Genomic DNA, 57,671 nt, shown 5'->3' with positions numbered 1-57,671 from the left:
TAAATATTCTCCGTTTCCTGAAGAGCTCAACCGCCAAATGACCGGTGCTATTGCTGATTTGCATTTTGCACCGACAGGACAGGCAAGAGACAATTTGTTAAAAGAAAACAAAAAGGCCGATTCTATTTTTGTAACGGGCAATACAGCGATTGACGCGCTTCGCACAACAGTTAGGGAAGGTTATTCACACCCTGTCCTTGACCAAGTGGGTGAGGATAAGATGATTTTGCTGACTGCTCATCGCCGTGAAAACTTAGGCGAGCCGATGGAAAACATGTTTAAGGCCATCCGCAGAATTGTAGAGGAATATAATGATGTACAGGTCGTTTACCCTGTGCACCTTAACCCTGTTGTCCGGGAAGCGGCTCAGAAGCATTTTGGCGACTCGGACAGAGTGCATCTGATTGAGCCTTTAGAAGTGATTGACTTCCATAACTTTGCGGCAAAATCCCATTTCATTTTGACTGATTCCGGCGGAGTGCAGGAAGAAGCGCCATCGCTCGGGAAACCAGTTCTTGTGCTTCGTGATACGACGGAGCGCCCTGAAGGAGTGGAAGCAGGGACGCTTAAACTTGCGGGGACAAATGAGGAGAACATTTATCAGCTTGCAAAAGAGCTCTTAACTGACGCCGATGAGTATCAGAAAATGTCCTATGCTTCAAATCCGTATGGTGATGGACAGGCCTCCCGCCGGATTGTAGAGGAATTGCTGTTTCACTACGGATATCGGAAGGAACATCCGGACTCTTTTACGGGTAAATAAAAAAGAAGCTTTGCACATAGGTGCGAAGCTTCTTTTGGTTTTAGCTTTCTAAGCTTTCTTTCAGTTCATTTGTGATGTCAGCTAGCTCGCTCTCATCTGCTTTATAGTAATAGACGTCATTGATTCTTGTGCCTTCGCCTTTCAGTTCGTGCTGCTTGATATGCTTTCGGGCGCCTTTGTAATCGGACTGGATATCCCACATATTATCAAACGTCAAATTGGTTTTCACATTATTTTCAACGACCTTAAACATATCTCCAAACTTTGTAACGGAAGAAATATTTGCCCCTTTGTTAATGATTCCTTCGATCACTTGGCGCTGACGGTCCTGACGTCCGAAATCTCCTCTTGGATCTTCTTTTCTCATTCGTGAATACGCTAATGCTTCTTTTCCGTTCAGTGTGATTTCTCCTTTGCCGAATGAATAACCGTCATAGCTGAACGCAAATGTGCTGTTAACTGTGATGCCGCCGAGAGTATCAACCACGTCTCTAAAGCTTTCCATATTGACTTTTACAAAATAATCGACCGGAACATCGAGGAAGTTTTCAACCGTGTCAACTGTCATTTGTGTACCGCCATATGCGTACGAATGGTTGATTTTATCCATCGTGCCTTTTCCGATAATTTTTGTATACGTATCACGGGGAATACTGACCATATCTGTGGTGTTCGTTTTTGGGTTAACGGTCATATAAATGAGCGTATCGGCGCGTCCTTTATCGCCTGAACGTTCATCCACCCCCATAATTAAAACAGAAAACGGGTCTTTTTTATTGATATTAACCTCTGTATCTCTCTTTTTGGATTTATCAATACTTTCATGAATACTTGCCACGGTTGAAGCGGCTTTATGCCATAAGTAGTATGCGTAACCGCCTGTCCCTAACACAAGGATTCCAATAATAATTAATATCGTCAGTAATAAGGTTTTTTTCTTTTTTCTGCGTTTACTTCTCATTCTTTGCACCCCATCTGTTCAGTTAATTTGATTATGATTGAAATTTCCAGTAAATACAACTCTTTTTAATAGAAGAAACAAAATCCTATAATAGTCGATTTTTATAAAAAAAAGTTTCACTGTTTCTTAATTTTTCTTTAAAATATTAAATAACTGACGATAAAACATAATGAGGTGAAAAAAATGAAAAAATTGATTGGTTTAATGTTCTTTATACTGCTCCTTGCAGGTTGCGGGGCTGATAATCAAAAGAGCCAAGGTGAAGATGTGTCAACAGACAGTAACATCGAAACAGCAGAGGGTGTTTATGTAGGTTTAGCAGATACCCACACAATTGAAGTAACTGTGGATAACGAGCCAGTTGTTCTTGATATTACTGAAGAATCAACAAGTGAGCTTGAAAAATTCAATAATGGCGATAAAGTTACGGTGAAATATGAAGAAAATGGCGAGGGTCAACTTCTATTAAAAGATATTAAACGTACCAACTAAGATATGAGGAGGAACCTGAAATCTTGAATTCTTGCAAACGCTTGATCGTATGTTCACTTGCTGCAATCTTACTATTTATCCCATCAGTTACTTTTGCAGCAGACTCAAACATTTCAGTCAAATTGTCAAATTATATTGGTAATAAATCTAGTATCAGTCTATCCCCAACAGGATTTTATAAAGTAACTGGAGATAATGTTGCTGTAACGGATCGTTTTGCAGGGGCATCAAGATACGAAACCGCTACTCTTGCATCCGGCAGTCAGTGGAAAAATCCTAATACAGTTATTTTGGTAAACCGGGATATTTTTATTGATGCATTGCCTGTTATCCCATTAGCAAAAAAACTAGATGCACCAATCTTATTTACTCAGCCTGATACGTTAACAAAAACTACTGAAAGACAAATTGCTAAATTTAACCCGGACAATATTTTAGTCATTGGGGGAGCACGCAGCATTTCAAAAGATGTAGAAAACAAGCTGAAATCATATGGCTCAGTTAAAAGGATAAGCGGAAAAAATAGATATGTATTATCTGAGAATATCGCTAAACAGATGGGCAGCTATGATAAAGCTATCGTTGTAACCGGAAAGGTATTTCAAGATGCGTTAGCCATAGCTCCTTATGCTGCGGCACAGGGATACCCTATTTTGCTTACTGAGAAGGATAAACTTCCGGATTATGATTTGCCAAAACAAGTGATTATAATCGGCAGTTCATTTAGTGTCAGTGACAGTGTAGAAAATGAAATAAAAAAAACTTCAACTGTACAGAGGATACCTGGATCAACCAGATATGAACTCACAGCAAATATTATTAAACAATTAAAGTTGAAGGCTGATAAAGTCGTAATGACGAACGGAACAAAGTACGCAGACGTATTAGTAGGTGCTTCGCTTGCTGCGAAGAAAAACAGCCAAATTTTATTTATTAAACAAGATAGTGTTCCTGCGGCAGCTAAAAGCATAACAAAAGAAAAAGCCACATATGCATACGACTTTATTGGAAGCACCAGTTCAATTTCTGCAGAAGTCGAGAATTCACTTGCTGATGAATTTTATTTAGCCGGCGGAAGCAACTATACTCTGAAAATCAACAATGGGAAATTAAATCTCGAAAATATAAAAACATATAGTAACTCTCTGAGGATTAAACCTGAAAAATACTCGACTTCTAACAGAATAAGTCTTAACGGAAATCAGTATCTTGGAACGGTTAATTTCTCTATTGAATCTACTAAATATATCAGACCGGTTAACGAAAATATTCCATTTGAGGATTATTTAAAAGGGGTTATTCCAAATGAAATGCCTGCCAGCTGGTCACTTGAAGCCCTAAAAGCACAGACTGTGGCTGCGAGAACCTACTCCATAACAAAAACGGGAACTACTGTACCTGATACAACAGCTTTTCAAGTTTATGGAGGATATAGTTGGAATTCAAACACCAATAAAGCGGTTGAGCAGACAAAAGGAAAAGTTCTGAAATATAACGGATCTCTTATAACAGCAACTTATTCTTCAAGCAATGGCGGTTATACAGAAGCGAGCAACGAAGTCTGGTCATCAAGTGTACCTTACTTAATTGCGAAGAAAGATTCTAAGGATCCTCAAATAGGCTGGACGCTTACACTCTCAAAACAACAGCTTGACACGAATTCGCTTGACTTAAATAAGCCATCTTCTTGGTGGTCTTCAGCAACTGAAACTGATGCTGCGAGGTTATCCGGAGTTAAAAATTGGATCTTGAAAAATAAAGAAACAGGAGCAGCTTCTGTAAAAATTGCGAGTATAGAAGATTTGAGCTTTAGCGGTACAACACAGGGGCAACGTGCAAAAACAGCATCTATGAAAGTTAAGTATTTTGTTAAAAGCAGTACTGGCTCCTACAATCTAAGTAAAATTACAACCATCACTGTTCCGACAACTCAGCTAAGAACAATGATTGGTGCAACTGGTTTTAAAAGTACTTATGTGACTGTAAAAAAAGACAATTCAAAGTACACAATCAGCGGCAAAGGTTACGGTCACGGCATCGGAATGAGTCAATATGGAGCTAAGGCAAGAGCAGAAGCAGGAGATTCATATAGTTCAATTTTGAAATTTTACTATCCTGGGACAACTCTGACAAGTTATTAATTATTTTAAGGTGCTAAAGGCCATTTAAGGAGGAAAAGTAATTGCGTTCTTATATAAAAGTCCTAACAATGTGTTTTCTGGGACTCATTCTTTTTGTACCAACAGCATTGGCCGATAATTCGGTTAAAAGAGTCGGAGGAAGTAATAGGTACGGGACTGCAGTTCAAATATCAAAGCAGATGTACTCAACAGCGAGTACAGCGGTTATTGTTGGCGGAAGTTCATACGCAGATGCCATTTCAGCGGCACCACTTGCTTATCAGAAGAATGCACCGCTGCTTTACACAAATGCTGATAAGCTCTCTTCTGAGACGAAAACAAGGCTAAAAGAAATGCGAACAAAAAATGTGATTATTGTAGGTGGTACACCAGCTGTTTCCTCTAATACTGCCAATCAGATCAAAAGCTTAGGCATCAGTATTAAACGAATTGCTGGAAGTAATCGCTATGATACAGCTGCACGGGTCGCAAGAGCAATGAACGCAACCTCAAAAGCTGTCATTTTAAATGGGTTTTTATATGCTGATGCTCCAGGGATCATCCCTTATGCAGCTAAAAATGGGTATCCTATTCTGTTTACAAACAAAACCTCTATAAATAGTGCGACAACAGCAGTGATGAAAGATAAGAGAATTACAAGTACTGTGGTTGCAGGAGGTACCGGAAGTATTAATAATACGGTGTATAACAAGTTGCCTTCTCCTACAAGAATTAGCGGTTCAAACAGGTACGAGCTTGCTGCTAATATTGTACAAAAACTAAACCTGTCAACGAGTACAGTATATGTAAGTAATGGTTTTAGCTATCCAGATTCAATCGCAGGAGCCACTCTGGCAGCAAAGAACAAGCAATCTCTTATTTTGACTAATGGTGAAAATTTATCTGGCGGCGCACGAAAAATTATCGGCAGCAAAAACATGTCAAACTTTACGATTATCGGAAATACTCCAGCTATAAGCACTAAAGTAGCTAATCAGCTAAAGAATCCTGTTGTAGGTGAAACAATTTTTATTGATCCAGGCCATGGAGATCAAGACTCGGGAGCAGTAGGAAATGGACTGCTTGAGAAAGAGGTAAACCTTGATATAGCGAAAAGAGTCAATACGAAGCTAAATGCTTCTGGTGCTCTTCCGGTAATGTCGAGATCTAATGATACGTTTTATTCTTTACAGGAAAGAGTAAGTAAGGCAGCCTCTGCCCAAGCTGATTTGTTCATCAGTATTCATGCGAATGCCAATGATAGCTCATCTCCAAATGGCAGTGAGACCTATTATGACACAACATATCAGGCAGCAAAAAGCAAACGATTAGCAGATCAAATTCAGCCGAAACTTGCAGCTAATCTCGGGACAAGAGACCGTGGAGTCAAGCAAGCAGGATTCTATGTTATCAAATATTCTAAAATGCCAAGCGTTTTAGTTGAGACTGCTTTCATCACAAATGCAGCCGACGCAAGTAAACTGAAACAAGCAGTTTATAAAGATAAAGCTGCCCAAGCTATTCATGATGGTACAGTTTCATATTATAGATAAAAATGAAGAGACAAATCTAAATAACAGATTTGTCTCTTTTTTTATCGTTTACATGATTAAAACAAGGGCTTGTACATAAAATGATAAAGAACATTAATATGATTTATCAGAAAAAACACGTAATTCACACTTCTTAACAATCCATTTACAACCAATTAACATCCGTCTGCTAAACTGACTGGCATAGGTCATCATAACATCCCAAACAAATCGTGAGGTGTGTGTCAGTGGGTGCAGAAAAAAGCATGAATGTGAGTCGCGAATTCTCAGTGCAGCAAGCATCATTTGCATTATCTGAAAAAACGGCTCGTTATTTGGCAGTAAAGCGCGTGATGGATATTTGGTTTGCGCTGATTGGATTGGTGGTTGCGCTGCCAATGATTGCGGTATTTTCAATATTGATTTGTTTGGAGACGCCGGGGCCTGCCATCTATACGCAGGAGCGTGTAGGAAAAGGCGGGAAACCTTTTAAGCTTTATAAGCTTCGTTCCATGAAAATAGATGCCGAGAAGTCTGGGGCGGTTTGGGCGCAGAAGCAGGATCCGCGGGTGACACGAATTGGAGCATTTATCAGAAGAACGCGAATTGACGAGCTTCCTCAGCTGTTTAATGTGCTGAAAGGCGATATGAGCATGATTGGACCTCGCCCGGAACGTCCAGTGTTTACGGAAAAGTTCCAGAATGAGATTCCGGGGTTTACACAGCGTCTGGCTGTCAAACCGGGATTGAGCGGCTGGGCGCAGGTGAACGGCGGTTATGACATGACGCCGAAGGAAAAGCTTATATTTGATTTATATTACATTCGCAATCTGACTTTCATGTTGGAATTAAAAATTATGTTAAAAACTTGTAAAGTAGTCTTGACAGGTGATGGTGCAAGATAAACATCTGCATTCGCCATCAAACTGAGCTTAAAAAGAAGTAGGGAATATGATGCCAAGTATTACAAAACAAATCATGAGCGGCGCAAAGTGGACAAGTGTTTCAACAATCTGTATTACAATCATTCAAATCGTTCAGTTTGCCTTGCTTGGAAATATGATGACCTTAACGGAATTTGGACTCGTCGGCATGATCACAACGGTTACAATATTCGCCCAGATTGTGCTTGATATGGGTTTTGGCGCCGCGTTAATTCAAAGAGATGACGCCACGGAGCGCCAGCTGTCAACATTGTATTGGCTGAACATTATGACCGGCATTTTGCTGTTTGTGCTTTTATATGTGTGCAGTCCCGTCATTGCGGGATTTTATCAAAGAGAAGAGCTTGTGTTTCTCATCAGGATTTTGGGGATTATGTTTTTGGTAGCTCCGATCGGACAGCAGTACCAGTATATGCTGCAGAAGGAGCTGCAATTTAATACGTTAAGCAAAATAGAGATTTTATCAAATGTATTGTCCTTCGGATATTTAGCGATAGCAGTTTTTATGACAGATGCGATTTTGGCGTACGTGATTTCTCAGGTGCTGCTGCAGTCCAGTAAAGGGATTTTATTCTGGGCTGTATACCAAAAAAAATGGCGCCCATCCTTTGTTTTTGATCTAAGGGGAATGAAGGAGTTCTTCTCCTTTGGAGCCTTTCAGCTTTCATCCCGTCTTGTGAACAGGCTGGGAGCGAACATCGATATGATCTTAATCGGCCGGTTTATCGGTGCCGAAGCGCTGGGCATTTATAATCTTGCCTACCAGATTGTCACCATTCCGGTTTTGAAAATTAATCCGATTGTGACACGGGTCGCGTTTCCCATTTTCGCCAAAAACAAATACGAAAACAGCGTGATCAGAGAAGGCTTTCTGAATATGACAAAAATGCTTGCGCTTGTATCGTTCCCGCTGTTAATTGGGCTCGTATCCGTGTCAGACGCCTTTATCGCAGCTGTTTTCGGAGAAAAATGGCTTGCTGCTGTCCCTGTTCTGAATGTTCTTGCCATCGTCGGGATACTCAGGGTGCTGATGAATCCGAATGGTTCTGTGCTTCTTGCTAAAGGAAGAGCGGATTTGGCTTTTTATTGGGACTCCGGCGTCATGCTGCTGTATGGTTTGTCGCTGTTTGCAGCTGTTCAGACGGGCAATCTTCTGACTGTCGCTTGGGTATATGCCGTCATCAGCGTTTTCAATTTTCTAATCGGTCGCTGGCTGCTGGCATATGTCATTAAGCTCAATCTTTCAGCTTATTTTAAAGCCGTTATGAAGCCGTTTCTGATCACAGCGGGTATGGCCGTTATCGCATTCGGCGCGAGTTTAGGAACAGAACGCTTCAGCATGCAGGCGGAAATGAGGCTGGTAATTTCGGTGGCGGCCGGGTCGCTCTGCTATCTCTTTCTTTTGGGTAAAGCGTACCCCCAGATGAAAAGCAAACTACTAAGAAAAGGACGTTTGTCATGAAGATTTTGTGGATCACAAGCGTATATCCAAGCAGTCTGAAACCCGGCGAGGGTGTGTTTCATGAAACACAGGTGCAAGAGCTGCTGAAGCTCGGGCTGGATATCACCGTGATATGCCCAAGACCTTTTCACCCTGCGCCTGTCCGTATGCTGAAAAAGGCATACCGAAAAAAGGATGCCAGACCAGAATATGAGATACGGAAAGGAATCCCGGTTTACCGGCCTTTCTATCCCGCTGTTCCCGGCCAGCTGAAATGGGCTCAGCCCCACCGGCGCATTGGGGCTGCTGTTTTAAAAACCATTAAACAGCATGACTTAAACCCTGATCTGATCCATGCGCACTTTGCTATGCCGTCGGGCGGGGCTGCGGCAGTCGTGTCAAAGACAATCGGGATTCCGTATATTTTGACTTTGCATGGCAGTGATGTGAATGTCTATCCTCACTACAGCAAAGGCGCGTTTAAAGCCTTCAAAACTGCGGTTGGTTCCGCATCCTCAGTTCTTGCAGTCAGCGAAAAGCTTCAGGAAGAAACCAAAAAACTTTCTGGCTTTGACAGTACGGTTTTGCCGATCGGCATACAGCTCAGCCGTTTTCAGGAAAATGAGCAGACAAAAGAAGAAATCAGAAAAAACCTCGGGCTCCCGCTTGACCAGCGCCTTGCTGTCTATGTGGGCAGGCTCGTTAAGGAAAAAGGCATTTTTGAATTGTCAGATGCCATTGAGATGATGGAGGAACCGCCTCGAGCTGTTTTTGTGGGAGACGGCCCCGCAAAATCTTTGCTGATGCAAAAGGGACATATTGTAACAGGCCAAGTGCCGAATCACAGGGTTAGAGAGTATTTGCTCGCCGCAGATATGTTTGTGCTCCCTTCTTATAGCGAAGGAATGCCGACAGTTGTGATCGAGGCGCTGGCACTGCGGGTTCCTGTCATCTGTACAGATGTCGGTGGAGTGGCTTCATTATTCGGAAAACACCGGCATATGCTGATTGAACCGAAATCAGCTCAAGCCTTAGCAAACACGATCTCTTTATACGCAAAAGATCAAATATGGCAGCCGGAAGTGGCGGATGAATTATATCAAATCATTCACACTCAATATGACGCCGGGAAAAATGCCAGGGCGCTGCATGATCAGTATCAGATGGTTCTGAAAACACCTGTTTAATCGTAAGTAACTGCGACCAATATAAATAGGAAGATGAATTTACAGGAGAGGGATGAGGGCTGTGAAAAAAATTGCTGTCATTGGAACAGGATATGTAGGACTCGTATCAGGCACCTGCTTTGCGGAAATCGGAAATAAAGTGATTTGCTGTGATATCAACGAATCAAAAATCAGAAGTCTGAAAAACGGAGTAATCCCAATATATGAACCAGGGCTTGCTGATTTAGTTGAAAAAAATGTGTTAGAACAGCGTCTGTCTTTTACTAACGATATTCCGTCTGCCATTCGGGCTTCAGACATTATTTATATTGCAGTCGGAACCCCGATGTCTAAAACAGGCGAAGCTGATTTAACGTACGTCAAAGCGGCTGCGAAAACGATCGGTGAACATCTCACCGGCTACAAAATCATTGTCAATAAAAGCACAGTCCCAGTCGGTACCGGAAAACTGGTTCAATCTATCGTTCAAAAAGCTTCGAAGGGAAGATGCTCCTTTGATGTTGTATCCAACCCTGAATTTCTTCGGGAGGGCTCAGCGATTCATGACACGATGAATATGGAGCGTGCCGTCATAGGATCTACCAGTCATAAAGCCGCTTCCATCATAGAGGAATTGCATCAGCCTTTTCATGCCCCTGTTATTAAAACGAATTTAGAAAGTGCAGAGATGATTAAATATGCTGCAAATGCATTTTTGGCTACAAAGATTTCGTTTATTAACGATATCGCGAACATTTGCGAGCGAGTCGGCGCGGATGTCTCAAACGTTGCTGACGGCGTCGGGCTCGACAGCCGGATCGGCAGAAAGTTCTTGAAAGCGGGTATTGGGTTTGGCGGCTCCTGCTTTCCTAAGGATACAACCGCACTGCTTCAAATTGCCAAAACGGCCGGATATCCATTTAAGCTCATAGAAGCCGTCATTGAGACAAATGAAAAGCAGCGCGTTCACATTGTAGATAAGCTCTTAACTGTGATGGGAAGCATAAAAGGGAGAACCATTTCCGTGCTCGGATTGGCCTTCAAACCGAATACAAACGATGTGAGATCCGCTCCTGCTCTAGATATTATCCCGATGCTGCAGCAGCTGGGCGCACATGTAAAAGCATACGATCCGATTGCTATTCCTGAAGCTTCAGCGATCCTTGGCGAACAGGTCGAGTATTATACAGATGTGTATGATGCGATTGAGGACACTGATGCATGCCTGATCTTAACGGATTGGCCGGAAGTGAAAGAAATGGAGCTTGTTAAAGTGAAAACCCTCTTAAAACAGCCGATCATCATCGACGGCAGAAATTTATTTTCACTTGAAGAGATGCAGGCAGCCGGATACATTTATCACTCCATCGGCCGTCCTGCTGTTCGGGGAGCGGAGCCTTCTGACAAGTATTTTCCGGGCTTGCCGCTCGAGGAATTGGCTAAAGACTTGGGGAGCGTCAACCTATAAAAAGAAAAAGTGTTACTTGGTTAAAGCTGCTGGCTGCTTAGGCTCGGCCGCCGGCTCCTGAAACATCAGGAAAGGGGTTAAACATGTGAGTATCAAACGTTCAGCGGTCCATACGCTTTCGTTACTGGCCGCTGCCATATTTGGAGTCGTCCTATTGCTGGGAGCCATCCGTACAGATATAGGTTTAATACAGATGGCTGCCGTGCTTGCGGTGTTGGCAATTGGTCTGTTTGTACTGACACTTGCAACCGCATTTACAACAAAAGAACGGCTCTTTATGGCTGTAATCTATATTTTGATCGCCTGCACTTTTTTAAATAATGCATTTTTCGCGATTCATCTTGGATTTTTCAGTTTGTTTCTTTACAGGCTTCTGCTCATTGCAGCGGGGTGCCTCCATGTGATCGGTGTGGTGCGGAATCGAACACATATTGAAAGATGGAACGGACTGCAAGTGAAAGGGATTTTGCTCTTTTTCGCTTTTTGGTTTATATACGGCCTTGTTTCTCTGCTGTGGGCCAAATCAGTTACAGATGGTCTGAAATATTTAGCACTGCTGGCGATGGGGATATTTTTTATTTATCTTATTGTGATGTATGTGCAAAAAATGGAACGTCTGATGATTATTTATTCCATCTGGTTGGTGATGACGGTATTTCTGATGATCATCGGTTTTTACAATCATATCACGCATCATCATCTCCCGAGTTCGACATTGTACAGCGGACCGGAATATAAGCAGCATTATCCGACCTCAGTCTTCTTTAATCAAAATGATTTTGCGACATTTTTGTCGATCAGTTTCTTTTTTTACATCGCAATGGTGAAAAACATAAAGAACGGTTACTTAAAGGGAATTGGCCTTGTGCTCTCGCTTGGTGCGTTGTATTTAATCTTTGCGACTGGTTCCAGAGCCAGCCTGCTGGGCGTTTTTGCGGGAATAGCCGTCTACATTTTTATTGTCTTGCCGCCTGTTCTGAAAAAAATCGCTATTTGGCTGTCGGCAGCAGGAATTGCGGTCTTTGCGGCTCTTTTTGCCAGCCGGATTTTCGCATTGTTTTGGAAGCTGTTCCTGGCTCCTCAGACGTCTCATTCATTCCAAGAGACGCTTCCGTCCAATGTGGCCAGAGCCAATCTGTTAAAAAACGCATGGCACTTCTTCCTTGACTCATACGGATTCGGAGTGGGCGCAGGCAATGTGTCTTATTATCTTGAGCATCATGCTTTATATGATACTGACAACGTGACAGAGGTGCACAATTGGCTGGCAGAGATTCTGGCAAACTTCGGCTTGCTTATCATGCTCGGCTATCTGGCCATTTATTTATACCTGATGTGGGTGCTTTACAAGTTTTATGAAAGAAAAATGGAAAATCAGTCAAAACTGATCACAGAAGGGCTCATCACAGCTATGGTCAGTTTTCTGGTATCCAGCATCAGCCCAAGCTCTGTCTCAAATTTATTTTTCCATTGGGTATTTCTGGCGCTCGTCATCGCCGCGGTGAATGTCTTAAGGCGATCCAGACAGCAGCTTGAGCCCATATACCGGTAAACAGACTACAAAAAAGCAGGGAGACTTATATGAAGGATATAGTGATAAGATTAGCCCGGCGCATAAAGAAAAATATCATCTGGATTATATTAGTGCCGCTTATTTTAGGTGCGGCGGGGTATATACTGCCGTCCCAAATCGCGGATAAAAAGAGTTACACAGCTGAGGTTACTTTAGCTGTGGGGAGCTATGATCATCCGGTTTATAACAGTACAGAAGAGATTCCGCTCATGCTGAGGAGTGATGCTTTTTTGAAGGAGGCGCTTCCTGACGAAAAAGATGAAGATCTTGCAGAGATCAAAGAGAAGCTCACCGTGAAATCGGAGTCTAAGTCTTTACTGTCTTTGAGCTATGCCGACCAGGATCAGGAAAGAACCGAATCGGTGTTAAACGCTGTTTCCTCCACCTTTCTCAAAAACGACCAAAAGCTGTTTGAGGAAAGAGAAGCCGTTATCCGCCGCAGCATAGACGCGCTGGAAGGTGAAACAGTGAGCGAGGACTCCAAGGTGGATAAAGAAAGGTTTTTGTATGAGCTGAAAAACACACAGCTTAATCTGAAAGCGGCCAGTGCCGTTGATTCTGAAACCGTAAGTGAGGCATCAGGCGGAGGAATGTCCCCGAAAAAGAAAGCGGTTCTGGGTGTTCTGATCGGCATAACGATTGCCTTTATGTTCGTTGTCATTCCTGAATTTTTCAGAGAGTCCTTTTAAAATCATACGATGGAGATGTGATCATGACCAACTGGAAACCTCTCGTATCTGTCATTACACCTTCTTATAATGCGCGTGACTATATTGAAGACACGATTCATTCAGTATTAGATCAGAGCTACCCTCATTGGGAAATGATTATCGTGGACGATTGCTCAACGGATGGCACACGCGACATTTTAAAGCAGTATGAGAAGATAGATGAAAGAATTCATGTGATCTTTCTAGAAGAGAACAGCGGAGCCGCGATAGCAAGAAATAAAGCGCTGGAACATGCCCAAGGACGCTATGTGGCCTTTTTGGACAGTGATGACAAATGGAAAAAAGACAAACTGAAAAAGCAGCTTAATTTTATGATGGAGCGGTCCTGTGCGTTTTCCTTTACAGGCTACAGTTTAATGTCGCAGGACGGGGTGCCGATGGATAAATTCATTCATGCTCCCGAAAGCCTGACATATGATGATGCTCTTAAAAATACCATTATCGGCTGTCTAACGGTGATGATTGACAGGGAACAGACGGGACAGATCCAAATGCCGAATATTAGAACGAGGCAAGACTTGGCAACATGGCTGTCTCTTTTAAAAAAGGGTTTTACAGCTTACGGAATGAATGAGTGTTTAGCTGAATACCGGCTTGTCAATAATTCGATTTCAAGCAACAAATGGAAGGCTGCAAAAAAAACATGGTTTGTCTACAGAGAGATCGAACGGCTCCATTTAATGAAAGCGACATGGTGTTTTGTTCAATATGCGAAAAACGCGGTGAAAAAAAGACTATAACCGCAAACAGAGAGAAAAGGTGATGAAGGTGGAAACAAAAGCAATGATTCACGTCATCGTGGCTACTGCTGAATGGGGAAAAGATCAATTGAGGTACAGACGGCATCGATTGGCTGAATTTTTAGCTGCTCAGGAAGAAACAAAGGAAGTCATCTGGGTCTGCCCGGCTCCGCGCACCCAAAGGATGGAATTTCAGCAAGTTCAATCCGGCATCCGGCAGTTTGCCGTAAAGGACTTGCTGCAAAAGAAAATGTTTCGCTTCGGACGCTATACCGATGTGTTTTATAAGTATAAGCTCTCACCTTTATTAGAAGAGCTGAAATCCGCTTCAGCCAGAGGTGAACGCTGCTGCTTATGGTACACGTTTCCCGGATTCCCGCTGCTGTCTTCACTGTATCCTTGGGATCAGGTGATTTATGATTGCAGTGACTTGTGGGCGGCGCCGATCAGCGGACGTTCCAATATGCTTTCCGAGTTCAGGCGGAAAGTCATCAAAACAGCGGAGCTGCGAATTATCGAGCGTGCCGATTCCATTACTTGTTCATCAGAGTACCTGCACAATGAAGTTGACAAAAAGCTGACAGCGGGACAAGAAAAGGTTCATACCGTTGAAAACGGTGTTGAATATGACCTGTTTTCTGAACATAAAGCGGTTCCCGATCGAAGCATCTTGCAGGGAAGAGAAGGGGCAGTACTGGGATTTATCGGCGGGATTAAACCAAAGCTGGATTTTAAATTGATTGAAGAAGCGGCTCTGAGAAAACCCGATTGGACATTTTTATGGGTCGGCCCGGACGCCACCAATGGTGACACAGCGTTTCAGGAGCTTCTGAAGCTTTCCAATGTGATATGGACGGGGCCGGCAGATCCGAAAGAAGTTCCGCACTTTATGGAACTGATTGATGTCGGTATTATGCCTTATAAAAAGTCGTCCTATAACCAAGCGGTTTTCCCGCTTAAGCTATTTGAATTTTTAGCAGCAGGAAAGCCGGTCGTCGGCTCTAACCTTCCGTCAACTTCTAAAATGCAAAAGCCGTATATTTACGAATATATGGAAGGCAATGACCATAATGATTTTATAACTGCGTGCGAGAAAGTGCTTGAAAAAGACGGAGACGAGACATACAAAGAGATGCGGCGAAACATTGCCCGCACACAAGATTGGAATGTTTTATTCAAACAAATCATGAAATATACAGGGATTCAAAAACATGCGTAGTCCTTTAATTGGGATGCGCGTTTTTTGATTATACGTGTTTCTTTTTGATGAAGCTTGTTATAATAACTAAGGAGAAGGTATAATGGAAGGAACGGTTCTCTATATAAATAAAGACTTCATATAATTCCAAAGGAGACTTCTTTATGCTTGACGAACGCATGATTCGCATTGTTGTTGCGTTTATTGTCTCGCTGCTAACGGTTTTAATCATAACCCCAATCGTAAAAAGGATTGCGATTAAAATAGGTGCAGTTGATCAGCCCGGCAATCGAAAAGTACATGATAAAATCATGCCCCGAATGGGCGGGCTGGCCATATTTATCGGGGTGGTTACAGGCGTGCTTGTATCCGGTATATACACAGAAACAAGAATGACGGCTATCACAGTCGGTGCATTTATCATTATTGTGTTGGGAATTCTTGACGATAAATATCAATTAAGCGCAAAAGTTAAATTTATCATTCAATTAGCCGTAGCTATTATGATTGTAAGCACGGGCTTAAAAATGGACTTTTTCTCAGTACCTTTTTTAGCTGAACGATTTGAATTGGGCTGGCTGGCATATCCGCTGACTGTATTATGGATTGTCGGCATCACAAACGCGATGAACCTGATTGACGGATTGGATGGCCTTGCAGCAGGTCTTTCTGTTATCGGCCTGTCCACGATTGCAGTTATGGCGCTATCTGGCGGAAAAGTACTCATTCTGTCACTTTCATTAGTTGTTATCGCAAGTACGCTCGGATTTTTGTTCTACAATTTTCATCCGGCAAAAATCTTTATGGGGGATACGGGATCACTGTTTTTAGGGTATGTCATTTCCATTCTCTCATTGTTAGGGCTGTATAAAAGCGTAACATTGTTCAGTATTGTCATTCCGATTATTATATTAGGCGTGCCGATTTTTGACACAACATTTGCAATCATAAGACGGATACTAAACAAACAGCCGATTTCGGCGCCCGATAAATCACATATCCACCATAGGCTGATGGCCTTTGGCCTTTCACATCGGATGTCGGTCATTGTCATCTACCTGATTGGATTTATTTTCAGCATCAGTGCAATCGTGCTGAAAAGCGCTACAATTTGGCTTTCCCTGTTTATTATCTTTATCTTAATCATATTTATGCAAATAATAGCAGAAGTAACGGGACTTGTGAATGAACGCTTTAAGCCATTTACAAAATTCTATAAACGTCTTGTGAAAAGAAATTAAAACACCGGTTCTATGAGCCGGTGTTTTTTCTGCGTAAAAGAGCCCGATCCGTTAAAGGATCGGGCTTTTTTTCAATATGATGAGTCAGTTGTTGAATTTGTTGTGCCATTTGAGCTTGTGCTGCTGTCATTTGTGTAGCCGCTTCTGCTCGTAGTGCCGTCTGTTGCAGTGCTTCCGTCAGTGCTTGAACTGCCAGTGCTGTCTGATGTTGAGCTATTGGTACTGGAGCTGTCAGTGCTTGAACTGCTCGTATCAGGATCATAATCTAAATGCTCTTGAAGCGTTTTTCTGACGTTTTCCAGATTCGCAGCATCCGGTTCAAAATAATATGTTAATTTAGGCCCTAAATACAAATCAGAACCAGTAATTGATAGTGTATCAATTTTCTTGCTGGTAAAGCCGCTGTAAATTTGCTGTAAGGCTAAGCCTTCAGTAATACGAATATTGGTTTCAACGTTTTCACTGGCTGTTTCTGCGATTTTATCAATTTTTGCAATATTGCTTATGTTGGACATCCGATCGATCAACGCGTTTAAAATTTGTTTCTGTCTGTCGTTACGGCCGAAATCTCCGCGTTTATCCTGTTTTCTCATGCGGGCATACGCCAGAGCTTCTTCACCATTTAAATGCATCTCGCCTTTTTTGAAATAAATCCGTTTGCTTTCGTCCACATCACTTTTTTCATCAAAGTCGAAAGGTACATCTACATCAATACCGCCAACCTCATTAATAACATCTTTAAATCCGTCGAAATCGACTGTTACATATTTATCGATTGGGATTTGCAAGAAGTTTTCAACAGTTTCAACAGTCTCATCTTTTCCGCCTTTGCTGTAAGCGGAATTGATCTTTGTTTTGCTGCCGGTTGTGTCACTTGCTAATTGCACACGTGTATCGCGCGGAATGCTCAGCATTTTCATGGTTTTATTTTTCGGATCAAGGGTAACTACAATAAGAGAGTCAGATCTCCCTTTTTGTCCTTTTGTCGCGTAATCTTCAATTCCCATAAATAAAATAGAAAATGGTTTTTTCTTCATATCTACAACTTTACTGCGAAGATTTGATTTATCTCCGCGGGAAAGCGCATCGTATGAATCATCCGCAGCGTTAATGGTTTTATATAGTTTATACCCTCCGAGACCTACAACTACCAATAATGCAAGGACGAACAACAACATAATCCTTTTTAAAATTTTTCTGCGTTTGCTCTTTTTCTTTTTGCGCACACGCACTCTAACGCGTTCAGCCATTATTCAGTCTCCTTTATGTGATTGACGGCTTTTTCAAGATACGTCAACTCTCCCTCTGTAATATCACTTTTTCCATTTGTTAACTCTGTCATCCACTCAGAAAACGATTGTGTTTCTTTTTCTTCTACATATGCTTCGAATTCTACGTTTTCTGCATAATGAATTTCTTTTAATAGAAAAGGTGATTCCCTTAATTCATTTTCAATCTTGCCAAGCCAAGTATAATCTGCGGAAGTATGCATAACCCTCATAAGCTTCCGTTCTACAACACCTATATGGTTTAATCCTTCAGACACTGACTTCCCATAAGCGCGGATTAAACCGCCTGCTCCCAGCTTTATGCCGCCGAAGTAACGCGTAACGACAGCACAAGTATCCTTAAGTCCGCGTTTTTTTAGCACCTCGAGCATAGGTACTCCTGCGGTGCCGCTCGGTTCTCCGTCATCATTGGCTTTTTGGATATGATCGTTTTCGCCAATTACGTAAGCTGAGCAATTATGAGTTGCGTTCCAGTGCTGTTTCTTTATTTTCTGTATAAATTCCTGTGCTTCTTGTTCGGTAGAAACACGGCTTAAATGACAGATAAAACGCGATTTTTCTATAACAATCTCGTGTTCTCCTGCTTCTTTCACAGTAAAATAGCTGTGCAGCATGCTTGCTGACCCCCTGCTAAGCATAAAAGACCGCCTATACAAATTCGTACAGTCTTTAGAATTTTTGTGCGTATTTTGTTATCATAAAGAGTAAGAAGGTACATAAAATTGTTTTTTTCTAGAATATACGCATTCTTTCATTATAATTCGACACAATTTGCAGATCAATTACATTTATAATAAAAATATATGACAACACCGTGACGGAGGGAAATTATGAATAAAACAAAGATGGATTCCAAAGTTCTGGACTCTATTTTGATGAAGATGCTGAAAACCGTTGACGGGAGCAAGGATGAGGTTTTTCAAATCGGGGAGCAGTCACGCCAGCAGTATGAACAGCTGGTCGAAGAACTGAAACAAATTAAACAGCAGGTTTATGAAGTCATCGAGCTTGGTGATAAACTTGAAGTGCAAACCCGCCATGCGCGAAACCGTTTATCCGAGGTCAGCCGCAATTTTCATAGATTCAGTGAAGAAGAAATCCGCAATGCTTATGAAAAAGCCCATAAGCTGCAAGTCGAACTGACAATGATCCAGCAGCGTGAAAAGCAATTGCGCGAACGCCGGGACGATTTGGAACGCAGACTGTTAGGCCTTCAGGAAATCATCGAACGCTCAGAATCACTAGTGAGCCAGATTACGGTCGTGCTGAACTATCTGAATCAGGATCTTCGGGAGGTTGGGCTGCTTCTTGCCGATGCGCAGGCAAAACAGGATTTTGGCTTGAGAATTATTGAAGCGCAGGAAGAAGAGAGAAAAAGAGTCTCGAGAGAAATTCACGACGGTCCTGCACAAATGCTGGCAAATGTTATGATGAGATCGGAATTAATTGAACGGATTTTCCGAGACCGAGGCGCTGAAGACGGATTCCAGGAAATCAAAAATCTCCGCCAAAATGTGCGGAATGCTCTTTACGAAGTGAGACGGATTATATATGATTTAAGACCGATGGCCCTTGATGACCTAGGCCTGATTCCAACTTTGCGGAAATATCTATATACAACCGAAGAATATAACGGTAAGGTGAAAATACATTTTCAGTGCATCGGCGATACGGAGGACAAACGACTCGCGCCTCAGTTTGAAGTTGCGCTCTTCAGACTCGCACAGGAAGCTGTATCCAATGCGTTAAAGCATTCTGGATCTGAAGAAATTACAGTCAAAGTTGAGATTACAAAGGATTTTGTGATTTTAATGATAAAAGATAACGGCAAAGGATTTGACCTGAAGGAAGCGAAAGAGAAGAAAAACAAATCATTCGGCTTGCTTGGAATGAAAGAAAGAGTAGATTTATTGGAAGGAACCATGACAATAGATTCAAAAATAGGTCTTGGGACATTTATCATGATTAAGGTTCCGTTATCTCTTTGACTATGATTTGTAAAATAGAGCCAAAAGGCATATTGACCGAATACCAGAGTATATAGAACAATAATACAAGGAGGCGTGGCTTGTGACTAAAGTAAACATTGTTATTATCGACGACCATCAGTTATTTCGTGAAGGTGTTAAGCGGATATTGGATTTTGAACCTACCTTTGAAGTGGTAGCGGAAGGGGACGACGGAGATGAAGCGGCTCGTATCGTTGAGCACTATCATCCTGATGTCGTGATCATGGATATCAATATGCCGAACGTAAATGGCGTGGAAGCTACAAAGCAGCTTGTAGAGCTGTATCCTGAATCTAAAGTAATTATTCTATCAATTCACGATGACGAGAATTACGTAACACATGCCCTGAAAACAGGTGCAAGAGGTTATCTGCTGAAAGAGATGGATGCTGATACACTAATTGAAGCGGTTAAAGTAGTTGCCGAGGGCGGTTCTTACCTTCACCCGAAGGTTACTCACAACCTCGTAAACGAATTCCGACGTCTTGCAACAAGCGGAGTTTCTGCTCATCCTCAGCATGAGGTCTATCCAGAGATTCGCAGACCATTACATATTTTAACAAGACGGGAATGTGAAGTGCTGCAAATGCTTGCAGACGGAAAAAGCAACCGCGGCATCGGTGAATCATTGTTTATCAGTGAAAAAACTGTTAAAAACCATGTCAGCAATATCTTACAAAAAATGAATGTAAACGACCGGACGCAAGCCGTGGTGGTCGCCATTAAAAATGGTTGGGTAGAAATGAGATAGCATGAAATTGGACTTGCCTTTTTGAGGCAGGTCTTTTTTTAGGCTTCTGTTTCCCTTACAATAGAGTCATAAATTGATAAGGCAGGTAACGAAGCTATGAATATTGCAGTAGTAACAGATAGTACGGCATATATTCCCAAAGAAATGCGTGAACAAAATCATATACACATGATTCCTCTCCAGGTTGTTTTTGGGGATGAAACATATCATGAAGAAACAGAAATGGACTGGAGAAGCTTTTACCAAGAAGTGAAAAAGCATACAGAGCTTCCATCCACTTCTCAGCCTGCGATCGGCGAGCTGGTTGCTTTGTATGAAGAGCTCGGCAAGACATATGATGCGGTGATCAGTATTCATCTTTCTAGCGGAATTAGCGGGACATTCAGCAGTGCAGCTGCAGCGAATACAATGGTCGATAATATTGAAGTATACCCGTTTGACTCAGAAATCAGCTGTCTGGCTCAAGGTTTTTATGCTCTGAAAGCAGCTGAATTGATCAGAAATGGAGTGTCATCGCCGGAAGATATTATAAAAGAACTGGAAGAAATGAAAAAAACCGTTCGGGCATATTTTATGGTGGATGATTTAACGCATCTTCAGCGAGGCGGACGATTAAGCAGTGCTCAAGCCTTTATTGGGAGTCTTCTCAAGGTAAAGCCTATTCTTCATTTTGACAATAAGGTAATTGTGCCTTTTGAGAAGATCCGCACACGCAAAAAAGCAATTTCGCGGATTTACGAGCTTTTAGATGAAGACGCAAGTAAGGGCATGCCGATGAAAGCTGCCGTTATTCACGCTAATCGAGAAGAAGAAGCATCGAGTATTATTGAAGAGCTCTCTGCAAAATATCCGCATGTTGAATTTTATAACAGTTACTTTGGTGCGGTTATAGGCACTCATCTTGGTGAAGGTGCAATAGGAGTCTGCTGGTGTTTTAAATAAATGATGAAATCTCCGTTTTAGAAACGGAGATTTTTTTATATTCTTTTTTTAGCTGTTAGACAGAATATTTTCATTCCGGCATAATATCTCGCAAGGAGGCCGTACTATGCAGACTAAGACATCAGAATCGAACAGCCTATTCTCTAAAGAACTGCAGCAGCAGCTTCAGGGCCGTCATCTGCTGAGAACAGAAATCCCATTTTCTGACGAGATCATTAATTGGCATATCGAGCATGGTTATATATCTGCCGAGGGGTCTATATCAAAAAATAAATGGGGATATAGATGCAATAGATGCGGTCAAAATGATCAACAGTATTTTTCTTCGTATCATTCATCAGGAGAAGATAAAGTATACTGCCGCTCTTGTGTCATGATGGGCAGAGTGAGTGAGGATGTTTCTTTATATTCCTGGTGCAAGGAGGCAGAGGCAAACTGGAAGCCTATAAAACTGACTTGGGATGGAAAGCTTTCAAGCGGACAGCAAAAGGCCGCTGACGTCTTAATTGAAGCAATTTCGAAGCAAGAAGAGCTCCTTATTTGGGCTGTTTGCGGCGCAGGTAAAACTGAATTATTATTCCCGGGTATAGAATTGGCATTAAATTTAAGACTGCGTGTTTGTATTGCAACCCCGCGCACCGATGTTGTATTAGAGCTTGCTCCGAGACTGAATGCTGCATTTCAGGGTGCTGATATTTCAGCTCTATACGGAGGAAGTGATGACAAAGGGCGTTTATCTCCGCTTATGATTTCCACAACCCATCAGCTTTTGCGCTATAAAGACGCATTCGACGTCATGATCATTGATGAAGTGGATGCTTTTCCATATTCCGCTGATCATACTCTTCAATTCGCTGTTCAAAAAGCGAGAAAGAAAAACAGCACTCTTGTTTTTCTAAGCGCAACACCTCCTAAAGAATTAAAAAGAAAAACATATAAAGGTGAGTTAAAATCCGTTCGCATACCGGCCAGATACCATCGGAAACCATTGCCTGAACCGCGTTTTCAGTGGTGCGGAAACTGGAAAAAGAAATTAACCCGAAACAAAATCCCAAATGCGGTAAAAAGATGGATAGAACAGCATGTGAAAGAAGGAAGGCCCGTTTTTTTATTTGTTCCTTCCATTTCTGTTTTGGAAAAGGCTGCTTCTTGTTTTAAAGATATGAATTATCGAACAGCGGCTGTACATGCGGAAGATAAGCTCAGAAAAGAAAAAGTGCAGCAATTTCGAGACGGTCAGTTTGATCTGTTAATCACAACAACAATATTGGAAAGAGGTGTCACAGTTCCTATGGTCCAAGCAGGCATCTTAGGGGCAGAATCGCCCATCTTTACGGAAAGCGCGCTTGTGCAAATCGCGGGAAGGACAGGACGGCATAAAGAACATGCAGACGGCGATGTCATTTATTTTCACTTCGGAAAAACAAAGAGTATGATAGAGGCAAGAAAGCATATAAAAATAATGAATGAATTGGCTCTAAAAAATAAATTGATAGACTAGTTAATATTTAAAAACATGATACAGTATACTCATATAACTAATGAGGAGCTGTAAAAATGCTTGTCAATTCAAAAGAAATCATGATGCAAGAACTTCTTGACCGATATATGGATCAGCTTCATATGACCTGCACTTGCCAAGTATGCAAAAATGATGTACTTGCACTTTCTTTAAACCAAGTAAGACCAGCTTACGTCACTGATTTAAAAAAGATTGCATATACGAAAGCTGAGCTGGTAGATAAACAGAAAAACACGGCTATGCTTGTGATTTTGGCTGAATCAGCTGCTGTGGTATCGGAGAATCCGAGTGATCAATGCGAAAAGAGACAGGAGGAGGCTCTAAAAAACTGATCTGTCTATTATGTGATTCAAAATTTTCTCAAGCTGTTTCATGGTGCTCACTATTCTTATTAAAACCTGACGACAGGGTCTGTCAGTCCTGCAGAAACAAATTACAGATCATCAAAGGGGCCATCTGTCCGCTTTGCGGCAGGCCTCAAACCGCTCATGAAGTGTGCGCGGATTGCGAGGCATGGAAATCAAGAATAGATGACGGCTTAAGGCTCAGTCAAAACCGTTCTGTTTACTTATATAATGACATGATGAAAGAAACGCTCGCCCGAATGAAATTCAGGGGAGATGCAGCAATAATAAGCGCTTTTAAAAATGACTTTTCCTCAGAATTCTCTGCTGTCTATCCAGATAAACGCCTTGTGCTCGTTCCCATTCCGTTAAGCGAAGAACGGAAAGCAGAACGCGGTTTTAACCAGTCACAAATGCTTGCTGAATGCTTAAACCGGCCCATCATCAATCCTCTCATCCGCCTGAATAATGAAAAGCAGTCTAAGAAAAAGAAACCGGAGCGCCTGCTTTCAGAGCATGTTTTTGAAACAAAAAACAGCTCGGTTGAGGGTATGGATATTGTTTTAATCGACGATCTTTATACTACGGGCGCCACTTTGCACTATGCTGCCCGCTGTTTATTGGAGAAAGGCAAAGCTGGTTCAGTGTCATCTTTTACCTTAGTGAGAAGCTAAATGATTCAATTTTTGTGCCGATATAATGTCTAGAAATTACTGCAGGCATATTAATGAATAAGGAGTAAACATGATGGGTGAACTGGCGAATTGTCCGAAATGCAATGCTTTATTTTTAAAAACAAAGCTGCAAACCGTGTGTCAGGCGTGTATTAAGGAAGAAGAAAAATCATTTGAGACTGTATATAAATTTTTAAGGAAACAGGAAAACAGGCAATCAACACTGAGCCGCATAACTGAGGAAACAGGTGTGGAGGAAGAGCTGATTTTAAAATTCATCAGGCAAAAGCGAATCCAAATCACTCATCTGCCGAACTTGGCATACCCTTGTGAAAGGTGCGGGACATCGATTAGGGAAGGCAAGTTCTGCAAGGCTTGCCAGTCCGATATAAAGGATCAAATAGATCATCTGAACCAAGAATCCGCATTGAAAACAGAACGGGAAAATAGTAAAAAAGACACATACTATGCCTATAATACCAAAAACAGCTGATTCCCTAAACTAACTGAAAACGCAGTCGATAAAAGGGTTAGATTGTTTAAAGACTGCAACGGAAAGCGAGAGGAATCCTATGAAAATCAATCAATTTGGAACACAATCCGTTAATCCATACCAAAAAAATTACGAAAAGCAATCAGTACAAAAAAATGCTGCACAGCCTAAAGATAAAATCGAAATTTCATCGCAGGCTAAAGAGCTGCAAAATGCATCCGACGCAGTCACTGGTTCACGCCAGGAAAAAATCGCGCAGCTAAAAGCGCAAATTGAAAACGGGTCATACAAAATAGACGCAAATCATATTGCAAAAAATATAATTAATTTTTATAAAAAGCAGTAAAAAAGGAGAAAGCCATGTCAGCAAAGCCAATTATTGAACAATTGAAGCGACTTTGCGTTCTGCATGAGCATTTGCTCACGCTGTCTGAGGAAAAAACGGAAGCGCTCAAAGCCGGCAAAACAAAAGAGCTTTCTAACATTTTGACAAAAGAACAAAAATATATTCAAGCAATCGAACAGACCGAAGATGACCGGATTAAAGCGGCTTCCGCTTTTCTTGGATACAGCGAAAATAACACTATTTCTGCTTGTATCGCCAAAACTTCAGGCAGTGAAAAGGAAGAGCTTGAACTTTTGTTCGAATCTCTTACTAAAGTTCTCGGGCGTTTAAAAGAAGTGAATAAGCTGAATAGACAGCTGACAAGAGACGCGCTGCAATTCATCTCTATTTCGTACGATATGCTGGTTCCTAAGGATAATAACTTTAATTACAGCAAACAGATTAAAGCTGAGCTTCCGAAGAGCAGCCGGCTGAAACTGTTCGATTCAAAAGCTTAGCGGAAAGGAATTCAGAATATGACATCTACCTTTATGGGGCTTGAAACTGCAAGGCGGGCGTTAAGCGCCCAGCAGGCAGCGTTAAGCACGACTGCAAATAACGTGGCAAATGCCAACACTGACGGTTATACAAGACAGCGAGTCTCGTTGGAGGCAACTGACTACTTCCCTGCTGTATCAAAAAACGCAGAAAAAACCGCGGGGCAAATGGGAACGGGCGTTCAAGGGAAGTCAGTTGAGAGAATAAGAGATATCTTTCTTGACTACCAATACCGTCTTCAAAACAATAGTGCCGGATACTACGACACGAAGGCCAAAGCTCTCTCCCAAATGGAAGGCATCTTAAATGAGACGGACGGCAGCGGCTTAAACAGTGTACTCAATTCGTTTTGGAATTCCCTTCAGGAATTATCGAATAATACAAACGAAGACAGTGCGCGTTCTGTTGTCGCTGAAAAAGGAAAAGCTCTAGCAGAAACGTTTAATTATCTTTCCGAATCACTTACAAATGTTCAATCGAACTTAAAAGCAGAGCTAGATACTACGGTGTTGGATGTCAATTCGGTGCTTTCCCAATTAAACAGTTTAAATAAGCAAATAGCTCAAGTTGAGCCGGTCGGGCTTCTGCCAAATGGTTTATATGATCAGCGAGATTTGCTGATCGATAAATTATCCTCAATGGTTGATATTAAAGTCAGCTATAACAAATCAGGCGGTAATGCACTTGCTTCTGCTGAAGGAACCGTATCAATTGAAATCCTTGATAAAAATAAACAGTCACTGGGAACTGTTTTGGACGGTGAAAATTACGAGGTTTCAGAACTTGCAGCCAACTATGATAATGAAACTGGTTTAGTATCAAGTATTTCAATCGGAAACACTGCTCTACAGGCTGAGTCATTCAGCAGTAAGGGATCTCTTTTAGGATTTATAGAGTCTTACGGGTATGTATCAGCAGGCGGCGAAGAAAAGGGCACATATCCGGACATGCTATCAGATCTCGATAATATGGCACTTGAATTCGCGAAAGCTTTCAATGAGGTGCACCGAAATGGTTTGACCAAGAGCGGCGAACAAGGCGGGGACTTTTTTGATTTTACCGGTGGTGAAACTGAACCGGCAAAAGGAGCGGCGGGCAAGATTAAAGTAGCTGCCAGCATATCAGATTCAAGCGGCGCGAATATTGCTTTCTCACTGACTGGTGCAGCCAACGATAATTCAAATGCAACAAAATTAGCGAATGTGTTAACAGGTGATATAACCATTAATGGTAAAAAGACAAGTGTGCTAGATTACTCTTCAGGTCTGATTGGCGAGCTGGGGATCAAAGCTCAAGAGGCGAATCGGCTGGCATCTAATACAGAAACACAGCTGAATGATGCAGACATAAACCGTCAGCAAATGAGCGCTGTTTCTTTAGATGAAGAAATGACCAATATGATTCAATTCCAACACGCATACAATGCTGCCGCAAGAATGGTAACGTTACAAGACGAAATCCTTGATAAAGTAATTAATGGCATGGGTGTCGGGGGAAGGTAGGTAGATCAAATGAGAGTAACACAAGGGATGATTCAGCAAAACTCATTGAGATATATCGGTTCAAGCTACTCAAAGCTGGATAAACTTCAATCACAGATTTCTTCCGGAAAAAAAATCTCAAAAGCTTCCGATGATCCTGTAGTAGCTATGAAAAGCTTAAAGTATAATACGCAATTATCTCAAGTTCAACAATACCAAAGTAATGCTTCTCAAGCTTTTACCTGGCTTGAAAACACTGAAACAAACATTACTGAAGGAATTGACATTATGTCAAAGGTCAGAGAGTTAGCTGTTCAAGCTAAGAATGACACAAATGGTGGAGCAGAATTGCAAGCTATTGGTGTAGAAGTAAAACAATTAAAAGAACAGCTTTTAAATATTGCTAATACACAAGTGAACGGCAGATATATCTTCAATGGCACTAATTCAGATACACCTCCAGTTAAAGACAACGGCGACGGAACTTATACGATTTCTGATACGGCTGACGTTATTGTCAATATATCGGATAATATGTCATTAAAGGTAAACTCAGATCCGAAGGCAGCTTTTGGCGGTACTTCTGGAAGCGGACAAAATGTGTTTGAAATGCTTAATTCATTTGAGACAGCACTTAATTCAGGCTCTTTGGACGATGTGGACAGCGTTTTAGATGATATTGATCAATTTTCTGACGGTATGAGCGCAGAACGATCTGATCTCGGAGCGAGATATAACCGTCTTGAACTGATTAATACAAGACTTGCATCTCAAGAAGAAACAGCTACAAAAGTATTGTCTGACAATGAAGATGTAGAACTGGAAGAAGTCATAACGGAATTTATTGCCCAGCAAAGTGTACATAGAGCTACCTTAGCTGTAAATGCGCAAATTGTTCAGCCTACATTGATCGACTTTTTAAAGTAAGCGGCTCTCAGGAGTTCGCTTTTTTTATAGTTTAGGAGGTAGAGTGATGCAAATTCCCAGATTGATTATGCATAGTGTTCAAGGGAAAATTGGTTTAACAACGACGCCCGCCAGCTTAAAAATGGAGCAGCCGCAAGCCGACCTGGAGATTGAACAGCCAAGCGCGGAAATGGAAATATCGGTGACACCTGGAAAACTTACGATTGACCAGACGCAAGCATGGGAAGAATTAGACAGAAAGCATGTATTCAAAAGAATCGAAGAAGCTGCCCAGCAAGGGCATGAGGATGTAATGGAAGGCATAGCCCGTACTGCAGAAGAAGGCGACGAGCTTATGAGAATTGAAAATAAGGGGAACCCAATCGCTTCACAAGCAAAGAGGAACTCTGAGATGCACCAAATTCAATTAGGAGAACATTATGCTCCTTCTCTTTCAAGGGTGAAAATACAATATACCCCATCACAGCTTGATATTCAGATTACGCCGCGAAAGCCTGTTATTCAGGCTGAACCGCGTAAACCAATTGTTGAATATACGCCGGGAAATGTTAAGGTTGACATGCTCCAATACCCTGATTTAAATATAGAGGTAGAAAACCTAAAAGAATCACTCGAAAAGTAAAAAGAAAAGGATCGTGAACAATGATCATTCATACTAAATACCATGGCCAAATGAACGTAAAAGAAGAACAAATCATTCTTTTTGAAAACGGGATTCCGGGCTTTTTAGAAGAAAAACAGTTCGTCATTCTTCCGCTTTCAGAAGACTCTCCATTCGTGGCGCTGCAGTCCGTCACTTCAGAGAATCTTGCGTTCATCGTTGTAAGTCCGTTTATCTTTTTTAAGAATTATGAATTTGACCTTGATGAATCAACTGCTGAACTTTTGGATATCGATAATATTGAAGACGTAGAAGTCATGACATTATTGACCATGGCAGAACCATTCGAAAAAACGACTGCTAATTTATTGGCTCCTATTATTGTGAATCGCAAGAACATGCTGGCTAAGCAAGTCGTTTTACACGACTCCCCATATACGACAAAGCATCCGATTGGAGGAGAATCATGCTAGTTTTATCGCGGAAAATAAACGAAGCGATTCAAATAGGTGCTGATATTGAAGTAAAAGTGATTGCGGTTGAGGGTGACCAAGTGAAAATTGGAATTGAAGCCCCAAAGCATATTGATATTCACAGGAAAGAAATTTACTTGACCATTCAGGAAGAAAATAACCGTGCGGCAGCGTTATCCAGCGATGTGATCTCCGCATTATCCTCACAAAAAAAGTGAGGATTTTTTTTATTTTTGTATTAACAAAATCAGAGACAATCCGATATTAATGATGTAGCCGGGAGGAGACGCAAACACTCCGCCAGTTACAAAAAAACAAGGCACAAGGACGTGCCTTAACAACATATTCAGGGAGGAACAAAACAATGAGAATTAACCACAATATCGCAGCACTTAACACATTAAACCGTTTAGGCTCAAACAACGGTGCAGCACAAAAGAACATGGAGAAGCTTTCTTCAGGTCTTCGTATCAACCGTGCGGGAGATGACGCAGCAGGTCTTGCGATCTCTGAAAAAATGAGAGGACAAATCAGAGGTCTTGAAATGGCTTCTAAAAACTCTCAAGACGGAATCTCTCTTATCCAAACAGCTGAGGGTGCATTGACTGAAACTCATGCAATCCTTCAACGTATGCGTGAACTTACTGTTCAAGCAGGAAACACTGGAACACAACAACCAGATGATCTTAAATCTATCCAAGACGAAATCTCCGCTCTAAAAGAAGAAATTGGCGGTGGAACTGATGCGAACGGGATTGCAGACCGTACACAATTCAACGGTAAAAACCTATTAGATGGTTCTTTTGCTAGCGGTACAGCAGACCTTACATTCCAAATTGGTGCAAATAAAGGACAGCAATTAACAGTAAATATTGACAGCATGAAAGCGGCTGACCTTGGAACAACTGTAAAAATCAGTGATATCGATGTAACAAAGTTTGATACTTCATCATTCGATGATCAACTTTCCGGAATTGATGAAGCAATCACTCAAGTTTCTAACCAACGTTCTAAACTTGGTGCGGTACAAAACCGTCTTGAGCACACAATCAACAACTTAAGCGCTTCTGGTGAAAACCTGACAGCTGCTGAGTCTCGTATCCGTGACGTTGACATGGCGAAAGAAATGAGCGAGTTCACAAAGAACAACATTCTTTCTCAAGCTTCTCAAGCGATGCTTGCTCAAGCGAACCAACAGCCTCAAAACGTACTTCAATTGTTACGTTAATTTTGAAAAAGACCTTGGCGTTTGCCGGGGTCTTTTTTTATATCCGTAACTCCAAATCTTTCCCCCTTGCTGTCTATAACCCGTGATATAATAATCGAATTCTCCACTATCTTATAAATGTATTTCCAAACAAGAATTCTAAAACAGATGAGTTTTTTTCCAAAAATATGTGTAATCTTATCTCGACTTAGTCGATATAAACGATAGATTGGGACATAGGGGATGATCAATTGAACATTGAAAGACTCACTACGTTACAACCTGTTTGGGATCGTTATGATACTCAAATACATAATAAGAAAGATCATGAGAGTGAGGTTCCTGTTCATCAAGTTTCATATACCAATCTTGCTGAAATGGTAGGGGAAATGAACAAGCTTTTGGAACCTTCGCAAGTTCACCTGAAGTTTGAGCTCCATGAGAAGTTAAATGAATACTATGTAAAAGTAATAGAGGACTCTACAAATGAAGTCATCCGCGAAATTCCGCCGAAACGGTGGCTTGATTTTTATGCGGCCATGACTGAATTTCTTGGGTTATTTGTAGATGAAAAAAAGTAGATGAGGAGTGGTTTGAAATGGTCACGAGAATAACAGGTCTTGCGTCAGGAATGGATATAGATGATATCGTATCAAAGCTGATGCAGACAGAAAGAGCGCCGCTGGATAAGCTGACACAAAAAAAGCAGACGCTTGAATGGCAGCGTGACAGCTATCGTGAAGTCAACTCAAAAATAAAAGAATTACAAGATTATATGTCTAAAAATACGTTGACATATCCGAGCACGTATCAGAGCAAAGCTGTGACCAGCTCCAATGAGTCTGTGTTAACTGCTACAGGAAACGCAAGTGCGCCAAATTCGTCTTCTACTGTTGAAGTAGCGAGTTTGGCAACTGCAGCAACGTATAAGGCAAATAATTATACGGGATACACACAAGGCGATTATAATTTGGCATTTAACGTTGTAGCACCTGGTGAGACAACGGCAAAAACAGTGAACATCAGTGTGACGAGCGCCGATACCATTGATAATGTGATTTCTAAACTTAACAGTTCAGATCTAGGAGTATCAGCATTTAAAGACAAAATATGGAATGGTACAGAGTATGTAGAAACGATTGCGATTTCTTCTAAAGCAACAGGTGCAGGAGGCAGCATACAGGCAGCAGACTCTGCTACATCCGACTTTATGTCCGGTCAGCTTGGTTTTTCTTTAGACGCTGATAATAAGCTCACTGCTTACAAAGAAGGAACAAATGCAAAGGTCACGATTAATGGCTTTGAAATGGAGAAGCTGACAAACAACTTTACGGTTAATGGCGTTACCTACTCGATCAAAAATACAACTGCAGCCACAGGCCCTGTTACCACATCTGTTTCTACTGATGTTGACGGGATTTATAACCAAATTAAAGAGTTTGTAGATAAATACAATGAATTGGTTGACAGCCTGAATGAAAAGCTTCAGGAAGAAAAATACAGAGACTATACTCCGCTGACGAGTGAACAAAAAGAAGCAATGTCTGATAAAGAGGTAGAACTCTGGGAGAAGAAGGCAAAAAGCGGTTTGCTGAGAAATGATTCCAGCATCAGCACCGGTACAAACCAAATGAGGACCGACTTTTATTCTCAAGTAAATGCGGATGGGAAAGCCTATCAATTAACTGAATTTGGCATCACAACCTCAAGTGCTTACCAATTGCGGGGACATTTAGAGATTAATGAAGACAAACTGAAAGCAAAAATACAAGAAGATCCACAAAGTGTTGCTGCCTTATTTACAAACGGGACGAACAGCAGCGCTTATAGTGATAAAGGAATTATGAAACGCATCGGTGAAACACTGAAAAGTACAGTGAAAAGCATTGAAGCAAAAGCCGGCAACTCGACAATGGGAACCAATGACTACTCAATCGGTAAAAATTTGAACACGATCAGCACTGATATCACCAAAATGCAGGACAGATTGAATACCATAGAAAACCGCTATTATACAAAATTCAGTGCAATGGATTCTGCGATTCAAAAAATGAACGAACAAGCGTCCTATTTATCACAGCTTCTTGTACAATAAATGTAATTTGGAGGATGACACATGGCGATCCAAAATCCTTATGCAGCTTATCAGCAAAATTCAGTGAATACCGCTACGCCCGGGGAGCTGACCCTTATGCTGTATAATGGCTGTTTGAAATTTATAAAACTTGCATCTCAGGCCATTGAGAATAATGATATGGAACGTAAAAATGAAAATCTGATTAAAGCGCAAAATATCATTCAGGAATTAAATGGTACGCTTAACCGCAACATAGAGCTTTCCGGTTCAATGGGTGCGATGTACGATTATATGTATCGAAGACTGGTAGAGGCAAATATGAAAAATGATAAGAGCATACTGGAAGAAGTTGAGGGGTATGTGACAGATTTTCGCGATGCTTGGAAACAAGCCATGCAAAGTGAACGAAAGGACCGGCACGGATCAGGCGGGATCGCATGAAAAACATAGATCAGCTATACACTGAGACGGAGAGTATGCTGTCACACATACAAAACACACCGGAAAGCGATGAACTTTTAAAGCAAATTGAAGACTTTGTGTCTAAACGGTCTGAACTTATTCAGGGGATAGCTCTGCCGCTTTCAGAAGAAGAGCGAAAGCAGATGAAACTTGTCTTGACATGGGATCAGCTTATTGTGAAAGAAATGGAAAGACTGAAGCAGTCAATCGCAGCAGAACTTCAGCAGGTGAAAAGAAAACGTGCGATGCATACGACGTATTTAAATCCTTATAACAACATCACGATTGACGGTAGATATTATGACAAGCGTAAATAGGTGAGTGCCTTGAAGAGCATTGAGGATTATACGCTTTTATCAGCTTATTATCATCTTCTTTTTACCATTGAGGAAGGGCTGTGCTATTTGATAGAGGCGGAACAGAATTTATCAAAGACAGAAGGGGATCGGATCTACCAAGATCTGATCCAAGCCTTTTTTTATTTGGATTCAACCCATTCAACTCTTCTTTTCGTGATGAACACACGGTGCGCGGAAGTATGCGTTAAGGCTTTTGACGAGATTTTTGCAGAATTTGATCAATTGGTTTCTTTCTCATTCCCCTCTCATGAATTCTGCGAGTATTTAAAAGGACATTTTCTGATTCACTATAGGAAATGGATGCTGTCCATTCATCGATGTATGGAGCCCTTTGTGATCAATTGACGTTGTGTAAGGTATTTTTTCTTATTGCCAGCATATACATATACCTCCCGTAACCATAGGAACATCAGCATAAAACGGCATAATTCGACAAAGTTCACTGAATTTTCACAAAAGGTTTACGTTTCAGCAGGAATTGTAAAGGGTAAAGGAGAAATAGATACATATCCTTAATAAAAGGGAGGCGTTCTTTGATGAACTATAACATCAGAGGAGAAAATATTGAAGTGACACCCGCGTTAAAGGATCATGTCGAGAAGAAGATCGGCAAGCTGGAGCGTTATTTTGAGCATAGTGTAAATGCCGATGTGAACGTCAACTTGAAGTTTTACAATGACAAGGAGTCCAAGGTTGAGGTTACGATTCCGATGACAGATCTGGCGCTTCGGTCTGAAGTGCATAACGAGGATATGTACAATGCAATTGATCTCGCTACAAACAAGCTGGAACGTCAGATCCGTAAGCATAAAACAAAGGTAAACCGCAAATTCCGTGAGCAGGGTCTTCCGAAATCTTCAGTGGCAAACGGCCTCGGCTCTGATACAGATATTGCGGTTCAGGACGAAATAGAAGAAGATGAAAGCTTAGAAATCGTCCGTCAGAAGCGCTTTAATTTAAAGCCGATGGATAATGAAGAAGCGATCTTGCAAATGAATATGCTCGGCCATAACTTCTTTGTTTTCACAAATGCGGAAACAAACCTTACAAACGTCGTGTACCGCAGAAATGATGGGAAATATGGCCTGATTGAACCGACTGAATAATGAAGAGCAGCCTTCCGTGATTTTCGCGGAAGGTTTTTGTTTTTTCTTATTTGCAAATTCTTTGGAAATAAGAGAAGGTATGATATGATAATGAGAGGTATACATGGACTAGTAAATTATTTATACATGCTTGTCAAACAGGCATGTGATGATAGAGGAGCGTTATAAATGCTTGGAATTTTAAATAAAATGTTTGATCCAACAAAACGTACGCTGAATAGATACGAAAAAATAGCTAACGATATTGATGCGATTCGGGGAGACTATGAAAATCTCTCGGATGATGCGCTGAAACATAAAACAATTGAATTTAAAGAGCGCCTTGAAAAAGGGGCGACAACTGATGATCTACTTGTTGAAGCATTCGCAGTGGTTCGGGAAGCTTCCCGCCGCGTAACCGGCATGTTCCCGTTTAAAGTCCAGCTTATGGGGGGCGTGGCTCTTCATGACGGAAATATCGCGGAGATGAAAACAGGGGAAGGTAAAACATTAACGTCTACTCTGCCTGTTTATTTAAATGCCTTATCTGGAAAAGGCGTGCACGTCGTGACAGTCAATGAATACTTGGCGAGCCGTGACGCAGAGCAAATGGGGAAAATTTTTGAGTTTCTTGGCTTAACTGTAGGACTGAATTTGAACTCAATGTCGAAAGATGAAAAACGGGAAGCTTATGCGGCTGACATCACTTATTCTACAAACAACGAGCTCGGTTTCGATTATTTGCGAGACAACATGGTTCTTTATAAAGAGCAAATGGTGCAGCGTCCGCTTCATTTTGCGGTAATTGATGAAGTCGACTCTATTTTGATTGATGAAGCGAGAACACCGCTTATCATTTCAGGACAAGCTGCAAAATCGACAAAACTGTACGTACAGGCAAATGCTTTTGTACGCACGTTAAAAGCAGAGAAGGACTATACGTATGATGTAAAAACAAAAGGTGTACAGCTCACAGAAGAAGGAATGACAAAGGCTGAAAAAGCGTTCGGCATCGACAACCTGTTTGATGTGAAAAATGTGGCGCTCAACCACCATATCAACCAGTCCTTAAAAGCGCACGTTGCCATGCAGAAGGACGTTGATTACGTAGTAGAAGACGGTCAGGTTGTTATCGTTGACTCTTTCACGGGTCGTTTAATGAAAGGCCGCCGCTACAGCGAAGGGCTTCACCAGGCGATCGAAGCGAAGGAAGGGCTTGAAATTCAAAATGAGAGCATGACCTTGGCGACGATTACGTTCCAGAACTACTTCCGGATGTATGAAAAGCTGGCCGGTATGACGGGTACGGCTAAAACAGAGGAAGAGGAATTCCGTAACATCTACAACATGCAGGTTGTGACGATTCCGACAAACCAGCCGGTTGTTCGTGATGACCGTCCGGATTTAATTTACCGTTCAATGGAAGGGAAGTTTAAGGCCGTTGCAGAAGATGTTGCCCAGCGATATATGACAGGACAGCCCGTTCTTGTCGGTACAGTTGCGGTTGAAACGTCTGAATTGATTTCAAAGCTGCTCAAAAACAAGGGTATCCCGCATCAGGTATTAAACGCCAAAAACCATGAACGTGAAGCGCAAATCATTGAAGAGGCCGGTCAAAAAGGCGCTGTGACGATTGCGACAAACATGGCGGGGCGCGGGACAGACATTAAGCTTGGCGAAGGAGTAAAAGAGCTTGGCGGACTAGCCGTTGTCGGAACGGAACGCCATGAATCACGCCGGATTGACAATCAGCTGCGAGGACGTTCAGGACGTCAGGGTGATCCGGGGATCACGCAATTTTATCTTTCTATGGAAGATGAATTGATGCGCAGATTTGGTGCTGAGCGGACAATGGCAATGCTTGACCGCTTTGGTATGGATGACTCCACTCCGATTCAAAGCAAAATGGTATCACGCGCGGTTGAATCATCTCAAAAACGCGTTGAAGGAAATAACTTCGATTCACGTAAACAGCTTCTCCAATATGATGATGTTCTCCGCCAGCAGCGTGAGGTTATCTATAAGCAGCGTTTCGAAGTCATCGACTCTGAAAACCTGCGTGAAATCGTAGAAAATATGATCAAATCTTCTCTCGAGCGGGCAATTGCGGCCTATACGCCTAGAGAAGAGCTTCCTGAGGAATGGAAGCTTGACGGTCTTGTTGAGCTTGTTAACACGACTTACCTTGACGAAGGCGCGCTTGAAAAGAGCGACATCTTCGGCAAAGAGCCCGATGAAATGCTTGAGCTCATTATGGATCGCATCAAGACCAAATATAATGACAAAGAGGAAAAATTCGGCGAAGAACAAATGCGCGAATTTGAGAAAGTCATCGTGCTTCGCGCCGTCGATTCAAAATGGATGGATCATATCGACGCAATGGATCAGCTTCGCCAAGGGATTCACCTTCGTGCTTACGCGCAAACTAATCCGCTGCGTGAGTATCAAATGGAAGGCTTTGCGATGTTTGAGCATATGATTGAATCCATCGAGGACGAGGTTGCCAAATTTGTGATGAAGGCTGAGATTGAAAATAATCTGGAGCGTGAAGAGGTTGTACAAGGCCAAACCACGGCTCATCAGCCGCAGGAAGACGATGAAAACAAAAAAGCAAAGAAAGCGCCGGTTCGTAAAGTGGTTGATATCGGCCGAAATGCGCCATGCCACTGCGGAAGCGGAAAAAAATATAAAAATTGCTGCGGCCGGACTGAATAGTTCGTTCGGGCAAGTTTGCTGACCGCGGCGCCTTGAGCGCCCGCGGATCTTTTAATGAGGTGAATGGAATGGAATTATCAGAAATCAGAGTTGAGCTCGAAAATATGGCTTCTCGTTTAGCGGACTTTAGGGGGTCTCTTTGACCTCGAATCAAAGGAGACCCGCATTGCTGAGCTAGATGAGCAAATGGCTGATCCGGAATTCTGGAATGATCAGCAGAAAGCCCAAACGGTCATCAATGAAGCAAATGGTTTAAAGGATTATGTCAATTCCTATAAAAAATTGAATGAAACCCATGAAGAACTGCAAATGACTCATGACCTTCTGAAAGAAGAGCCGGATCAAGATCTTCAGCTTGAGCTTGAAAAAGAGCTAAAGGCATTAACGAAGGAGTTCAATGAGTTTGAGCTTCAGCTTCTACTCAGTGAGCCGTATGATAAAAACAACGCAATTTTGGAGCTGCATCCGGGTGCAGGCGGTACTGAGTCACAGGATTGGGGCTCTATGCTTCTCAGAATGTACACCAGATGGGCTGAGCGCCGCGGCTTTAAAGTGGAAACGCTCGATTACCTTCCTGGTGATGAAGCCGGTATTAAGTCAGTCACATTACTGATTAAAGGGCACAACGCTTATGGGTATATCAAGGCGGAAAAAGGCGTCCACCGTCTCGTGCGGATTTCTCCGTTTGACTCATCAGGCCGCCGCCACACTTCATTCGTATCTTGTGAAGTTATGCCTGAATTCAACGATGAGATCGATATTGATATCCGTACGGAGGATATTAAAGTTGATACGTACCGTGCAAGCGGAGCAGGCGGACAGCACGTCAACACGACAGACTCAGCTGTTCGGATTACTCACTTGCCGACAAACGTGGTTGTGACATGTCAAACAGAACGTTCACAAATTAAAAACCGTGAAAGAGCGATGAAAATGCTGAAGGCGAAGCTGTATCAGCGCAGAATTGAAGAACAGCAGGCCGAGCTGGATGAAATTCGCGGTGAGCAAAAAGAGATCGGCTGGGGAAGCCAAATCCGCTCTTACGTATTCCATCCGTACTCCATGGTCAAAGACCATCGGACCAATACAGAAATGGGTAACGTTCAAGCCGTAATGGACGGAGATATTGACGTATTTATTGACGCATACCTTCGTTCTAAACTTTCATAAGGAGGAAACACACCTGGTGTCTACAGGTGTGTTTTTTTATTGCCTGCATATCCTTGCTTTCATTGCTGCTTTAGCATATTACCACTGTGTTTGGGTGTTATTTACATCTTATCGGGGAAGGATTAAAATGCTATCGGAGAGCATAGGAAGAAACGGAGGAAGGTTGTAATGATGGATGTACGAAATAAAAGTCTTCGAGTTATAAGGGATTATGTATACATACTGATAGGGGCAGCAATTACAGCAGTGTCCTTTAATGTCTTTCTGCTTCCTAACAAAATAGCCGCAGGCGGTGTCAGCGGAATCAGTACCATTTTACAGTCATATGGTTTTGAAGCGGCCTATGTGCAGTGGATCATTAATATTCCCTTATTTATTGCCGGTATCATTTTGCTTGGCGGTAAATTTGGACTCAAGACACTCGCGGGTTCTGTCTTTTTGCCGCTTGTCGTGTTTTTGACGAGAGACATTCAGCCTGCTACACATCATGAGCTTCTGGCGGCGATTTTTGGCGGCGTCGGCATCGGGATTGGAATCGGCATTGTGTACTTAGGCAAAGGATCGACCGGGGGAACGGCATTAGCGGCTCAAATCATTCATAAGTACACAGGTCTCTCATTAGGGACGTGTCTCGCGATCATTGACGGTTTGATTGTTGTTACCGCGATGATCGTATTTAATATAGAGCAGGGACTGTATGCCATGCTTGGGGTGTATGTATCAAGCAAAACCATTGATGTCGTCCAAGTCGGCTTCAACCGCTCTAAAATGGCGCTTATCATTACAAAACAGGAACAGGCCGTGAAGGAAGCTGTTTTTAAAAAAATTGACAGAGGCGTTACGAAAATTTCTGCAGTCGGCGGATATACTGACGATGAACGACCGATTTTAATGTGCGTGGTTGGCCAAACTGAATTCACGAAATTGAAACAAATCGTCAAACAGATTGATGAGACTGCTTTTGTGATTGTAGCAGATGCAAGCGAGGTGCTGGGCGAGGGTTTCAAACGCGCTTAAACGAGGTTATAATATGGAAGAGATCGTAAAGGAGTTGTGCTTCTCAACATGAAATCAAAACTATCGATACTGATGCTTGTATTTGCCATTTCTGCCCTGCTGGCTGCCTGCGGTTCTAACGATGCAAAAGAAGAGAAGACAGACAACGGCAGCAAAACAGAAGCCTCTGCGTCTGAAGGGGAAGAATTATATCAGCAGAGCTGTGTAGGCTGCCACGGCAAGGATTTAGAAGGTGTGTCAGGACCTAATCTCCAAGAGGTTGGAGGCAAATACGACGAAGAAAAAATTGAAAGCATTATTAAAAACGGACGGGGCAATATGCCGAAGGGGCTTGTAGATGATAAGGAAGCCGCTTCAATTGCCAAATGGCTGTCAGAGAAAAAGTAAGAGGAGAAAATCTTTGCCGCGATTCAGGCAAGGATTTTTTTATGCCGAAATAATGATGAATGAAAAGAAACTGTAATAGTATTATGTCTAAATTTGACGTATAATGAAGTGTGTTGAAAATCAAACTTTCAGATTTTTCATCTTTTTACAAATGAATGGGTCATAAACTGTCGAATGCTTTCGAAGAGTATGACCGTGCGACATAAAATGATATAAAAGATTAGGTGATTTCATGATAGAGATGAAAGAAGTATACAAAGCCTATCCGAACGGTGTAAAGGCGCTTAACGGGATTTCAGTTACCATTCATCCCGGAGAGTTTGTTTATGTTGTCGGACCGAGCGGAGCGGGTAAATCTACTTTTATTAAAATGATATACAGAGAAGAAAAGCCGACAAAAGGGCAAATTTTACTCAATCATAAAGATCTCGCATCGGTTAAAGAAAAAGAGATTCCTTTCGTGCGGCGCAAAATAGGTGTAGTCTTCCAGGACTTCAAGCTTCTTCCGAAACTTACTGTGTTTGAGAATGTGGCTTTTGCCCTTGAAGTAATTGGAGAACAGCCGTCTGTCATTAAAAAACGGGTGCTTGAAGTGCTTGATTTGGTGCAGCTGAAGCATAAAGCGAGACAATTCCCTGACCAGCTTTCAGGCGGGGAGCAGCAGCGTGTCTCTATAGCCAGATCAATTGTGAACAGCCCTGATGTTGTCATTGCAGATGAACCTACGGGAAACCTTGATCCGGATACGTCTTGGGAAGTCATGAAGACGCTGGAGGAGATTAATAACCGCGGAACAACAGTCGTAATGGCGACACATAATAAAGAAATCGTAAACACCATTAAGAAACGTGTCATTGCAATCGAAGATGGTATCATTGTGCGTGATGAGTCAAGAGGGGAGTATGGTTCTTATGATTAAAATTCTCGGGCGCCATTTGCGTGAGAGTTTTAAATCTCTCGGGAGAAACACCTGGATGACGTTTGCATCCATTAGTGCAGTAACCGTTACGCTGATTTTAGTCGGCGTGTTTTTAGTGATTATGCTGAATTTGAATAACATGGCCACGAATGCTGAAAAAGAAGTCGAAATCAAGGTATTGGTTGATCTGACTGCAGATAAGAAGGCACAGGACAAGCTGCAGAACGAGATAAAAGACCTGAAAGGCATTCAAAGTGTCACTTTTTCATCTAAAGAAAAAGAGCTTGACCAGTTAGTTGACAGTTTTGGAGACAGCGGAAAATCCCTGACGATGCAGGATCAGGAAAACCCGCTGAATGATGCATTTGTGGTGAAAACGACCGATCCGCATGATACGCCAAGTGTCGCGAAAAAGATAGAAAAAATGGATCATGTTTACAAAGTTACTTACGGAAAAGAAGAGGTCAGCCGTTTGTTTAAAGTGGTCGGCGTTTCCCGCAACATCGGAATCGCGTTAATTATCGGCTTATTGTTTACGGCGATGTTCTTAATTTCCAACACCATCAAAATTACGATTTTTGCAAGAAGAAAAGAAATTGAAATCATGAAGCTTGTTGGTGCGACGAACTGGTTTATCCGCTGGCCGTTTTTCCTTGAAGGATTGCTGCTCGGCGTATTCGGTTCAGTCATTCCGATCGCGCTTGTATTGAGCACTTATCAATATGTTATCGGATGGGTCGTTCCGAAGGTTCAAGGATCATTTGTCTCTCTTCTTCCATATAATCCGTTTGTATTCCAAGTCTCGCTTGTATTAATTGCGATCGGCGCAGTGATTGGAGTATGGGGAAGCCTGACTTCCATCCGCAAGTTTTTGCGGGTATAAACATAAGAAAAGCCATCCCGATTGCGGGGCGGCTTTTTTCTTTTGCCTTCTTTTTCTTCTATGATTACATGAAATCTCCATCCTTTACATATACTATCTCTAGGTTTTGCAAAGACAGTCTGGCATACAGGAGGAGTAAAGGATGAATCAAAAAATAATCGCTGTAATAGCGGCGGGGAGCATGCTGTTCGGAGGCGCCGGCGTATATGCGGGAATGAACCTGCTGGAAGCCGAAAAGCCCGAAGCCGCAGCTGTTGCCGCAACGGCTCAAGCTGACTCTGATCGGGCTGCAGCTATGGATAAAATTGAAAAAGCATATGAATTGATTTCAAATGAATATGTAGAAAAGGTTGATAGAGAAAAGCTGCTTGAAGGAGCCATTCAAGGGATGCTGTCTACATTAAACGATCCTTATTCCGTCTATATGGACAAGCAGACGGCAAAGCAATTTTCTGATTCTCTTGATTCCTCTTTCGAAGGCATCGGGGCTGAGGTTGGAGTGGAAGAAGGCAAAATCATTATTGTGTCGCCATTTAAACAATCTCCTGCGGAAAAAGCCGGGCTGAAGCCGAATGATGAAATCATCAGTATTGATGGAGAATCGATGGCGGGCAAGGATTTAAATGACGCTGTCTTAAAAATAAGAGGAAAGAAAGGTTCCAGCGTGTCAATAAAGATTCAGCGGCCCGGGACGAAGAAGCAATTGTCATTCCGCATTAAGAGAGCTGAGATTCCGCTTGAAACGGTGTTTGCTTCAGAGAAAAAAGTGCAGGGGCATTCTGTCGGGTATATCGCCATTTCTACTTTTTCTGAGCATACTGCGGAGGATTTTGCAAAAGCATTGGGCAAGCTCGAGAAAAAAGGAATTGAAGGCCTCGTGCTGGATGTTCGAGGAAACCCGGGAGGATATCTTCAAAGTGTTGAAGAGATTCTTAAGCATTTCATTACAAAGGATCAGCCGTACATTCAGATTGCTGAACGCAATGGAGATAGAAAACGTTATTTTTCAACATTGACCCATAAAAAAACATACCCTGTCAATGTCATCACAGATAAGGGGAGCGCCTCTGCCTCCGAAATTCTTGCAGGCGCATTAAAAGAAGCGGGGCATTATGATGTTGTAGGCGACACGTCGTTCGGAAAGGGAACTGTTCAACAAGCTGTACCGATGGGAGACGGCAGCAATATTAAACTGACGCTTTACAAGTGGCTGACGCCAAACGGGAACTGGATTCATAAGAAGGGTGTTAAGCCGACCATTGCGATAAAGCAGCCTTATTATTTCTCCGCAGGTCCATTGCAGCTAAAAGAGCCTCTTAAAGCTGATATGAACAATGAAGATGTGAAACATGCACAGGTTTTGCTGAAAGGACTCAGTTTTGATCCGGGTCGGGAAGACGGCTATTTCAGCAAAGAAATGAAAAAAGCGATTTTGGCCTTTCAGGATCAAAACAAGCTCGCAAAAACGGGTGTGATTGACAATCGCACCGCGGAGAAAATAAATCATTTAATTGAAATGAAAAAATCAGATGAAAAAAATGATTTGCAGCTTCAAACGGCGCTTAAATCATTATTTGTCAATTAAAGGAGATGGTGTTCCATCTCCTGTTTCTTTGTGCTTAATGAATAAATAAACCATAAGTCACATAAAAATTGAGTTTTTGACAAGATATTAAAAAATTTTTCACAAATAAACATTTATAAAGGACCGAGATTACCCGATATCAATATAAGAGAGAGACTTTCTAACGAGAAAATATGCATTTAAAATGAAACTTTTGCAAGTTGCCTAGTCGTTGTTTACTTCATACAATATAAGAAGGTTCTAAAAAGAACAGTAATCAGGTTTATGGCAGCTGAACTACAGGTATTTAAAAGAGAAACGTTAGCGAGAATGCTTGTTAGCACTCCAGTACTGCTGCTTATACTGGCCCGTGCTTATCTGTACAAAGAAAATGGGGGTTCACAATTGAAGAGGGCAAGTATTGTGCGTGAAAAAAAATATTATGAATTAGTGGAACAATTAAAAGACAGAACACAAGACGTAACATTTTCAGCTACAAAAGCACTAAGTCTTCTTATGCTGTTTAGCAGGTACCTAGTGAATTACACAAATGTTGAATCGGTCAATGACATTAATGAAGAATGTGCCAAGCATTATTTTAATTACTTAATGAAAAACCATAAACGATTAGGAATCAATCTGACAGATATAAAGAGGTCGATGCACCTGATCAGCGGGTTATTGGACGTTGATGTAAACCATTATTTAAAGGATTTTTCACTATCGAATGTCACGCTCTGGATGACGCAAGAGAGATAAACCCTCCTGAGGATATCCAAGCCATTTAATATTTGATAGAATATGAGTAACATGTTTGGCTTGAGGCGGTGAAAGATAGTGTCTGTTCAATGGGGATTTGAACTGTTAAAAAGTGCGGGCCTGTTCTTTTTGCACCCGCTATTCTGGTTTTTTGTCATTGTAAGTCTGGCTTTCGGATATGTAAGGATCAAACGTGAGCGAAAAACCTTTCATACAAGAATAGCAGACATTTATGATGAACTGAAATTTACATATACAAAAGGGTTAATTCCCGGTATCCTTTTGTCTATTGTTTTGGGGGTACTCGGAATTTCTATTCCTCTCGGTATGCTTGCGATTATTGCCGTTATGACTGCAGCGGCAGCGTTCACTCTTCGCGCAAACTGGATGTCTGCTGCATATATCGTCAGTGTGAGTATGCTGATAGGTTTTGGACTGCAAGTGAATCAGGCTGAACCTTTTCTGGATCGGTTTCCGCAAGGCTATGCGGTCGTGTGGCCGGCTCTGGCGGTGTTTTTGGGGTTATTGGTTATCGCTGAAGGAGCGGTTGCATATCGTTCTGCCCATGTGAAAACATCACCGGGATTGGTCGTCAGCAGCCGCGGTTTGCCGATCGGTCAGCAGCTTGCAAACCGTATATGGCTTTTGCCGCTGTTTATTCTTGTACCTGGCAATGGATTAGAATCACACCTCAGCTGGTGGCCTGTGTTTTCTGTTCCCGGAGGGTCATTCCATTTTCTGTGGATCCCTTACTTTGTCGGATTCGGCCAAAGGGTGCAGGGTTCCCTTCCTGAAACCAGTATAAGAATCACAGCGAAGCGAGTCTGTATTCTCGGGCTTATTGTCTCCGCTCTCGGTGCAGCGAGTTTGCTGTGGACGCCGCTTGCGGGTGCAGCTGCCTGTGCGGCTGTATTAGGACGTATTTTTCTGTCCGTGAAGCAAAGGGTAAACGACAATGCAGCACCGTTTTATTTCTCCAAGCGTGATCAAGGCTTAATGGTGCTTGGCATTATACCAAATACACCGGCTGAAGACTTGGAATTAAAAATCGGAGAAATTATTACGAAAGTCAACGGCGTGCCCGTTAAGCACGTATCTGATTTTTATGAAGCGCTCCAGCGCAACCGTGCGTATGTGAAGCTTGAAATTATCGGTCTGAACGGGGAGATTCGCTTTGATCAGCGTGCGTCTTATGAGGGAGAACATCATGAATTGGGCATTCTGTTCGTAAAGGATGACCGTGAAGATGAGGCAGCCGCTTTGCCTGGATCATAAAAAACAGCCCGGTACCACATTTTGTGTGGCGCCGGGCTGTTTTGTTTTACGCTGAATTTTGTTCCATGTGTGCCGTTTCGTCAGATTTGATGCCTAACGAAACAAAAACACCAATGATGGATACTGCGAAGAGAATAATAAATAACGTGTGATACCCAGAAATCAGGCCAATTAAGGCTGACGAAATAATGCTTCCGAAATAACGGAAGGTCGAGAAAATGCCGGAAGCCACTCCGGACATCGCGGGCTCTACTGTAGCAAGGGATGACACCTGCATGCTGGTCAGTCCGACTCCGGATGCAAGCCCTCCGAGAATAAGAGAGATCATCAGGAAGAAAACGGAATGGGAGCTGCTCAAGAGTAAAAATAACAAATTGGCTCCGGCCATCATCGCAAATGAGAGAAATATGATTTTTTTCGCACCCCATTTATGATGGAGCTGAGCGCCTGCCCAATTGCTCGCCGACATAAATATCGAAAAGACGGAAAGCGCCATACCGCTGTTAGATGTATTAAGCCCAAACTGGTTTGTCATGAATAACGGCATGATCAATAAGACGGCATACATCATTAGATTGCTTAACAAGACGGATAGATTGGCATTTGTAAAGGTTGAGCTTTTAAATAGCGCAAAATCAATGATTGGATGCTGTGTGCGTTTTTCCCGTCTGAAAAAAAGCGGGACAAAAAGCAGTATCAATATGCTGTATAATGCATAGCCCCATGAAGACTCATTTTTCGTCAGCAGGATAATCGAAACGATGCTGCCTGCCAGCAAGAGAGAGCCGATGATATCCAGCGGCGCCTCTGATTTGTTTTCTTTATATTGAGGAAACATGGTCAATGCTGTAAATAAAGCAATGGCGAGAAACGGGATGTTGACCCAAAAAATCGAATGCCAGCTGAAGCTGTCAATCAAAAGAGAGCCGATAAACGGCCCGAGAGCGGCGCCCAGACCCGCGCCGAGCCCGAAATAGCCAAATACTTTCGGAAGGCGTTTCTCTGATACAACGTGCCGGATAATGGCAATGCTGTTTGGCGTGAGCAGTGCCCCGCCGACAGCCTGCAAAGCCCGAAATACAATTAACAAAAACAGGCTCGGCGATAGAGCGCAGCCTAATGAAGCAATCAGAAACAGGCCGACGCCCCATAAATACATGGTTTTGTTGCCGTACATGTCACCGAGTTTTCCGGCTATTGGCTGTGTGACGGCCATGACGATTAAATAAACGGTAACCACCCAAGTGATGCTTGCGATGGATTCGTTATACGTATGTGATATAGATGAAAGCGCGACTGCGATCATCGTTGAGTTAATGGGAACCAGGATGGCCCCCAATAAAAGTGAGACGATCAGCGCCCATTCTTTTTTTGAGCTCATTGGGATCCTCCTTTTGTTTTGCCAAGGAGCTAACGGGCAGTAATTCCTTTGACGAATACAGCTGTACTATGCTCCAGCATTTTTTCCTGGGGCATTGTAATCACTCTGTCTCCTAAATGAAGACGGTGTACAAAGTAACCAAAAATCATCGAAATAAATACATCGGCATGCTCCGATTCATCTCCTGTCTGGATAGCCCCTTTATCACCCATGCTTGTGAGATAATCAACTAAAAGCTGTTTCATAGATTGGGGATATTCAGTCACATGGTCGATGACATCCTGAAACATGGCCGGTTCACGAAAGCTGATTTTAATTATATCTTTTCTTTGTTCAAGCTCTTCCAGCAGACAGGTTCCGATATGCAGCAGGTCTTTATACAAATCTCCCTCTGTTTGCTCAAAGATGCGATTTCGATTTGCGGAATGCTGAGAAAGCAGAGCCTCGACAAGCCCCTGTTTGTTTTTAAAATTCCTGAAAATCGTCGCTTCACTTACGTTTGCTTTTTCTGCAATTTCTTTTGTCGTCGTTGCACGATATCCTTTTTTGACGAGCAGCTGCATGGCAGCGTCAAGGATTCTGCGGTTTGTCGGTCTCAATACATTTCACCTCACGAATATACTGGCAGGACAAGTATACACCTGCCCCGCTTGTATAATAAAGAGGGTGGGCGCATCAGGACCGGCTGACAACTGTGATTTTGCCGCTGTTTCCGTCTACAGTGACGATGTCTCCATCTCGAAGCCTTTCTGTCGCTGCACGTGTGCCGAGAACAGCGGGAATGCCGTATTCCCGTGCGATTATCGCTGCGTGAGACAAGATTCCTCCTGTATCTGTAATAATGGCTTTGGCATCTTGAAACAGGCTGGTCCATAGCGGTGTCGTCATTTTGCAAACCAGGATGTCTCCAGGCGCGAATCGAGAAAACTCACTGGCATCCCGAATCAATTTAACCGGCCCTGTTGCGATACCGCTTGATGCTGCAATTCCGAAAATATCATTCTCCGTGTTTTTTTCATCTTCTATGACAGCACCGACAATTTCTTCAGCCGCCTTCAGCTGCGCTTTTGTCGGTGTACCGAGATAAGCAGGCGCCTGTGCCAGCTCATACTCATGAAAGATTTGTCTCCGTTTTTCAGCCTTCTCTTGAAGGGATACGGGATGAAGGAGCGCGTTTTCCACCTCGTCATCATATAAGAACCAAAGGTCTTCTCGATCTCGGATCACACCGCTTTTGGCCAGCAATTCTCCTACCTTCAGCAAAAAGACCCTCGCCTTGGCATCCAGCATAGCATCAATGTAAAAATGATGATCATCCTTAATATTGGACGAATTCAGCGTCCATTGATAATAACGTTCAAATTCTTTCTGCAAAGCGGAATCCTCAATGCTTTGCAAGAATTCATTGTACAACTTCTCACGTTTTTCAATGGTCTTCTTAAATTCGTTGTCAAAATGATAGCCATTGCGGACGTAGTTTTGGATATGAGTCAATGCGTAATATGGATTCTCTGCCCAAGTCTGTTCAATCAGATCGTGGCTTTTTACAGATCTCCATCCGTATTCCTGTAAAAATGCATTGACTTTTTGCAGGAAACATCTGCCCTCGTCGATTTGTTCTAATGTCTTCTGCAGCTGCTGCGGCTCGGTATGCTCAAAAATGGCTGTCAGATTCGGATTTTCTCGTGCTTCAACGGAGAATTGCCATAGGCGGCGGTCTGTTTCCAGCGATTTGTTCATGACTCCTGTCAGCATTTCATAAAAATGTGAGTTTTCAGCTTCACCCTGAATGTTTTGATACATTGCTTGCAGTTTGTTCGTCAACAGAATTTGCGGGAAAACGATATTGAAGTGTTCCTCATAGGCCGTGAGATAAAAGGCCTTCAGTTTTTTAAAGGCCTCCAGCGCACTTTCCGGAGTGTGTTCCGTTTGTGCGAGTTGGTCCAATGTCCGGTAAAACGGAAGGTACGTATTATGAATGATGTCGTACATGCGCTCGGCCAATATCGGAAAAAGCTCTTCGGCACTGTCCTCAGGAGGCTGTTGTTGTCCGCCTTGATTTTTTGAATAAATATGTCCCCGGTAAACTTTTACTTCATCGACGATGACACCGATCGGGAACTGCTGCATACTTTTCTTTAAGCCGTATTCAAGTGCGGGCACAATAAAAGATGAAAATAGCGGACTGACCGGGCCTTCGATGTTGGACTCCATATTGAGCCAAAAATCATCCATATCCTCGTCGGTGATCATGAAGTTCCGTTCTTCCTCAGCCGCTTTTTTATCCTGTTCAATGGTGGTAATTGGCCGTGCCTGCAGAAGGTACAGTTTATGATTGGCGATGCCGAATTCTAAATCAACAGGATATCCGTATAGGGCTTCGGTTTTTTTGGTGATTTCAGCCAGCTCAATTACCTGTTCATCTGTAAGGCAAAAACGGCTGCGCATGTCTTCGCTCGTTTCTTTTTCGGCAATGCCTTCTGCTGCGGACTCCATGTAGATCTCTTTTAAACCCATTTCTTTCTGAATCTGAAATGAAGCTTTATGAACGATATACGTGTCAGGAGTGACGCTTCCTGATACGACAGCTTCTCCCAGGCCGTAGCTGGCGCTGATTAATAACTCTTTATCATCATGGGTAACGGGATTTTGGCTGAAAATCACACCCGATATTTCTGAATTGATCAGGCCCTGCACCACAACACCCATTAACGGCTCAGCGATTTGATTGTTCATTTTCTTCTTATAGCGGCTGACCCTGCCTGAGAAAAAGGAGGCCCAGCATTCTTTCACCTTAGCCAGAAATTCTTCTTCTGTTTTTATATTTAAATAGGTTTCATATTGACCGGCGAATGAAGCGCCCTCTAAATCTTCTGAGGCTGATGAAGAGCGGACGGCCACGGAACGATATGATTCTCTCAGCTCGTAAAAGGAGTTCGTCAGCTCGTTCTTTAGCTCATCTGAAAATGTTCCGGCAATAATGGCATTTTCGATATTTTCGCTTGAATCATGAAGCTGATTATCCTCCATAAAACGGGCGAGAGCGTTCGTTTGAATGATAAACCCATCTGGAACAGGAAGTCCGTGTTTGGTCAGTTTAATCAGATTCATGCCTTTTGCTCCAGTCAGCTGACTGGATTCTTCAGCTTGGTGAAATAACACAGAGTACATGTTTAAAACCCCTCTTTCCTTAGTATTTTTCTCTCTATCTTTTATTATTGGGAGCCAATGTTCAAAAAATGATAGTGAACACTATCACTCAATTGTAGGTTTAAAGGAAAATGCTGTCAAACGCAAAAAGTCCTAAATAAAATGAATATTTAAGTTAGTTAGATGATCATGAAAAATAAAACTGAAGCGGGTCTGTTTGCTTATTTTTTCGTATTTGCAAATCGTTTCACTGAGCTTTCAGATCGCTGTTGGCCAAGCTTTCTTCGTTAAACGAGACTTAATACCTATCTTCCTGTTAATTTGACAATCAGTACAGTTTCAGCTCTTATTCAGCCGCACTAAAATCAATTTTTCTTTATATTTGATGCCGTCTATTTTGCCTGCCGGTGATCTATTAATTTATGATGAACATGTATTCTGTCCGGATTGAATAGCTGGATTTGGGTCTTGCAAAAACTCGGACGAGGCATCTGTCTATCTATAAGAAGAGAGTTTTGCGGCAGGGCACGATGATTGAATTGAACTGAAAAAGGGTATGGTGTATAAAGAGGGAACCATTGCACGATTGTCCGATTCTTCATTTTTTACTATAATCAAATCAGATGAAGAATCCCTGAGGAGGGTTTTTGTGATTACAAAAGCCGTTTTTGCATTATTTTTCCCTTTTATGCTTGTTGTCCTATTTACGAGAGTGACCTTTAACCATTACGTGGCGATCGCTCTTACAGCTGCATTGCTGTTTGCTTCTTATTTAAAAGGCTATACAGAAACGTATTTTATTGTGGGATTAGATGTTGTCTCTCTTGTGGCGGGCGGACTTTACATGGCCAAAAAAGCTGCTGAGAAAAAAGAAGAATAAACCGGACATAATGAAATATAAAGATGAATTCCTGCTTTTACGTTTTAAAAGCAGGTTTTTTATACATGAAAATAGCTGGAAATAAAAAACCACCGAACTTTAGTTCGTATTTTTGGTGATTTTGCTTTCCATTGTGTTACTATATCTATAGGAAGATTTCGTTAAAGAAACGGAGGCTTATTTGTGAAAGATCGCTTTGAGTTAGTCTCAAAATACCAGCCCCAGGGAGATCAGCCGAAAGCCATTGAAAAGCTTGTCAAAGGCATTCAGGAGGGCAAGAAGCACCAGACTCTGCTGGGTGCAACAGGAACGGGCAAAACATTTACGGTGTCCAATTTGATTAAAGAAGTCAATAAGCCGACACTCGTCATTGCCCATAACAAAACCCTTGCCGGACAGCTTTACAGCGAGTTTAAGGAATTTTTTCCGAACAACGCTGTCGAGTATTTTGTCAGCTACTATGATTATTATCAGCCGGAGGCGTATGTGCCTCAAACGGATACATTTATAGAGAAAGATGCCAGCATTAATGATGAAATTGATAAACTCAGACACTCCGCTACATCGTCTCTGTTTGAACGGAGAGATGTAATTATCATTGCAAGTGTGTCTTGTATTTACGGTCTCGGTTCGCCTGAAGAATACCGTGAAATGGTTGTGTCATTGCGTCCTGAAATGGAAATTGAGCGCAACGAGCTGCTTAGAAAGCTTGTTGACATTCAATATGCCCGCAACGATATTGATTTTCAGCGCGGTACGTTTCGTGTGCGCGGAGATGTAGTGGAAATTTTCCCGGCATCCCGTGATGAACACTGTGTAAGAGTCGAGTTTTTCGGAGATGAAATTGAACGGATCAGGGAAGTGGATGCCTTGACCGGAGAAATTTTAGGCGACCGTGAACATATTGCGATTTTTCCGGCATCCCACTTCGTTACGCGGGCCGAAAAAATGGAAAAAGCGATTCAAAATATCGAGAAGGAGCTTGAGGAGCAGCTGAAGGTCATGCATGAAAACGGCAAGCTTCTGGAAGCGCAGCGCTTAGAGCAGCGGACGAGATATGATCTTGAAATGATGCGGGAAATGGGCTTCTGCTCCGGCATTGAGAACTATTCAAGACATTTGACGCTTCGCCCGCCGGGTTCAACACCGTATACGCTTCTCGATTATTTTCCTGACGATTTTATGATTGTGGTGGATGAGTCGCACGTGACGATTCCTCAGGTGCGCGGCATGTTTAACGGAGACCAGGCGAGAAAGCAGGTGCTTGTGGATCACGGATTCCGTCTTCCTTCAGCGCTTGATAACCGCCCGCTCCGGTTTGAAGAATTTGAAAAGCATATGCACAATATCGTCTATGTGTCAGCAACACCAGGGCCATATGAGATTGAGCATACAGATGAAATGATAGAGCAGATCATCCGTCCGACAGGGCTTCTTGACCCGCTTATTGACGTGCGGCCGATTGAAGGGCAGATTGATGATTTAATCGGTGAAATTCATGCGAGAGTTGAACGGAATGAACGGGTGCTTGTGACGACTTTGACGAAGAAGATGTCAGAGGACCTGACCGATTATTTAAAAGAAATCGGCATCAAAGTTAATTATCTGCATTCAGAAATTAAGACGCTTGAACGGATCGAAATTATCCGTGATTTGCGTCTCGGCAAGCATGATGTGCTCATTGGCATTAACCTCCTGAGAGAGGGGCTTGATATTCCGGAAGTATCCTTGGTTGCGATTTTGGATGCGGATAAGGAAGGCTTCCTGCGTTCGGAGCGTTCGCTTATTCAGACGATCGGACGGGCGGCGAGGAACGCGGAAGGCCGTGTCATTATGTACGCCGATAAAATGACGAAGTCTATGGAAATTGCCATTAATGAAACGAAACGCCGGCGCGAGCAGCAGGAGCGGTTTAACGAAGAGCACGGCATTACGCCGCAAACGATTAATAAAGAAATTCGTGACGTGATTCGTGCGACTGTGGCTGCTGAGGACAAAGCGGAGTATAAAACAAAAGCTGCGCCGAAGCTGTCGAAAATGACGAAGAAAGAGCGTCAAAAAGTCGTCGAACAAATGGAGCACGAAATGAAGGAAGCCGCCAAGGCGCTTGATTTTGAAAGAGCCGCGGAGCTTCGCGATTTACTTTTAGAGTTAAAAGCGGAAGGATGATGAAAGAATGGCTATGGATCGGATTGAGGTGAAGGGAGCAAGGGCGCACAACCTGAAAAATATTGATGTGACCATTCCGAGAGATCAGCTTGTCGTTGTCACGGGCCTGTCTGGTTCAGGGAAATCCTCCCTTGCCTTTGATACCATATATGCAGAAGGGCAGAGACGATATGTTGAGTCGTTATCCGCCTATGCCCGCCAGTTTTTAGGGCAAATGGATAAGCCTGATGTGGATGCGATTGAAGGGCTTTCTCCTGCCATCAGCATTGACCAGAAAACAACGAGTCGAAACCCGAGATCTACTGTCGGTACGGTAACGGAAATTTATGATTATCTGCGTCTTTTGTATGCGAGAGTAGGGAAGCCGCATTGCCCGGAGCACGGAATTGAAATCACGTCACAGACCATTGAGCAGATGGTGGACAGGATTTTGGAATATCCGGAGCGGACGAAGCTTCAGGTGCTGGCGCCGATTGTGTCCGGCAGAAAAGGCGCTCATGTAAAGGTGCTTGAGCAGATCAGAAAACAAGGCTATGTCAGAGTCAGAATTGACGGCGAGATGGCCGAGCTCTCTGATGAGATCGAATTAGAAAAGAATAAAAAACATTCAATTGAGGTTGTCATTGACCGTATTGTGGTAAAAGAAGGCGTAGCAGCCCGTCTGTCGGATTCATTGGAGACAGCGCTTCGATTAGGTGAAGGGCGTGTCATGATTGATGTAATCGGTGAGGAAGAGCTGATGTTCAGTGAGCATCATGCCTGTCCGCATTGCGGATTTTCAATCGGTGAACTTGAGCCGCGGCTTTTTTCATTCAACAGCCCATTCGGAGCGTGTCCAACGTGTGACGGTCTAGGTATGAAGCTCGAAGTTGATGCAGATCTTGTCATTCCCAATCAAGATTTGTCATTGAAAGAGAATGCAATTGCCCCTTGGACGCCGATCAGCTCACAATATTATCCGCAGCTTCTTGAAGCGGTCTGCACCCATTACGGCATTGATATGGATGTGCCGGTAAAGGATCTGCCGAAGCATCAGCTGGATAAAGTCCTTTATGGAAGCGGAGATGACCTGATTTATTTTCGTTACGAAAATGATTTCGGGCAAATACGCGAAGGTGAAATCCAATTTGAAGGCGTATTGCGCAACATTGAAAGACGCTACAAGGAGACAGGCTCGGATTTCATCCGTGAGCAGATGGAGCAATATATGTCCCAAAAGGCTTGTCCGACTTGTAAAGGTTATCGGTTAAAGAAAGAGGCGCTTGCGGTACTGGTCGACGGACGTCATATCGGAAAAATTACCGAGCTGTCTGTCGGAAATGCCCTTGATTTCTTCAAAGACCTTATGCTTTCTGAAAAGGATATGAAGATTGCCGATCTGATTTTGCGGGAAATTGTGGAGCGTTTAAGCTTTCTGGATAAAGTCGGACTTGATTATCTGACACTGAGCCGGGCAGCGGGAACATTATCCGGGGGAGAGGCGCAGCGGATTAGGCTGGCCACTCAAATCGGTTCGCGGTTATCCGGTGTGCTTTATATTTTAGATGAGCCATCAATTGGTCTGCACCAGCGTGATAACGACCGTTTAATCAGCGCGCTGAAAAACATGAGAGACCTGGGGAACACACTGATTGTTGTCGAACATGATGAGGATACGATGATGGCAGCCGATTATTTAATTGATATCGGCCCGGGTGCCGGCATCCACGGAGGACAAGTTATTTCCGCGGGAACTCCGGAAGAAGTCATGGCAGATCAAGATTCGTTAACAGGCAGCTACTTATCAGGGAAGAAATTTATCCCGCTGCCTCCCGAAAGAAGAAAACCGGACGGCCGCTATATTGAGATTAAAGGCGCTTCAGAAAACAATCTGAAAAAGGCAAATGCCAAGTTTCCGCTAGGGACGTTTACAGCGGTTACGGGCGTTTCAGGATCGGGGAAAAGCACCCTGGTCAATGAAATACTTCACAAGGCATTAGCGCAAAAGCTCCATAAAGCAAAAGCGAAGCCAGGCAGCCACAAAGAAATCAAAGGCCTCGAACATTTAGACAAAGTCATTGATATTGATCAGGCGCCGATCGGAAGAACGCCGCGGTCAAATCCTGCGACATACACCGGTGTTTTTGATGATATTCGCGATGTGTTCGCACAGACAAATGAAGCGAAAGTCCGCGGCTATAAAAAAGGCCGTTTCAGTTTTAACGTGAAGGGCGGCCGATGTGAGGCCTGCCGCGGTGACGGGATTATAAAAATTGAAATGCACTTTCTTCCTGACGTATACGTGCCATGTGAAGTGTGCCACGGCAAACGCTACAATCGGGAAACACTTGAAGTGACATACAAAGGAAAAAGCATTTCTGATGTGCTTGATATGACGGTCGAAGATGCTCTTTCTTTCTTTGAAAATATCCCGAAAATTAAGCGCAAGCTCCAAACCCTGTACGATGTTGGTCTTGGTTATATTACGCTCGGCCAGCCGGCGACTACTTTGTCGGGCGGTGAAGCGCAGCGGGTAAAACTTGCATCTGAACTGCATAAACGCTCAACCGGGCGCACGCTGTACATTTTAGATGAACCGACAACAGGTCTGCACGTCGACGATATCGCCAGACTTCTAGTCGTGCTTCAGCGGTTGGTTGATAATGGAGATACAGTGCTTGTCATTGAGCATAATCTTGATATCATCAAGACGGCTGATTATATTGTTGATCTGGGGCCCGAAGGCGGAGCCGGAGGCGGCACCATTGTCGCGTCGGGAACACCGGAGGAAATCACTGAAGTCGAAGAGTCGTATACAGGGCGTTATTTGAAGCCTGTTATGGAGCGCGACAAAAAACGCATGAAGTCACTCTTGGAAGCGAAAGAAACTGCAACATCTTAAAACCCTCTTTTCAGAGGGTTTTCACTTTTCTTTGCAGTATTTATTAAAACGTCTTCTTATACAGCTGCCGGCTCACATTCATTAAATCTTGAACAATATGAGTGCTGCTGCTGTCCAGAAGAACTTTTATATATTGAATGTCATGAGAGATGGGAAGAGGCCCGTGAATCTGTTCAAGCTCGGCTAACATTTCACGGTTCATTCTTTTTTGTTCATGAATCAGTTTTAAAACGGATTCTTGTGTTACTGTATAGTCACTGGGATCTTTCTCCATTGCTTGTCCAGCCTCCTTGATTGCCGTAAGCTTTTTACATATTGTAATCGGTACGGCTGAAAGATTCTACTTCTAAAACTTTTTAAAATCCAATTTCCGTAAATGGAAGCATGTCTAAAGGATGATTTTGAAACCTCTGGAGGTTTTATGCGTATATCTATCTAAGTAAAACGTCCTGACTTATAATCACGGATGATTAACGATGGGAGTTGAATAAATTGAACCGTAATCAAGCCATAATTGCATCACTTTGTTATTTCAGCGTCTTTATCGCGCCGGTCATTGTGCCGATTGTCGCTTATTTTGTTGTTGATGAGAAAGAGACAAAACGTCACGCGATACGTTCTCTGCTTTCTCACATTGTTCCTTTTGCCGGCTGGCTGGTCTTATTTATCGCTTTTCTTGGCGGGGCTATTGCCATAGATGGGGACAGTGTGATGCCTGTATTTGTGATGATTGGCGGCGCAATCGTATATTTCTTAGTTGTGATTGGCATTATTATTTGGAACGTCATTCAGGGCATTAAGGTGCTGCGTGCAGCATAAGTAGATCATAGGGAGGAGATCGAATGAAGCAGGAAAAGGAACGAATCCTCAAGCTTGTGGAGGAAGGAAAGCTGACGGCACAGGAAGCACTGACGCTGATTGAAAAGCTCGACAGCGACTATAAGGAAAAAGAAGAAAAAATCACGGCTCTGTCAGTTAACGTTCATGAAGAGGATGAGCCATTCACAGCGGCCAAAAAAGATGGCAACAAGCCGTCTTTAGGGGCGAAGCTGTTCGACTGGATTGATTCTGCTGTGAAAAAGGTGAAAGAAGTTGATCTTGATTTAAACTTCGGGCACTCGTTTGACGTACAGCATATTTTTCAATTTAAGGATACTGAGTTTTCCAGTGTAGAGCTCCAGATCGCAAACGGCAGCGTAAATATTGTTCCGTGGGAAGACGAGGATATCAGAGCGGAATGCCAGGCGAAGGTATATCGCACTGACAGCCAAGAAGCAGCAAGAGACGCTTTTCTTCAGCATATTGAATGTGAAATCAAAGGAAATAAGTTTTTTATCCGTACAGAAAAGAAAACGATGAAAACCAATGTCACATTGTATATTCCTCAGAAGGAGTATGATAAGATTCGGGTGAAGCTGTTTAACGGACCGATCAGAGGGGAACATTTACATGTAAAAGAGTTCTCGGCGAAAACGACAAATGGCGTGCTGTCGTTCTCGAATTTGACGGCTGAAAAAGCTTCGGCAGAAACGGCGAACGGCCAAATTAAGCTAGCCAATCACAATTGCGGCACGATAGAAGCGGAAACCATTAACGGGCTGATTGATCTGCGCGGAAAAAGCGAATCCATTGATGTTCAAAGCTTTAACGGAAATATCGCGATTACTGTAACAGAATCAGACTGCCGCTCGATTTACACAAAAACGACGACTGGAAATGTGGAGCTGTCGATTCCGGATGATCTTGCGGTGAAGGCTGAGCTGAAAAGCAATCTCGGCTCGCTGTCCCACGAATTAATAGATGTTGATATGCTGAAAGAAAAAAATGATACCATTCAAAAAGAAATGATGTTCACTTCTAATCAAGCACATGATCAAAACATCGCCGTTTTCTCCGAATCATTAACTGGCGCCATCAAATTAAAGTATACACAGAGGTGATCGAATGAATAGATTATATCGTTCAGAAAAAAACAGGAAAATGGCCGGCGTCATCGGCGGCCTGGCGGAGTATTTCAACTGGGATGCGTCACTCCTCAGAGTGATAACCGTCATTTTAGCCGTTATGACAAGCGTTATTCCTGTTCTGCTCATATATATCATTTGGATTTTTATTGTTCCGTCAGAAAGGGATATGAAGTAACATGGTCAAATGGGCAGTCAGCATTTTAGTAAATGCTTTATTATTAATCGTCATTGACGGTTACATTGATTCCATTCATATCAGCAGCATCGGGGCAGCGATTATTGCCAGCCTTATTTTATCAATCTTAAACGTGCTGATTAAACCGCTCTTGATTATCTTTACGCTGCCTGTCACAGTTGTGACGCTGGGTCTCTTTTTGTTTGTGATTAATGCCATCACCTTGATGATGACAGCGTCCATTATGGGTGACAGTTTTCAAATTGACGGCTTCGGATCAGCCATCTTGGCATCTGTTGTCCTGTCGGTGTTCCATTTGCTGATTCAAAAAGGCATTTTAGAACCGCTTCGGAAAAAATAAAAGCTGCCATGCAAGGGACTGACCCCATAAGATGAGACAAATAAAAAACACCTTCAAGTTTGAAAACGG

Annotated in this window: 57 protein-coding genes (1 of these 57 running past the window's edge); 50 read left to right on the top strand and 7 right to left on the bottom strand. The window is 42.6% G+C overall.

Features of this window, described 5'->3' with window-relative positions:
* On the top strand, nt 1-763 hold the 3' portion of the coding sequence (gene wecB, locus LNN34_RS18295) for a non-hydrolyzing UDP-N-acetylglucosamine 2-epimerase (RefSeq protein WP_059335058.1). The gene continues 380 nt to the left of window position 1, outside the view; 763 of the gene's 1,143 nt are visible here — the last part of the coding sequence; the start codon falls outside the window, past its left edge; its stop codon occupies nt 761-763.
* Between the two features lie 40 nt (nt 764-803).
* Here the strand turns inward: wecB and LNN34_RS18290 are convergent, their stop codons facing one another.
* Nucleotides 804-1,724, bottom strand: coding sequence for a LytR family transcriptional regulator (locus tag LNN34_RS18290; protein WP_229044096.1), 921 nt, complete (start codon nt 1,722-1,724; stop codon nt 804-806).
* A 183-nt stretch (nt 1,725-1,907) separates the two neighbouring features.
* Here LNN34_RS18290 and LNN34_RS18285 point away from each other — a divergent pair, with 183 nt between their 5' ends.
* The 12 genes from LNN34_RS18285 to LNN34_RS18230 all read left to right on the top strand — a co-directional run bounded on the left by LNN34_RS18285 (nt 1,908) and on the right by LNN34_RS18230 (nt 16,370).
* Nucleotides 1,908-2,216 carry a membrane protein gene (locus LNN34_RS18285; protein ID WP_044159504.1) on the top strand — a complete coding sequence of 103 codons (309 nt, stop codon included), beginning with the start codon at nt 1,908-1,910 and terminating at the stop codon, nt 2,214-2,216.
* Nucleotides 2,217-2,239: 23 nt separating this feature from the next.
* Nucleotides 2,240-4,357, top strand: a complete 2,118-nt coding sequence (locus LNN34_RS18280; protein WP_044159502.1) for a SpoIID/LytB domain-containing protein — start codon at nt 2,240-2,242, stop codon at nt 4,355-4,357.
* Between the two features lie 41 nt (nt 4,358-4,398).
* The gene (gene lytC, locus LNN34_RS18275) at nt 4,399-5,889 is read left to right on the top strand and encodes an N-acetylmuramoyl-L-alanine amidase LytC (RefSeq protein ID WP_044159499.1); all 1,491 of its coding nucleotides are present in this window, start codon (nt 4,399-4,401) and stop codon (nt 5,887-5,889) included.
* 227 nt (nt 5,890-6,116) lie between these two features.
* Nucleotides 6,117-6,773: a sugar transferase gene (locus LNN34_RS18270; RefSeq protein WP_024123040.1), complete on the top strand. Its 657-nt coding sequence runs from the start codon at nt 6,117-6,119 to the stop codon at nt 6,771-6,773.
* Nucleotides 6,774-6,822: 49 nt separating this feature from the next.
* Nucleotides 6,823-8,274: a teichuronic acid biosynthesis protein TuaB gene (gene tuaB / locus LNN34_RS18265; protein WP_229044113.1), complete on the top strand. Its 1,452-nt coding sequence runs from the start codon at nt 6,823-6,825 to the stop codon at nt 8,272-8,274.
* Nucleotides 8,271-9,440, top strand: a complete 1,170-nt coding sequence (tuaC, locus tag LNN34_RS18260) for a teichuronic acid biosynthesis protein TuaC (RefSeq protein ID WP_202657932.1) — start codon at nt 8,271-8,273, stop codon at nt 9,438-9,440. The genes tuaB and tuaC overlap by 4 nt, the downstream gene beginning before the upstream one ends.
* A gap of 61 nt (nt 9,441-9,501) precedes the next feature.
* Nucleotides 9,502-10,887, top strand: coding sequence for a UDP-glucose 6-dehydrogenase TuaD (gene tuaD / locus LNN34_RS18255; protein ID WP_083244509.1), 1,386 nt, complete (start codon nt 9,502-9,504; stop codon nt 10,885-10,887).
* An 85-nt stretch (nt 10,888-10,972) separates the two neighbouring features.
* The gene (tuaE, locus tag LNN34_RS18250) at nt 10,973-12,439 is read left to right on the top strand and encodes a teichuronic acid biosynthesis protein TuaE (RefSeq protein ID WP_059335050.1); all 1,467 of its coding nucleotides are present in this window, start codon (nt 10,973-10,975) and stop codon (nt 12,437-12,439) included.
* Between the two features lie 29 nt (nt 12,440-12,468).
* A complete protein-coding gene (tuaF, locus tag LNN34_RS18245; RefSeq protein WP_202657930.1) occupies nt 12,469-13,149 on the top strand; it encodes a teichuronic acid biosynthesis protein TuaF in 681 nt (226 codons plus the stop codon).
* A gap of 23 nt (nt 13,150-13,172) precedes the next feature.
* Complete coding sequence (tuaG, locus tag LNN34_RS18240) at nt 13,173-13,931, top strand: teichuronic acid biosynthesis protein TuaG (RefSeq protein WP_229044093.1); 759 nt, start codon at nt 13,173-13,175, stop codon at nt 13,929-13,931.
* 28 nt (nt 13,932-13,959) lie between these two features.
* On the top strand, nt 13,960-15,150 hold the full coding sequence (gene tuaH / locus LNN34_RS18235; protein ID WP_083510160.1) for a teichuronic acid biosynthesis protein TuaH: 1,191 nt from the start codon (nt 13,960-13,962) through the stop codon (nt 15,148-15,150).
* 143 nt (nt 15,151-15,293) lie between these two features.
* Complete coding sequence (locus LNN34_RS18230) at nt 15,294-16,370, top strand: glycosyltransferase family 4 protein (RefSeq protein ID WP_044159481.1); 1,077 nt, start codon at nt 15,294-15,296, stop codon at nt 16,368-16,370.
* 71 nt (nt 16,371-16,441) lie between these two features.
* On the opposite strand, the gene LNN34_RS18225 is transcribed toward LNN34_RS18230, so the two are convergent.
* On the bottom strand, nt 16,442-17,620 hold the full coding sequence (locus LNN34_RS18225) for an LCP family protein (RefSeq protein ID WP_229044091.1): 1,179 nt from the start codon (nt 17,618-17,620) through the stop codon (nt 16,442-16,444).
* Nucleotides 17,620-18,273 (bottom strand): YigZ family protein, encoded by a 654-nt coding sequence (locus LNN34_RS18220; protein ID WP_044159478.1) that lies wholly within the window; start codon nt 18,271-18,273, stop codon nt 17,620-17,622. The genes LNN34_RS18225 and LNN34_RS18220 overlap by 1 nt, the downstream gene beginning before the upstream one ends.
* A gap of 216 nt (nt 18,274-18,489) precedes the next feature.
* Here LNN34_RS18220 and degS point away from each other — a divergent pair, with 216 nt between their 5' ends.
* The 30 genes from degS to LNN34_RS18070 all read left to right on the top strand — a co-directional run bounded on the left by degS (nt 18,490) and on the right by LNN34_RS18070 (nt 44,638).
* On the top strand, nt 18,490-19,647 hold the full coding sequence (gene degS, locus LNN34_RS18215) for a two-component sensor histidine kinase DegS (RefSeq protein WP_024123030.1): 1,158 nt from the start codon (nt 18,490-18,492) through the stop codon (nt 19,645-19,647).
* An 82-nt stretch (nt 19,648-19,729) separates the two neighbouring features.
* Nucleotides 19,730-20,419: a two-component system response regulator DegU gene (degU, locus tag LNN34_RS18210; protein WP_003219701.1), complete on the top strand. Its 690-nt coding sequence runs from the start codon at nt 19,730-19,732 to the stop codon at nt 20,417-20,419.
* A 96-nt stretch (nt 20,420-20,515) separates the two neighbouring features.
* Nucleotides 20,516-21,361 (top strand): DegV family protein, encoded by an 846-nt coding sequence (locus LNN34_RS18205; protein ID WP_044159470.1) that lies wholly within the window; start codon nt 20,516-20,518, stop codon nt 21,359-21,361.
* A gap of 106 nt (nt 21,362-21,467) precedes the next feature.
* Nucleotides 21,468-22,862: an ATP-dependent helicase ComFA gene (gene comFA, locus LNN34_RS18200; RefSeq protein WP_229044088.1), complete on the top strand. Its 1,395-nt coding sequence runs from the start codon at nt 21,468-21,470 to the stop codon at nt 22,860-22,862.
* A 56-nt stretch (nt 22,863-22,918) separates the two neighbouring features.
* A complete protein-coding gene (locus LNN34_RS18195) occupies nt 22,919-23,215 on the top strand; it encodes a late competence development ComFB family protein (RefSeq protein WP_229044086.1) in 297 nt (98 codons plus the stop codon).
* A complete protein-coding gene (locus LNN34_RS18190; protein WP_229044084.1) occupies nt 23,179-23,901 on the top strand; it encodes a double zinc ribbon domain-containing protein in 723 nt (240 codons plus the stop codon). Before LNN34_RS18195 ends, LNN34_RS18190 begins: the two co-directional genes overlap by 37 nt.
* Nucleotides 23,902-23,974: 73 nt before the next feature.
* Nucleotides 23,975-24,394, top strand: a complete 420-nt coding sequence (locus LNN34_RS18185; protein WP_024123026.1) for a TIGR03826 family flagellar region protein — start codon at nt 23,975-23,977, stop codon at nt 24,392-24,394.
* Between the two features lie 79 nt (nt 24,395-24,473).
* A complete protein-coding gene (flgM, locus tag LNN34_RS18180) occupies nt 24,474-24,740 on the top strand; it encodes a flagellar biosynthesis anti-sigma factor FlgM (RefSeq protein ID WP_044159458.1) in 267 nt (88 codons plus the stop codon).
* Nucleotides 24,741-24,754: 14 nt separating this feature from the next.
* Nucleotides 24,755-25,237 carry a flagellar protein FlgN gene (gene flgN, locus LNN34_RS18175; protein WP_010332064.1) on the top strand — a complete coding sequence of 161 codons (483 nt, stop codon included), beginning with the start codon at nt 24,755-24,757 and terminating at the stop codon, nt 25,235-25,237.
* 18 nt (nt 25,238-25,255) lie between these two features.
* Nucleotides 25,256-26,779 (top strand): flagellar hook-associated protein FlgK, encoded by a 1,524-nt coding sequence (gene flgK / locus LNN34_RS18170; RefSeq protein WP_229044083.1) that lies wholly within the window; start codon nt 25,256-25,258, stop codon nt 26,777-26,779.
* 9 nt (nt 26,780-26,788) lie between these two features.
* Nucleotides 26,789-27,685 (top strand): flagellar hook-associated protein FlgL, encoded by an 897-nt coding sequence (gene flgL, locus LNN34_RS18165; protein WP_106295418.1) that lies wholly within the window; start codon nt 26,789-26,791, stop codon nt 27,683-27,685.
* 46 nt (nt 27,686-27,731) lie between these two features.
* Nucleotides 27,732-28,307 carry a DUF6470 family protein gene (locus LNN34_RS18160; RefSeq protein ID WP_229044081.1) on the top strand — a complete coding sequence of 192 codons (576 nt, stop codon included), beginning with the start codon at nt 27,732-27,734 and terminating at the stop codon, nt 28,305-28,307.
* Nucleotides 28,308-28,327: 20 nt separating this feature from the next.
* Entirely contained in the window at nt 28,328-28,759 is a 432-nt protein-coding gene (gene fliW, locus LNN34_RS18155; protein WP_024123020.1) for a flagellar assembly protein FliW, read from the top strand.
* On the top strand, nt 28,753-28,977 hold the full coding sequence (csrA, locus tag LNN34_RS18150) for a carbon storage regulator CsrA (protein WP_010332059.1): 225 nt from the start codon (nt 28,753-28,755) through the stop codon (nt 28,975-28,977). Before fliW ends, csrA begins: the two co-directional genes overlap by 7 nt.
* 146 nt (nt 28,978-29,123) lie before the next feature.
* A complete protein-coding gene (gene hag, locus LNN34_RS18145) occupies nt 29,124-29,987 on the top strand; it encodes a flagellin Hag (RefSeq protein ID WP_024123018.1) in 864 nt (287 codons plus the stop codon).
* Nucleotides 29,988-30,217: 230 nt separating this feature from the next.
* Nucleotides 30,218-30,547 carry a flagellar protein FlaG gene (gene flaG, locus LNN34_RS18140; protein ID WP_044159446.1) on the top strand — a complete coding sequence of 110 codons (330 nt, stop codon included), beginning with the start codon at nt 30,218-30,220 and terminating at the stop codon, nt 30,545-30,547.
* Between the two features lie 17 nt (nt 30,548-30,564).
* On the top strand, nt 30,565-32,061 hold the full coding sequence (locus tag LNN34_RS18135) for a flagellar hook-associated protein 2 (RefSeq protein WP_059292442.1): 1,497 nt from the start codon (nt 30,565-30,567) through the stop codon (nt 32,059-32,061).
* A gap of 21 nt (nt 32,062-32,082) precedes the next feature.
* On the top strand, nt 32,083-32,484 hold the full coding sequence (gene fliS, locus LNN34_RS18130; protein WP_059335038.1) for a flagellar export chaperone FliS: 402 nt from the start codon (nt 32,083-32,085) through the stop codon (nt 32,482-32,484).
* Nucleotides 32,481-32,822: a flagellar protein FliT gene (locus LNN34_RS18125; RefSeq protein ID WP_044159439.1), complete on the top strand. Its 342-nt coding sequence runs from the start codon at nt 32,481-32,483 to the stop codon at nt 32,820-32,822. Before fliS ends, LNN34_RS18125 begins: the two co-directional genes overlap by 4 nt.
* 9 nt (nt 32,823-32,831) lie before the next feature.
* A complete protein-coding gene (locus tag LNN34_RS18120; protein WP_024123013.1) occupies nt 32,832-33,209 on the top strand; it encodes a hypothetical protein in 378 nt (125 codons plus the stop codon).
* A 191-nt stretch (nt 33,210-33,400) separates the two neighbouring features.
* Entirely contained in the window at nt 33,401-33,970 is a 570-nt protein-coding gene (gene hpf / locus LNN34_RS18115; RefSeq protein WP_044159437.1) for a ribosome hibernation promotion factor, read from the top strand.
* Nucleotides 33,971-34,138: 168 nt separating this feature from the next.
* Nucleotides 34,139-36,664, top strand: a complete 2,526-nt coding sequence (gene secA, locus LNN34_RS18110) for a preprotein translocase subunit SecA (RefSeq protein ID WP_044159435.1) — start codon at nt 34,139-34,141, stop codon at nt 36,662-36,664.
* Nucleotides 36,665-36,732: 68 nt separating this feature from the next.
* Nucleotides 36,733-37,834, top strand: a protein-coding gene (prfB, locus tag LNN34_RS18105) for a peptide chain release factor 2 (protein WP_229044079.1) whose coding sequence is annotated in 2 segments (ribosomal slippage) — nt 36,733-36,804 and nt 36,806-37,834 — 1,101 coding nt in all. Because the reading frame shifts where the segments join, the coding sequence is not laid out codon by codon here.
* 171 nt (nt 37,835-38,005) lie between these two features.
* The gene (locus LNN34_RS18100; RefSeq protein ID WP_024123009.1) at nt 38,006-38,851 is read left to right on the top strand and encodes a YitT family protein; all 846 of its coding nucleotides are present in this window, start codon (nt 38,006-38,008) and stop codon (nt 38,849-38,851) included.
* A 48-nt stretch (nt 38,852-38,899) separates the two neighbouring features.
* Entirely contained in the window at nt 38,900-39,238 is a 339-nt protein-coding gene (gene cccB / locus LNN34_RS18095; RefSeq protein ID WP_024123008.1) for a cytochrome c551, read from the top strand.
* A gap of 232 nt (nt 39,239-39,470) precedes the next feature.
* Nucleotides 39,471-40,157, top strand: coding sequence for a cell division ATP-binding protein FtsE (gene ftsE / locus LNN34_RS18090; protein WP_010332047.1), 687 nt, complete (start codon nt 39,471-39,473; stop codon nt 40,155-40,157).
* Nucleotides 40,150-41,040, top strand: a complete 891-nt coding sequence (ftsX, locus tag LNN34_RS18085; RefSeq protein ID WP_044160364.1) for a permease-like cell division protein FtsX — start codon at nt 40,150-40,152, stop codon at nt 41,038-41,040. The genes ftsE and ftsX overlap by 8 nt, the downstream gene beginning before the upstream one ends.
* A 142-nt stretch (nt 41,041-41,182) precedes the next feature.
* A complete protein-coding gene (locus LNN34_RS18080; protein ID WP_229044077.1) occupies nt 41,183-42,625 on the top strand; it encodes a S41 family peptidase in 1,443 nt (480 codons plus the stop codon).
* A gap of 384 nt (nt 42,626-43,009) precedes the next feature.
* Nucleotides 43,010-43,363, top strand: coding sequence for a swarming motility protein SwrAA (swrA, locus tag LNN34_RS18075; protein ID WP_015251121.1), 354 nt, complete (start codon nt 43,010-43,012; stop codon nt 43,361-43,363).
* Between the two features lie 78 nt (nt 43,364-43,441).
* The gene (locus LNN34_RS18070; protein ID WP_069486853.1) at nt 43,442-44,638 is read left to right on the top strand and encodes a S1C family serine protease; all 1,197 of its coding nucleotides are present in this window, start codon (nt 43,442-43,444) and stop codon (nt 44,636-44,638) included.
* A 46-nt stretch (nt 44,639-44,684) separates the two neighbouring features.
* Here LNN34_RS18070 and LNN34_RS18065 read toward each other — a convergent pair whose 3' ends face one another.
* From LNN34_RS18065 to LNN34_RS18055, 3 genes are all read right to left on the bottom strand, one after another.
* Complete coding sequence (locus LNN34_RS18065; RefSeq protein ID WP_044159425.1) at nt 44,685-46,019, bottom strand: MFS transporter; 1,335 nt, start codon at nt 46,017-46,019, stop codon at nt 44,685-44,687.
* A gap of 29 nt (nt 46,020-46,048) precedes the next feature.
* Nucleotides 46,049-46,618, bottom strand: a complete 570-nt coding sequence (locus LNN34_RS18060; RefSeq protein ID WP_106295430.1) for a TetR/AcrR family transcriptional regulator — start codon at nt 46,616-46,618, stop codon at nt 46,049-46,051.
* Nucleotides 46,619-46,694: 76 nt separating this feature from the next.
* The gene (locus tag LNN34_RS18055) at nt 46,695-49,190 is read right to left on the bottom strand and encodes a PEP/pyruvate-binding domain-containing protein (RefSeq protein ID WP_229044075.1); all 2,496 of its coding nucleotides are present in this window, start codon (nt 49,188-49,190) and stop codon (nt 46,695-46,697) included.
* 628 nt (nt 49,191-49,818) lie between these two features.
* On the opposite strand from LNN34_RS18055, the gene LNN34_RS18050 reads away from it, so the two are divergent.
* The 3 genes from LNN34_RS18050 (at nt 49,819) to uvrA (ending at nt 55,099) form a co-directional block, all read left to right on the top strand.
* Nucleotides 49,819-50,049: a CsbA family protein gene (locus LNN34_RS18050; RefSeq protein WP_003228053.1), complete on the top strand. Its 231-nt coding sequence runs from the start codon at nt 49,819-49,821 to the stop codon at nt 50,047-50,049.
* A gap of 183 nt (nt 50,050-50,232) precedes the next feature.
* The gene (gene uvrB, locus LNN34_RS18045; RefSeq protein ID WP_010332039.1) at nt 50,233-52,218 is read left to right on the top strand and encodes an excinuclease ABC subunit UvrB; all 1,986 of its coding nucleotides are present in this window, start codon (nt 50,233-50,235) and stop codon (nt 52,216-52,218) included.
* A gap of 7 nt (nt 52,219-52,225) precedes the next feature.
* Nucleotides 52,226-55,099, top strand: a complete 2,874-nt coding sequence (gene uvrA / locus LNN34_RS18040) for an excinuclease ABC subunit UvrA (RefSeq protein WP_229044073.1) — start codon at nt 52,226-52,228, stop codon at nt 55,097-55,099.
* A 43-nt stretch (nt 55,100-55,142) separates the two neighbouring features.
* Here the strand turns inward: uvrA and LNN34_RS18035 are convergent, their stop codons facing one another.
* On the bottom strand, nt 55,143-55,373 hold the full coding sequence (locus LNN34_RS18035; protein WP_024123000.1) for a hypothetical protein: 231 nt from the start codon (nt 55,371-55,373) through the stop codon (nt 55,143-55,145).
* Between the two features lie 218 nt (nt 55,374-55,591).
* On the opposite strand from LNN34_RS18035, the gene LNN34_RS18030 reads away from it, so the two are divergent.
* From LNN34_RS18030 to LNN34_RS18015, 4 genes are read left to right on the top strand one after another with little or no spacing between them, the layout of a single operon-like run.
* A complete protein-coding gene (locus tag LNN34_RS18030; protein ID WP_044159406.1) occupies nt 55,592-55,918 on the top strand; it encodes a hypothetical protein in 327 nt (108 codons plus the stop codon).
* A gap of 23 nt (nt 55,919-55,941) precedes the next feature.
* Nucleotides 55,942-57,039, top strand: a complete 1,098-nt coding sequence (locus LNN34_RS18025) for a DUF4097 family beta strand repeat-containing protein (RefSeq protein WP_059292452.1) — start codon at nt 55,942-55,944, stop codon at nt 57,037-57,039.
* 4 nt (nt 57,040-57,043) lie between these two features.
* A complete protein-coding gene (locus LNN34_RS18020; protein WP_024122997.1) occupies nt 57,044-57,241 on the top strand; it encodes a PspC domain-containing protein in 198 nt (65 codons plus the stop codon).
* Nucleotide 57,242: 1 nt separating this feature from the next.
* The gene (locus LNN34_RS18015; RefSeq protein WP_010332033.1) at nt 57,243-57,602 is read left to right on the top strand and encodes a phage holin family protein; all 360 of its coding nucleotides are present in this window, start codon (nt 57,243-57,245) and stop codon (nt 57,600-57,602) included.
* Nucleotides 57,603-57,671 lie beyond the last annotated feature (69 nt).

Source organism: Bacillus sp. AF23, from assembly GCF_020861455.1.
Lineage (GTDB): Bacteria > Bacillota > Bacilli > Bacillales > Bacillaceae > Bacillus > Bacillus halotolerans.
The sequence above is the reverse complement of the archived record's forward strand: the minus strand, read 5'-3'. Positions and strand labels throughout refer to the sequence as shown.

Bases quoted from the DNA above. Each gene is read 5' to 3' on its own strand.
- LNN34_RS18015 (WP_010332033.1), top strand. From the start codon at position 57,243: ATGGTCAAATGGGCAGTCAGCATTTTAGTAAATGCTTTATTATTAATC.
- LNN34_RS18055 (WP_229044075.1), bottom strand. From the start codon at position 49,190: ATGTACTCTGTGTTATTTCACCAAGCTGAAGAATCCAGTCAGCTGACT.
- tuaB (WP_229044113.1), top strand. From the start codon at position 6,823: ATGCCAAGTATTACAAAACAAATCATGAGCGGCGCAAAGTGGACAAGT.
- csrA (WP_010332059.1), top strand. From the start codon at position 28,753: ATGCTAGTTTTATCGCGGAAAATAAACGAAGCGATTCAAATAGGTGCT.
- LNN34_RS18100 (WP_024123009.1), top strand. From the start codon at position 38,006: ATGGATGTACGAAATAAAAGTCTTCGAGTTATAAGGGATTATGTATAC.
- LNN34_RS18125 (WP_044159439.1), top strand. From the start codon at position 32,481: ATGAAAAACATAGATCAGCTATACACTGAGACGGAGAGTATGCTGTCA.
- secA (WP_044159435.1), top strand. From the start codon at position 34,139: ATGCTTGGAATTTTAAATAAAATGTTTGATCCAACAAAACGTACGCTG.
- hag (WP_024123018.1), top strand. From the start codon at position 29,124: ATGAGAATTAACCACAATATCGCAGCACTTAACACATTAAACCGTTTA.
- LNN34_RS18290 (WP_229044096.1), bottom strand. From the start codon at position 1,724: ATGAGAAGTAAACGCAGAAAAAAGAAAAAAACCTTATTACTGACGATA.
- LNN34_RS18065 (WP_044159425.1), bottom strand. From the start codon at position 46,019: ATGAGCTCAAAAAAAGAATGGGCGCTGATCGTCTCACTTTTATTGGGG.
- LNN34_RS18135 (WP_059292442.1), top strand. From the start codon at position 30,565: ATGGTCACGAGAATAACAGGTCTTGCGTCAGGAATGGATATAGATGAT.
- LNN34_RS18185 (WP_024123026.1), top strand. From the start codon at position 23,975: ATGGGTGAACTGGCGAATTGTCCGAAATGCAATGCTTTATTTTTAAAA.
- degS (WP_024123030.1), top strand. From the start codon at position 18,490: ATGAATAAAACAAAGATGGATTCCAAAGTTCTGGACTCTATTTTGATG.
- cccB (WP_024123008.1), top strand. From the start codon at position 38,900: ATGAAATCAAAACTATCGATACTGATGCTTGTATTTGCCATTTCTGCC.
- LNN34_RS18025 (WP_059292452.1), top strand. From the start codon at position 55,942: ATGAAGCAGGAAAAGGAACGAATCCTCAAGCTTGTGGAGGAAGGAAAG.
- LNN34_RS18160 (WP_229044081.1), top strand. From the start codon at position 27,732: ATGCAAATTCCCAGATTGATTATGCATAGTGTTCAAGGGAAAATTGGT.
- flgK (WP_229044083.1), top strand. From the start codon at position 25,256: ATGACATCTACCTTTATGGGGCTTGAAACTGCAAGGCGGGCGTTAAGC.
- LNN34_RS18195 (WP_229044086.1), top strand. From the start codon at position 22,919: ATGCTTGTCAATTCAAAAGAAATCATGATGCAAGAACTTCTTGACCGA.
- ftsX (WP_044160364.1), top strand. From the start codon at position 40,150: ATGATTAAAATTCTCGGGCGCCATTTGCGTGAGAGTTTTAAATCTCTC.
- fliW (WP_024123020.1), top strand. From the start codon at position 28,328: ATGATCATTCATACTAAATACCATGGCCAAATGAACGTAAAAGAAGAA.
- LNN34_RS18020 (WP_024122997.1), top strand. From the start codon at position 57,044: ATGAATAGATTATATCGTTCAGAAAAAAACAGGAAAATGGCCGGCGTC.
- LNN34_RS18205 (WP_044159470.1), top strand. From the start codon at position 20,516: ATGAATATTGCAGTAGTAACAGATAGTACGGCATATATTCCCAAAGAA.
- uvrA (WP_229044073.1), top strand. From the start codon at position 52,226: ATGGCTATGGATCGGATTGAGGTGAAGGGAGCAAGGGCGCACAACCTG.
- flgL (WP_106295418.1), top strand. From the start codon at position 26,789: ATGAGAGTAACACAAGGGATGATTCAGCAAAACTCATTGAGATATATC.
- tuaF (WP_202657930.1), top strand. From the start codon at position 12,469: ATGAAGGATATAGTGATAAGATTAGCCCGGCGCATAAAGAAAAATATC.
- tuaG (WP_229044093.1), top strand. From the start codon at position 13,173: ATGACCAACTGGAAACCTCTCGTATCTGTCATTACACCTTCTTATAAT.
- LNN34_RS18080 (WP_229044077.1), top strand. From the start codon at position 41,183: ATGAATCAAAAAATAATCGCTGTAATAGCGGCGGGGAGCATGCTGTTC.
- LNN34_RS18285 (WP_044159504.1), top strand. From the start codon at position 1,908: ATGAAAAAATTGATTGGTTTAATGTTCTTTATACTGCTCCTTGCAGGT.
- hpf (WP_044159437.1), top strand. From the start codon at position 33,401: ATGAACTATAACATCAGAGGAGAAAATATTGAAGTGACACCCGCGTTA.
- LNN34_RS18035 (WP_024123000.1), bottom strand. From the start codon at position 55,373: ATGGAGAAAGATCCCAGTGACTATACAGTAACACAAGAATCCGTTTTA.
- LNN34_RS18190 (WP_229044084.1), top strand. From the start codon at position 23,179: ATGCGAAAAGAGACAGGAGGAGGCTCTAAAAAACTGATCTGTCTATTA.
- tuaC (WP_202657932.1), top strand. From the start codon at position 8,271: ATGAAGATTTTGTGGATCACAAGCGTATATCCAAGCAGTCTGAAACCC.
- flgN (WP_010332064.1), top strand. From the start codon at position 24,755: ATGTCAGCAAAGCCAATTATTGAACAATTGAAGCGACTTTGCGTTCTG.
- fliS (WP_059335038.1), top strand. From the start codon at position 32,083: ATGGCGATCCAAAATCCTTATGCAGCTTATCAGCAAAATTCAGTGAAT.
- ftsE (WP_010332047.1), top strand. From the start codon at position 39,471: ATGATAGAGATGAAAGAAGTATACAAAGCCTATCCGAACGGTGTAAAG.
- LNN34_RS18225 (WP_229044091.1), bottom strand. From the start codon at position 17,620: ATGGCTGAACGCGTTAGAGTGCGTGTGCGCAAAAAGAAAAAGAGCAAA.
- comFA (WP_229044088.1), top strand. From the start codon at position 21,468: ATGCAGACTAAGACATCAGAATCGAACAGCCTATTCTCTAAAGAACTG.
- flgM (WP_044159458.1), top strand. From the start codon at position 24,474: ATGAAAATCAATCAATTTGGAACACAATCCGTTAATCCATACCAAAAA.
- LNN34_RS18220 (WP_044159478.1), bottom strand. From the start codon at position 18,273: ATGCTGCACAGCTATTTTACTGTGAAAGAAGCAGGAGAACACGAGATT.
- LNN34_RS18230 (WP_044159481.1), top strand. From the start codon at position 15,294: ATGCTTGACGAACGCATGATTCGCATTGTTGTTGCGTTTATTGTCTCG.